Here is a 57,121-nt window from a genome sequence, read left to right as displayed (position 1 = left end):
GCGGCCTCTCGCAGGGTCAGCCAGTCGCCGACCAGTTCGTCGATTTCACGGTCGCTTTGTGTCACCCTCCCAATCTGCCACACACGGCCGGCCACGCGGACCGTCCCGGCCGTGCCGGGTGACCTGGCAGAGGTCCCGACGCGCCCCCTTCGAAGGGCCTGTCCTAGGATGGGGTACCGAACAGACACGTCCCGCGGGAGCCGGGTGGACCCGGCTGAGAGGGAGACTGCCCGTCTCCGACCGCACGAACCTGATCCGGATCATGCCGGCGAAGGGAGTGGAGGAGCGCACCGTGCGTACTTTCGAGGAAACCCCCGACACGAGGATTCGTCCTACCAATACCGTGGTCGTGGTGGGCGGTGGCGTCATCGGCCGCGTCACCGCGTGGCGGGCCGCCCAACAGGGCCTGGACGTCACGCTGGTCGAGCCCGATCCGGTGGACGAACCGTCCCACGCGCGTGCCGCCTCGACCGTCGCCGCGGGCATGCTGACCCCCGCCACCGAGGCGGTGTTCGGCGAGGAGGAGCTGATGGCCCTGGGCCTGCGCTCCGCGCGGATGTACGACGACTTCGTCGCCGAGGCGGAGGCCGCGAGCGGCCGATCGGTGGGTCATCGCCGCACCGGCACCCTGCTGGTCGCCTTCGATCGGGACGACCTGGCCGTCCTGCACGATCTGCACGCCCTCCAGGAACGGCTGGGGATCGCCACCGAACGGCTGGGCGGCCGTGAGTGCCGCAGGTTGGAGCCCATGCTGGCGCCTTCCGTGCGCGGCGGTGTCCTGGCCCCCGAGGACCACTCCCTCGACCCCCGGCTCCTCCTCCGGGCCCTGGCCGAGGCCGGGAGGCGCGCGGGGGTGCGCGAGGTCTCCGGGACCGTGGCGGAGGTCTCCTCCCCGGGCCCCGACGGGGCCCGCCTCGGGGTACGTCCGATCGACGGTCCCGTCCTTCCGGCGCACCAGGTCGTCCTGGCCGCGGGCTGCTGGGGCGACCGGATCACGCTGCCCGCGCCGGTGGTGCCGCCGCTGCGCCCGGTCAAGGGACAGTTGCTGCGCGCCCGCGTGCGCGCCGGAGAACCGCCCATCGTGGAGCGCACCGTGCGCGGCCTGGTCCGCGGATTCCCCGTCTACCTGGTGCCACGCGCCGACGGCGAGGTGATCGTGGGCGCCACCCAGGAGGAACTGGGCCACGACACCGCCCTGACCGCGGGGGGACTCTGGCAGGTACTGCGGGACGCCCGAGAGCTGGTCCCCGGGGTGGGCGAACTGGAGATCACCGAGACCTGCGTGGGCCTGCGCCCCGGATCCCCCGACAACGAACCCCTCCTGGGCCCCACGAGGGTCCCGGGACTGCACCTGGCCTCCGGCCACTTCCGCCACGGGGTGCTCCTGGCCCCCGTGACCGGAGAGGTCATGGCCGAGGCGCTCACCACCGGCACGCTGCCCGAGTACGCGCGCCGGTTCGCCGCCGACCGAGCCGTGCCCGGCGGTGACACGCGGGAGAAGCCGACGACGTGGGAGGAACAGTGGAACTGATCATCAACGGCGAGAGCCGCCAGAGCGAGGCCGCCACGGTCGAGACGGTCGTGCGCGACCTGACCTCGGCCGGGGAGGGGCGGATCCCCGGCGGGATCGCGGTCGCCGTCAACGACGAGGTCGTGCGCCGTACCGCCTGGGCCGAGACCGCCCTGTCCCCCGGAGACCGTGTGGACGTCCTGACCGCCGTGCAGGGAGGCTGAACCATGACCGACACCCTCGACGCCCCCACCACGATCGACGATCCCCTCGTCATCGACGGGGTCTCCTTCGGTTCCCGGCTCATCACCGGCACCGGCGGCGCCCCCTCCCTGGAGGTCCTGGAGGAGGCCCTGCTCGCCTCGGGGACCGAGCTCACCACCGTGGCCATGCGCAGGGTCACCCCCGGTACCCGCGGTTCGGTGTGGGACGTCCTGGAGCGCAACGCGATCCGGCCGCTGCCCAACACCGCCGGCTGCTTCACCGCCGTCGAGGCCGTGCGCACCGCCCGGTTGGGCCGTGAGGCCCTGGAGACCGACTGGGTCAAGCTGGAGGTGGTGGCCGACGAGCACACCCTGCTGCCCGACCCGGTGGAGCTGCTGGACGCCGCCGAGACCCTCGTGGACGAGGGGTTCACCGTCCTGCCCTACACCAACGACGACCCGATCCTGGCCCGTCGACTGGAGCAGGTGGGGTGCGCCGCCGTCATGCCGTTGGCCGCGCCGATCGGTTCGGGCCTGGGCATCCGCAACCCGCACAACCTCGAACTGATCGTCGAGCAGGCCCGGGTCCCGGTGATCGTCGACGCGGGCATCGGTACCGCCAGCGACGCGGCCCTGGCGATGGAACTGGGATGCGACGCGGTGTTGTTGGCCACTGCCGTGACCCGCGCGCAGGACCCCGTCCGTATGGCGACCGCGATGCGCGACGCCGTCCGGGCCGGGCGGGGCGCGCGTCTGGCCGGCCGTATCCCGGTCCGCCGTCACGCGCTGGCCTCCAGCCCCGACGTGGTCTGACACCCGTGCGTCGGGCCGGCGTGGATCGTCGGCCCGACGGACGGTTTGCGCTCGTCCCCTACCGTGGTGGGGTACGGCGGCCCTTTGGAGGGCGCCGCTCCCATCAGAACCGCCCAGGCGCGAACTCCCTCGACCGCACACGGAACGACCTTGTGCGACACGGACCGGGGACGCCGCGACCGTGAACCGCGGGGCAGAACCGACGCCGGATTCCGCTATCGTGTCGGTTCGATACCTGGTGTCGGGTACGCGCCACCGGCCGCGATCTCCCGCGCTCCCCGCAGCAAGGACACAACTCCGCCGTGGACATGACGAATTCCGACCCGCTTGTAGGCGCGACACTGGACCGTCGCTACTTCGTCGAGTCAAGGATCGCCGGTGGCGGCATGGCGACGGTGTACGTCGCCCACGACCTGAGACTGGACCGCAGACTGGCCTTGAAGGTCATGCATCCCTCTCTGGCCCAGGACCCCTCCTTCGTCCAGCGCTTCATCAACGAGGCGCACTCGGTCGCCAAGCTCTCCCACCCCAACGTGGTGCAGGTCTTCGATCAGGGCGAGGATCAGGGACACGTGTTCCTGGCCATGGAGTACGTCCCGGGCCGGACCCTGCGCGACCTCCTCAAGGAGCAGGGCAGGCTGGCCCCCCGGCAGGCCCTGAACTTCATGGCCCCGGTCCTGGCCGCGCTGGGCGCCGCCCATCAGGCGGGCATGGTGCACCGCGACGTCAAGCCCGAGAACGTCCTCATCACCGAGGACGGCCGGGTGAAGGTCGCCGACTTCGGTCTGGCCCGCGCCGTCGAGCAGTCCAACCAGGGACTGACCCGGACCGGCACCCTCATGGGCACCGCCGCCTACCTGGCCCCCGAGCAGATCGAGAAGGGCACCGCCGACGCCCGCAGTGACGTCTACGCGGCCGGCATCATGCTCTACGAGCTGCTCACCGGTGGACAGCCGCACACCGGCGAGACCCCCATCGCCATCGCCTACCAGCACGTCACCGAGGACGTCCCCCGTCCCTCCCACTTCCTGCCCGGGCTCCCGCCCGAGGTGGACACCCTGGTCACCAAGGCCACCGAGCGCGATCCCAGGTACCGTCCGAGCAACGCGGGCCAGTACCTGGCCAAGGTGCTGGAGGTCCTGCGCGACCTGCCGGAGAACCCCGCCCCGGCCCAGGGCCGGATGGCGCCGGTCGCCCCGACCGGTCCCTCCGCCGCCACCATGACCGCGCCCCAGTTGATCGCCGGCGGCGCAGGTCCGGGGACCGAGAACGCCACCATGGTCGTCGACATGGGCGCCATGGACGGCTATGGCGACGACGACCGCTACCCCGACGACGGGGAGCGTTCCCGTTTCGGCCGTAAGCCCCTGCTGATCGCCGGTGCCGCGGTCATGGCCCTGATCGTCGGCGTGGTCGGCTGGTGGTTCCTGCTCGGCCGCTTCGAGTCCGTTCCCGACGTGATCGGGTCCACCCCCGAGGCCGCGGGGACCGAGATCCGGTCCAGTGGTCTGATCTACAACCTCTCCGACCGGACCGTCTACAGCGACGACGCCGCCGCCGGCGAGGTGGGCGGTACCGACCCCGAGATCGGTACCCGGCTCTCCCCGGGCGACGAGGTGACGGTGTTCCTCTCCAAGGGGCCGCAGGAGGTGGACATGCCCGAGCTGGTCGGCGCCGACGTCGCCGACGCCGTCAAGGAGTTGGAGGACCTCGGGTTCGAGTCCGACAAGATCGCCCAGGAAGAGGTCGACGCCACCGACAAGGACCCCGGCGAGGTCATCTCCACCTCGCCCGAGGCCGGCTCCACCGCCGACCGTGAGGAGACGGTGACGCTCACCGTCAGCCGGGGCATCCCCGTGCCGAGCCTGGCCGGGGAGAAGCTGGAGGACGCCGAGGCCCAGCTGGAGGACCTGGGTCTGTCGGTCGAGGTCGTCGAGGAGGAGAGCGAGAACATCGACGAGGGCCGGGTGATCACCCAGAGCCCCGACACCGGCATCAACGTGGGCGCCGGCTCCACCGTCACCCTGACCGTCTCCACCGGGCCCCCCGGAGTGGACATCCCCAACGTGGTCGGCGAGCGGATCAACGACGCCCGCAAGACCTTGGAGGAGGCGGGCTTCGAGGTCGAGGTGGAGCGCATCCTGGGCGGCCGGATCGTGGCGCACCAGTCGCACAACGGCAAGGCGCCCAAGGGCACCGAGATCACGATCACCGCGACCCCGCGGGGGATCAACCTTCCCGGTGACGACGATGACGACGACGACTGATCCGGTCGGTCTTCGATGAGGGGCGGGGGGCGCGGGCTCCCCGCCCCTCTCGTCTCTCCGTCTCCGGGAGGAACGGCGTGAACCGGCCACGCCCCGTCCTGCCGTTCCGGGCTTCTCGGGCACTACGCTCGGCGACATGAGCGGTGACGACATCCGAGTACTGGTGGTGGACGACCACCCCATGTGGCGTGACGCGGTGGCCCGGGACCTGGACGAGGCGGGCATGACCGTGGTGGGCACCGCGGGCGACGGCGCCAAGGCCCTACGGATCGCCCCGGCGGCCCGTCCCACCCTGGCCGTGGTGGACCTGCACCTGCCCGACACCGACGGGGTGCGGCTCACCTCGGCGCTTCTGGCCCTGCCCGAGCCTCCGAGGGTCCTGGTGCTCTCGGCCAGCGGGGAGAGCGAGGACGTGCTGGCCGCGGTCAAGGCCGGCGCCACCGGCTATCTCGTGAAGTCGGCCGGCCGGGAGGAGCTCTTGGACGCGGTGCGGCGGGTCCACGCCGGAGAGGCGGTCTACACCCCCGGACTGGCCGGTCTGGTCCTCGGCGAGTACCGCCGGCTCTCGGCCGAGGACGAGAGCGCCCGCGCCGGAGACGAGAAGAGCCCCCGACTCACTCCCCGGGAGACCGAGGTCCTGCGTCTGGTGGCCAAGGGGCTGGCCTATAAGCAGATCGCCCGAAGACTGACCATCTCCCACCGGACCGTACAGAATCACGTGCAGAACACCCTGACCAAACTCCACCTGCACAACCGGGTGGAGCTGGTGCGCTACGCCATCGACCAGGGGTTGGACGAATGATCTCGGGGACGGAACGGATATCACCGGTACTTTCGGTCTCCCCTGCCCCGGGGAGGGGGCGGGATTTCGGAGGTCCTTTCCGGCCCGGGGGTTGGCTCGGTCTCGTCTGCCCCACTATGGTCTAGACCATCTGGCGTCCGACGCCGTCAAGACACACAACGTCGAGGAGAATGTCGCATGCGAGTCGGTGTGCTGACCGGTGGCGGAGACTGCCCCGGTCTGAACGCGGTCATCCGCGCCGTGGTCCGTAAGGGCATCAAGGACTACGGCTACGAGTTCATCGGCTTCCGGGACGGCTGGCGTGGGCCCCTGGAGGGCGACACCATGCCGCTGGACGTGTCGGCCGTACGCGGCATCCTCCCCCGCGGAGGGACCATCCTGGGCTCCTCCCGCACCAACCTGATGAAGATCGAGGGCGGTGTCGAGCGGGTCAAGGACAACATGGCCGGCCTGGGCGTGGACGCCCTGGTCGCCATCGGCGGCGAGGACACCCTCGGTGTGGCCCGGCAGCTGCACGACCGCGGCGTCAACGTGGTGGGCGTCCCCAAGACCATCGACAACGACCTCAACGCCACGGACTACACGTTCGGGTTCGACACGGCCGTCAACATCGCGGTGGAGGCGATCGACCGCCTGCACACCACGGCGGAGTCCCACCACCGCGCCCTGGTCGTCGAGGTCATGGGCCGGCACGCCGGCTGGATCGCCCTGCACTCGGGTATGGCCGCGGGCGCCAACGTCATCCTCATCCCCGAGCGCCCCTTCGACATCGACGAGGTCGTCGCGCACGTCGAGAGCCGTTTCCGGACGCAGTACGCCCCCATCATCGTGGTCGCCGAGGGAGCCCACCCCAAGGAGGGCCAGATGGAGCTCCAGACCGGCGAGAAGGACTCCTTCGGCCACGTCCGTCTGGGCGGCATCGGCCAGAACCTGGCCGACGAGATCGAGCGGCGCACCGGCAAGGAGTCCCGCTCGGTCGTGCTCGGCCACGTCCAGCGCGGCGGCACCCCCTCCGCCTTCGACCGGGTGCTCGCCACCCGCCTGGGCGTGCACGCCATCGAGGCCGTGCACGACAAGGCCTTCGGTCGGATGGTCGGCCTTCAGGGCACCGACATCGTCCGCGTCGACCTGGCCGAGGCCACCGACACCCTCAAGACGGTCCCCGCCGAGCGTTACCAGGAGGCCGAGGTCTTCTTCGGCTGATCCGCGCCACGCGACGGCCCCTCCCGACCCCGTCGGGAGGGGCCGTTCGACGTCCGAGGGGTGTCGGTCCTCTCGATCGGCGCCGAACGGGAATGTACCGAGCGCTCCGGAGATTGTTCGATACTGGAGGGAAGCGGTGGACACTCCCGGTCTCTCCATCGCGCCCCTCTCCCTCTCATCGGGTACCAAGGCACCATCTTTTCCGGAGGTAGCACCATGTCCGCGTCGCTGGAGTCCGCGCCGCTCCCCGTAACCGAGGTCGGTGCCGACGCCGGGCTCGGAGAGCTCTGCGTGCTGATGAAGCTCGGCGAGATCGTCCTCAAGGGCTCCAACCGCAAGCTCTTCGAACGGCGTCTGCACAACAACATCCGTGCCTCGGTCCGCGACCTGGGCGACATCCGGCTCTCCCAGCGCGGCGCCGGTGTGATCATCGTGCGCAAGCCCGGGGCCTCGGACCTGGAGATCGCCGAGATCGCCGACCGCATGGCCAACGTCATGGGCGTGGTGTGGGTGCACCTGGTCCGCCGGGTGCCCAAGGACATGGACGCCGTCGTGGACGTGTCCGTGCGCTCCATGGCCGACCGTGAGGGCACCTTCGCGGTGCGCGCCCGCCGCCGCGACAAGCGCTTCGAGATGACCTCCTCCGAGCTGGCCGGCCTCCTCGGATCCAAGATCATCGAGGCCCACGGCTACAAGGTGAACCTCAAGCGGCCCGACAACACCCTCTTCGTCGAGGTCGACAAGGACGAGGTGTTCGTCTTCACCGACGGCATCCCCGGCCAGGGCGGTCTGCCCGCCGGTATGAGCGGCCGCGGCCTGGTGCTGATGTCGGGCGGTATCGACTCCCCCGTCGCCGCGCACCGGATGATCCGGCGCGGCCTGAAGGTCGACTTCCTGCACTTCTCCGGGATGCCCTTCACCGGCCCCGAGTCCATCTACAAGGCCTACAGCCTGGTCCGTCAGCTCGACCGCTACCAGGTGGGCTCGCGTCTGTTCGTGGTGCCGTTCGGCAAGGCACAGCAGCAGCTGAAGAGCTCGGGCATCGAGCGATTGCAGATCGTCGCCCAGCGCCGGTTGATGCTCAAGACCGCCGAGGCCCTCGCCGACGACCTCGGCGCCGAGTGCCTGATCACCGGGGACGCCCTGGGCCAGGTCTCCAGCCAGACGATGACCAACATCACCGCCCTGGACGACGCCGTGGACCTGCCGATCCTGCGGCCCCTCATCGGCATGGACAAGACCGAGATCATGGACCAGGCCCGCTCCATCGGGACCCTGGCCATCTCCGAGCTGCCCGACGAGGACTGCTGCACCATGCTGACCCCGCGTCAGGTGGAGACCGCGGCCAAGATCGGCGACCTGCGCCAGATCGAGAAGCGTCTGGACGCCGAGGAGCTGGCCGAGCACCTGGTGACCACGGCCCAGGTGCACAAGCCCAGCTTCCTGGGCGAGGAGGCCCCCGCGAAGGTGACCCCGACGGCCGCCGCCACGACCGTCACCGCCTGAGCCGCCCTCCCCTCGTACACCGGTGCCCCGGCCCCTCCCACGTGGAGGGTTCCGGGGCACCGGTGCGTTCGACGGTCCTACAGGGCGACCGGCTCGGCCGTGGGGGCCGGGGTGAGGGTACGGCCGCTCAGGGTGGCCAGGGTCGAGGCCAGATCGCGCAGCTCGGCCAGGTCCTCCTCGAGCAGGGCCTGCGGGCCGTCGCACAGCGCCGTCTCAGGGCTGGGGTGGACGTCCACGATGACGCCGTCGGCGCCGATGGCGATGGCCGCGCGGGAGAGGGGCAGGACCAGGTCCCGCTTGCCGCCGGAGTGGGACGGGTCGACGATCACCGGCAGGTGGGTGAGGTTCTGCGCCACCGGAACGGCGCTGATGTCCAGGGTGTTGCGGGTGGCCTTCTCGAAGGTGCGGATCCCGCGCTCGCACAGGACGATGTCGAGGTTGCCGCGCTGGGCGATGTACTCGGCGGCCATCAACCACTCCTCGATGGTGGCGCTCATGCCGCGCTTGAGCAGGACCGGCTTGCCCGCGTCGCCCACCGCCTGGAGCAGGGCGAAGTTCTGCATGTTGCGGGTACCGATCTGGAGCATGTCGGCGTAGGAGGCGACCAGCTCGACGTCGGCGGCGTCCACCACCTCGGTCACGATGGGCAGGCCGGTCTCCTCACGCACGTCGGCGAGGATCCTCAGGCCCTGCTCGCCCAGGCCCTGGAAGGCGTAGGGCGAGGTCCGGGGCTTGTAGGCGCCGCCTCGGAGCAGGGAGGCACCGGCGTCCCGGGCCATGCGGGCGGCCTCGAGGGTCTGCTCGGGGGTCTCGACCGCGCAGGGGCCGGCGATCACGGTCATGTTGTCGCCGCCGATCGGAACGCCGCGCACGCTCACGACCGTGCGGCTGTCGTGGTTCTCGCGGCTGACCAGCTTGTAGGGGGCGGAGATCCGCAGCACGTCGGCCACACCGGGCCTGGCGGCCAGGCCGAGGTCCTGGAACCTCTCGACGTCGCCGACCAGACCGATGATGGTACGGCTCACGCCACGGGTCACGTAGGCCTCACCCCCGGAAGAGGTGACCATCTCGACGAGCGCGTCGATGTTGTCGGAGGTGGCGTCCGGCGCCATAACGATGACCATGTGGGTTGTCCCTGTTTCGTCGGTTGAAGGGCGGAGCCGCGTGGCGGTCGTGCCCGGCCGGAAGGTCCCGGAACACGAAAGAGCCCCGGGCCTGTACCGGCCCGGGGCTCCTGAGGATCGTCTGTGTCAGCGCAGCGCTTTACAGGCGACCGGGGAGAAGGGCCGGTAGCCATAAAAGCGCCAAAAGTTCCGCTGCATGGCTGTGACTATAGCGCATCGTCACCGTCCGCTCGCACGACCGGGGGGAGTGAGCCACCTCTCATCGCGGCCTGGCAGGATGACGGACACGGCGCCCTCCCGAAGGAGCGGGGGCGCGAGGTCCGCGGTTCGCCGACGAATCGACACGGTCACAGGGGGGCGGATTGTCCGAAGGAACGGAGGCCGAGGGCCCGGGCCCCGACGCGCGGACGCGACGTCCGGGGTTGCCTCCCGGGCAGAGGGCGCGCCGGGAGCACAGGCCGGTGCACTACGGGCGGGTGCCCTCCTTTCGCCCCGAGCGATGGGACTTCCGGGTGTTCGGGACCACCGAGTCCCTGGGCACCTACGGCTGGAGCTGGGAGGAGTTCTCCGCGCTGCCCTCGGTCGAGGAGGTCCGGGACTTCCACTGTGTGCTGCGGTTCACCGTCCCGGACGTGCGCTGGACCGGGGTGCGTGCGAGCGACCTGGTCCGTTGGGCCCCGCCGTCGCCGGAGACCACCCACGTGATGGCCTGGGGCGAATACGGCTACAGCGCCAACCTGCGCATCGACGACTTCCTCGCCGACGGGGTGCTCCTGGCCACCCATCGGGACGGGGAGCCGCTCTCCCCCGAGCACGGGTATCCGCTCCGGCTCGTGGTACCGCAGCTCTACGGTTGGAAGAGCGTGAAGTGGTTGCGTTCGGTGGAGTACATGGTGGGCGACCGGAGGGGGTTCTGGGAGGAGCGCGGCTATCACAACCGCGCGGACCCCTGGGGCGAGGAGCGCTTCTCCGAACAGGAGGGCCCGGAGGACGGCCCTCCCCTGTAGAGGGGCTCACGCCCCCTGGCGCGGCACCCGCATCTCGAACTCGGTGCCCTCGTCGGGGGCCGTGTGGATCTCGGTGCTGCCGCCCAGGTCGCGGACGCGCCCCAGGACGGACTGGGAGACCCCGAGGCGTCCCTCGGCCCGGGCCCGTTCCAGTCGTTCCGGAGGGATGCCCGGGCCGTCGTCGCGCACGCTCACGGTGACCGCGTCGGGTTCGTCCTCGACGAGCACCCACGCCCGGGTCCCCGGCGGGCAGTGGCGTTCGACGTTGTGCAGGGCCGCGACCACCGCCGCGGTCAACTCGCGCACGACGTGTTCGGCCAGGACGACCGGGGTGGCGGGGGCCGAGACGGTGACCTCGACCGACTCCAGGGCACGCAGATGGTCGCGCAGGTCGACGGAGCCCGGGACCGCCTCCGGGGCCGTCGTCGCCGCCACCGAGGGGTCCGGGGCGTCGGTGATCAGGGCCCGGAGGCGGACCTCCTGCTCACCGGCCATGCGGCCCAGTTCGGCCGCCGGTCCGCCGATCTCGTCACCGCGTCTGCGCACCAGGGAGAGCACCTGGAGCACCGAGTCGTGGATGGAGCGGGCGAGTCGCTCACGTTCGCGGATCCGCGCTTCGAGGGCGACGGCCCGGGCGAAACGCTCCTCCGCCTGTTCGGCGACGTGGGCCATGTAGCCCACGACCAGTCCGGTCAGGAGCAGCAGGACCACCCCGCGCGCGGTCGCCGCGGTGATGGCGGCGCCCATGATCGTCCGCAGGGCGATGTCGGCCGCGCCGTAGGCGAGGGCCACCGCGATCGCGCCCCTGCGCCCCAGGACGACGCTCACGGACAGGGCCGCTCCGGCGAACCAGTAGGCGCTCAGCGGCGGGGCCTGGGTCAGGTAGAAGGGCGTGGCCGCCAGGGCGGTGGCGAACAGGCAGCCGAAGGAGACCGCCAGATCGGCCCAGAGCAGGCGGCGGGTCCGACGTGCCGGATCCGCGTAGGCCCGGGTGGTCACCACCGTCCACACGGACATCACCACGAGCACGACCCAGGCCGCCCACGGCGTCTCCAGGTAGCGGTGGTGATGGACGACCAGCACGAAGGCGTGGACCAGGGCCACGGCGCGGTAGAGGGCCAGAGCGCGCCAGAGGGGGACGTCGAAACCCAGGGGTCAGACCACCGCCCCGTCGTCGGGACCGTTGTCCCCGGAGGGGCGCGAGTCGTTCATGCGCAGGATGAGCATCACGAAGCTGCCGAGGAAGACCAGGACGCCCAGGAGCATCATCCAGTTGGGCAGGGACAGTCCGAAGAAGGCCGCGCCGAACAGCACCGCGGGAACGCCCAGGAGCCCGAACCAGGCGGCGATACCGGCCCGGTCGCCCTGGAGCAGGGGCGGGGGCGGCGGGGGTTCGTAGTGCCCCTCCGTCTCCGCCTCGGCCCGGCGACGCTCGGCCTCACGGGTCTCGTCGTCGTCATCGTCATCGATGTCGCGCGGAAGGCCGGCGAGGATGTCGCTCGGCCGGACCCGGGACTCGTCGGGGGCGCCGAGGTTCTCGGCGTCGGGCCAGGCCACCCGTTCGCGCTGCTCCCCCTGACCTTCGGGTTCGTCGTAGAAACGGGCGACCAGGTCGTTCCAGACCTCGTCGTCCCCGGAGCCGCCCGGGGCGTCGTCGTTCCCCGGACCGGTACCGAGGTCCGTGGGTCCTCCGTCCAGGAGGTCGCCTCCGACCCCGGCCTCTCCCGTCTCCCGGGCGGAGGGTCCCTCTCGACCGCGTTCCTCGTCGCCCTCGACGCGGGTCTCCCCGCGCGGGGCCAGCAGGTCGGGCCCGTTCTCGTCCGGCCCCAGATCGGGAAGTTCTGAGCCCAGGACCCGCTCGGCGGCGGTGCGCTCCTCGGCGTCGACGTAGAGGTGATCGGTGGGCGGGTCATCGCCCCGACCACCGGTGGGTTCCAGGACGTCCTCCTCCAGTGGGACCGCGTAGGCGGCGATCCCGCTGCGCCTGAGCGCCTCCAGCATGAGGTCGGCGTGTGAGGGCGCGAGCAGGATCAGGGGGACGTAGGCATCGGCGAGCAGGCCGTTGCCCCGACGTTGTGTCATCGGTCGGCTCCTTCCTCGCTTCTACTGTGCTCTCGCACGAAGGCGAGGCTGCCTTCGAAGATCGTGGCGGCGTCGTGGTCGAGTGTCGCCACGTGGTAGCTGTCGTGAAGCAGGTGGATCGTCAGCCGGGCGTCGACCGCTCTCCTGGCGAGGATACGCAGACTGTTCGGTCCGACGACGTGGTCCTGAGTGCTTCTATACGCCAGAATCGGCCCCCGCAAACCGGACATGCCCTCCTGAACCGTGCGCCACAGCTTCGGGAGTGTCGCGGCCGAGGCGGTGGGGATCCGGTCGTACCCGCCCTCGGAGACCCTCTCCAACGACACGTCGCTGGAGATACCGGGGGTGGAGGGCAGCAGACGGGCCGCCACGGAACGGAACGGTTCGATGAACGCGAGCCTGCGGTCCTCCATCGCCAGGGAGGGGTTGACCAGAACGACACCGGAGACGAGGTCGGGGTGATCCTGGAGCAGTCGGAGGGTGAGGGCCCCTCCCATCGACAACCCCATGACGAACACCTCGTCGCAGCGTTCGGCGAGGTCCAGCAGCGTCCCCTCGACGGCCGCGTACCAGTCGTCGGTGCCCGTGGCCGCCATGTCCTGCCAGGTGGTGCCGTGACCGGGCAACCGGGGGAGCTCGACGGTGAGTCCGGCCTCGGCCAGGTACTCCGCCCAAGGACGCATGGAGTGGGGAGATCCGGTGAAACCGTGACAGAGCAGCACACCGGTCGAGGAACCGGAGTGGCTGAAGGGCTCGGCCCCCGGGATCAGGGGGATGGCACTGGTCGGTCTCACTGATCTGCTCCCGGGATCGTACGACGACGGTGGGGCTCGGGGCCCCAGCCGTGAGGCTAGCCGCTCGGAAGAGCGTTCGCCATCGAGGAGACGGTCGCGTCACGCGGGACCCGGGATGGTGAGGAACACGGCCCCTTCCGGTGATCCCCCTCCCTTCGACGCGGGTCACCCTCCGAAGGGAGCGAACCGGTGAGTATCCTCGACTGTGCCCCGCGGTACGGCTCCCTCCCCACGTGATGGACACCGAGGACGGTTCCGGACGCTTTGGCGGTAATACGCACGTGGTGGAAGGATGGCTTCGTCAACCTCCCCCCGCGGTTCCGCGGGGGTTTCCTGACGTTGTCGGCAGAGCGGGACAGTGAGACGTGGCAGGCCCTTGCCCCAAGCTCCCCGCGTGTGCAGGGGTGATCTGAAGAGATGTTCTATTGGGTGGTCAAGGCGATCCTGGGGCCGGTCCTGGCCGTGTTGTGGCAGCCTCGCGCCGAGGGCGTGGAGAACGTGCCCAGGCGCGGTCCGGCCATCATGGTCAGCAACCACCTGTCGTTCTCCGACCACTTCTTCGGGCCACTGCCCCTGCCCCGCAAGATCACCTTCCTCGCCAAGGCCGAGTACTTCACCGGCACCGGTGTGAAGGGGTTCGTCAGCCGGGCCTTCTTCACCGGCGTCGGACAGATCCCGATCGACCGTTCCGGCGGCAAGGCCAGTGAGGCGGCCCTGCGCACCGGTCTTCGCGTGCTCAAGCGCGGTGACCTGCTGGGCATCTACCCCGAGGGGACCCGCTCCCCCGACGGCCGGCTGTACCGGGGGCGCACGGGCGTGGCCCGTCTGGCCCTGGAGGCCAAGGCCCCGGTGGTCCCGATGGCCATGATCAACCTGGAGAAGATCATGCCCCCCGGCCGCACCGTCCCCAAGCTGGGCGTGCGACCCAAGGTGGTCTTCGGAGAACCACTCGACTTCTCCCGGTACTACGGCATGGAGAAGGACCAGCGGGTCCTGCGCGCCGTCACCGACGAGATCATGTACGCGCTGATGGAGCTGTCCGGCCAGGAGTACGTGGACCGCTACGCCCAGTCGGTCAAGGCGGAGCTGGAGGCCGAGGCCAAGGAGGCCCGGCGCGAGCAGAACGCCGACGACAAGGACCGCCGTCGCACGAAGCGGGCCGCCAAGAAGGCGGAGCGGGCCGAGCGCAAGGCGGCGAAGAAGGCCGAGCGGGCCGCGAGGAAGAAGGGCTCCGACGAGGACGCCTGAGCGCGGAGGACGCCGTACCCGAAGGGGGCGGTCACCGGAAGGATCCTTCCGGTGACCGCCCCCTTCGGGTGTTCGCGGCCTCGATCAGCGTCGGGCCAGGTCCGCGGCCCCGACGATGCCCGCCTCGCCGCCGAGCTCGGCCAGGCGGACCTGGGCCGGACGACGGTTCGGACGTCCCGAGAGGTTGCGTTCGAAGGCCTCGCGCGCCGGGCCGAGGATGATGTCCCCGGTGTCGGAGACCCCTCCGCCCAGGACGAAGCACTCGGGGTCGAGGATGGCCGCGAGGTCGGCCAGGCCGATCCCGACCCACTCCCCCACGCGTTCGAAGCAGCCCAGGGCGCCGGTGTCGCCCTCCAGGGCCGCGCGGGTCATGCACTCGCCGTCGACCCGGTCCGCGTCCCCACCGGCGAGCTCCAGCATGCGGGCCGCCCGTACGGGGTCGGTGCGGGCCAGGTCCCGTCCCTCGGCGACCAGGGCGGTGCCGCTCGCGTACTGCTCCCAGCAGCCCTGGTCCCCGCAGGCGCACCGGCGGCCGTTCTGCACCACCCGGTAATGGCCGACCTCGGCGGCCACCCCGTAGCGGCCGCGGTGGAGCCGACCGCCGAGGACCAGGCCGCCCCCGATGCCGGTGCCCAGGGTGACGCAGACGATGTGGTCGCTGCCGCGCCCCGCGCCGAAGCGGGCCTCGGCCCAGGCGGCGGCGTTGGCGTCGTTCTCGATGACCACGGGCAGTTCGATCCGTCGCCGGACGCGTTCCTTGAGCGGTTCGTCGCGCAGCCCCAGGTTGACGGCGACCTGGACGGTGGCCCGGTCCTCGTCGACGAAGCCGGCCACGCCCACGCCCACGGCCTCGATCGTGTCGTCGGGCCTGCGGCCGCGCAGTTCCTCCACGGCCTTGGCCACGACCTCGGCGAGTTGGCCGGGGTCGCCGGACGGGGTCGGGTACTTGACCTTGTCCAGGATCTGTCCGTCGGGGTCGACGACACCGGCGGCGACCTTGGTTCCACCGATGTCTACGCCGATGGTCAGCATGGGACAGCTCCTTCGCACTTACGCCCGAACTCTGACATAAGTCTCAAGGTTCATGGCAGAGGGTTTTCAAATGGTGTAAACCATTCGATTAAACCAGGCATGCGAGGCCCCGTACACTCCGCGTCAGTCCCGCTTCTCCACGGCGTCCCGGGCGCCGCCTTCCGAGGACTCCCGGCGCACGCGTTCGTCGCGCTCGCGGTCCTCTCGTTCCCGCTCCTCACGCTCCCCGCGGAGACGCTCGGCCTCCTCGCGCCCCTCCTCCAGGGTCCGCTCGACCACGCCCCAGGTCCGCCCGAGGGCGTCGGCCAGGGTCAGCCCCGCCCGCCCCAGGTGGCCGGCGACCTCGGGGGCACTCGTACGGACGATGTCGACGAACTCCTCCAACGGAGGGCGCCGCTGATCGGTCTCGATCCGGATCGCCTCCTCCCACACGTCCTTCTTGGGCGGTGGGGAGGCGACGGCGCCCACACCACGCTTGACCCCCTCGACCAACAATCTGCGTTGCAGGGTGTCGACCAGGCGTAGGGCGTCGTCGATGAGGTCGGGGCCGTCGGATCGGGAGCGATCCCGTGCCGCGCCGTTGTTCTCGGTCATCTCTGGAGAGCCTCCTGTCGTGCCGTGGCCTCACGTTAACCGCCCGACAGGGGCGCCGGCAGACCTCTCAGGGCAGGTTCAGGGGGGAACCAGGGATGACTCGGGGGCCCGACCACGTTGAAGGAAACGGGAGGATACACACCCATGACCCCATGGATCGCTCATGGAGTCATAAAGAGCGACCCGAGTCCGAGGTGCGCCGAGAAGGGGGCAGACGATAGTCTCGGCTCCGTATATCCGCGCCGGAGACCACTCGGACACCCACCCGACCTGCGGTCCCGGCGCCCCGGACGAGGGCGGGACCCACGCGTACGCGCCCGGGACGAGGAGCCGCCCACGGCACCCGGAACGGCGAGCGGACGGACGACCGACGGGGCCCGGACGGTTCCACTCGCACGTCAAGCCCGGATCACCGTTGGATACCGAACGAGGAGCCATCCTACTCACGAGTAGGATTCTGTTGTTACGGTCGTCACGGCCCCATCCACCAGCACCCGTACACGTCCAGGAGCACCACGTGCGCGAATACAGCTCTCCCGCGAAAGCCGAGATCTCAGACGAGGCGCGGCTGACCGACACGCTCTTTGCGCGCGCGGCCGGCGAGCCGAAGGCGATCGCCGCCCGCCGTCAGGAGCAGGCCGGTTCCGGCCAGTGGCGTGACGTGACCGTCGAGCGTCTGCACGCCGACATCGTCGGTTACGCCAAGGCACTGATCAACGCGGGCATCGAGCAGGGCGACCGCGTGGCCCTCATGTCGCGCACCCGCTACGAGTGGACCGTCATCGACTACGCCATCTGGTCGATCGGCGCCGTCACCGTCCCGATCTACGAGACCTCCTCCGCCGAGCAGATCCAGTGGATCCTGTCCGACTCCGGCGCCAAGGCCGCCTTCGTCGAGACCCCCGACCACGCCGAGCGCGTCGAGTCGATCCGCGAGCAGGCCCCCGAGCTGACCAAGGTGTGGCGCTTCGACGGCGACGACCTGGAGAAGCTGGTCGCCACCGGCACCGGGATCTCCGACGAGGACCTGGAGAAGCGTCGCACCGCCGTCAAGGCCGACGACCTCGCCACCCTCATCTACACCTCCGGCACCACCGGCCGCCCCAAGGGTTGCGAGCTCACCCACCGCAACTTCCTCTTTATCGCCCACGCGGCGCTGGAGGGCCCGGCCAAGCCCATCATCCTCGGGCACGAGGGCGCCCCCTCCACTCTGCTCTTCCTCCCCCTCGCGCACGTCTTCGCGCGCTTCGTCCAGGTCATGGTCATCGAGGGCAAGGCCGTCCTGGGCCACTTCCCCAGCACCGGTCCGGACCTGATCGACCAGTTCTCGGTCTTCAAGCCCACCTTCCTGCTCGCGGTCCCCCGCGTGTTCGAGAAGGTCTTCACCAAGGCCCAGCAGAAAGCCGAGGCCGAGGGCAAGGGCAAGATCTTCAACATCGCCGCCGACACCGCGATCGAGTACAGCAAGGCCCTGGGCAAGGGCAACGTGCCACTGACCCTCAAGCTCAAGCACGGCCTGTTCAAGAAGCTGGTCTACAGCAAGCTCATGGACCGTCTGGGCGGCGAGGCCCGCTACGCGGTCTCCGGCGGTTCGGCCCTGGGCGACCGCCTGGGCCACTTCTTCCGCGGCGCCGGCCTCACCATCATCGAGGGCTACGGTCTCACCGAGACCACCGCCCCGACCTCGGTCAACAGCCCCGGCTTCAACAAGATCGGCACCGTCGGCCAACCCATGCCGGGCACCACCATCAAGATCGGCGACGACGGCGAGATCCTGCTCAAGGGCGACCACATCATGGTCGGCTACTGGCAGAACGAGAAGGCCTCGAAAGAGGCCTTCGAGGACGGCTTCTACCGCACCGGCGACCTCGGCTCCCTCGACGACGACGGGTTCCTGAGCATCACCGGTCGCAAGAAGGAGATCATCGTGACCGCCGGCGGCAAGAACGTCGCCCCGGCCGTCCTCGAAGACCGGATCCGCGCCCACGCCCTGGTCAGCCAGTGCATGGTCGTCGGCGACAACCGCAAGTTCATCGCCGCCCTGATCACGATCGACCCCGAGTCGTTCGCGCTCTGGAAGGACCAGAACGGCAAGAGCGGCGAGATCGCCGACCTGACCGAGGACGCCGACCTCCAGGCCGCGATCCAGGGTGCCGTCGACGACGCCAACAAGGCCGTGTCCAAGGCCGAGGGCATCAAGAAGTTCAAGATCCTGCCGAGCGACTTCACCGAGGAGGGCGGCCAGATGACCGCCTCCCTGAAGGTCAAGCGCCACGTGGTCAGCAAGCAGTGGAGCAAGGAGATCGACGACATCTACGACGTCTGATCCTCGAAGTCCTCCTCGAGGGGCCGGTCGCCGACGCGACCGGCCCCTCGGCCTTTCCCACCGGCCGTCAGCAGGTCCCGGTGGGCTCCGGGCCGTAGCCCGAGATGACGCCGGAACGCCTCACTGAATCCGTACGGGTCGGCGTACCCGACCCGGCGCGACACGCTGTCGACGGTGGCGCCGGGCTCCAACAACAGTTCCGACGCCAGGGTCATCCGCCAGGCCGTCGGATAGGCGATGGGGCTCTCCCCCACCGGTTCGTTGAAACGGCGGGCGAAGGAGGCACGGGAGACCCCTCCCCGCGCGGCCAGGTGGAGGGGATGGCCTCCCTCCGGGGTGAGCACCCCGTCGCCGCCGAGGAGGATCACCAGACCGAAACGCTCCTCCTCCCCCTTCACCGGTACCGACCACGGCCCCCGCAGGAACCCCCGCCGCCGGCACGCTCCTGGGAGCGGCCGGAGCGGCGGTCCTGTCCTCGACCCCGGCCCTGATCCTGGGCTCTCAGGCGACCCCCGTCCTGGCCCGGCGCCTGAGGCCCACACTCGTCATCGTCGCCGGCGTCGCGATCGCGCTCCCCGGGTTCGCCGTGCCGGCCACCGCCGACGGCCGGGAGGCCTGGTGGCTGAGCGCGGGGTTGAGCCTGGTGGTCCTCGGTCTGGCCCCGATCACCGTGCCGGGCACGGATCTGGCCGTGGGGGCCGTCGCCCCGGAACGGGCGGGGGCCGCCTCCGCTCTGGGACAGACCGCCTACGAGCTGGGGCCGGCCTTCGGGATCGCCACGATCGGCACCGTGGCGGCCTCGATCTATCGGAACGAGGTGATCGCCCGGGCCCCGTCGGATCTGCCCGCACCCCTGGTGGAGTCCGCCGCCGACGGTATGGGAGGAGGCGTCGCCCTCGCGGAGGGGACGTCCGGGCCCGCCGGAGAGGCGTTCGTGTCCGCGGTCCGCGCCGCCTTCGACACGGCCTTCGCCGCCGCGGCCTGGACGAGCGCGGGTCTGGCGGTCCTGGTCGGGGTGTGGTCCCTGATGTCCTTGTGGCATCTTCGCCCTCTCGGGTGGGAGCCCGAGGGCGCGGGAACGTCTCCCGAGGCCGCAGAGAAGATCTGAGGGCCTCCTGGACGCCTTCCCCGAACACGTGAGGGGCCCGACCGCGCTCGGCGGTCGGGCCCCTCATCGGGACGCGGGGGACCTAGTGGTCCTTGTCGCTCCCGTGGTGCAGGTGGTGCCCGCTGTGGGGCTCCACGCCCTCGAAGGAGATGTTGTCCTTCGTGTACCAGTGGGCCAGGGACCTGCGGAGTTTGCCCATGCCCTTGCGGGCCTCGGGGTTCTCCACGCCCTTCTCGTCGGTCGTCCCCTCCGTCAGAGCGTCGGAGGTGATGACCGGCTTGCTCTCCAGCACGTGGGTGGTCTCGGCCGAGCTCTCCTTGTGGACCTCGATGAACTCACCGCTCGGGAGCTGCTGGATGGTGCCGCTCTCGTAACCGTGCTCCAGGATCTCCCGGTCACGGCGCTGGAGACCCAGGCAGATCCGCTTGGCGACGATGAAACCGATGATCGGACCGAGGATGGCCAGCGTACGGAAGATGTACGTGGTCACGTAGAGGTCGATCGAGAAGGTCTCCGACAGGATGTCGTTCGAACCGGCGAGCCAGAGCACACCGTAGAAGACGATGCCGGCGACGCCCAGACCGGTGCGGACCGGGGCGTTGCGCGGGCGGTCCGCGACGTTGTGGGCGCTCTTGTCACCGGTGATCCACTGCTCGATGAACGGCCACATGGCCAGTCCACCGAAGATCAGGCCGGGGATGACCAGACCGGGCACGAGGACCGCGGTCATGATCGGGTATCCGGCGCCGATCGGGATCGTGAAGTCGAGCCAGTTCGGGAAGATCCGCAGCGAACCCTCCATGAAGCCCATGTACCAGTCCGGCTGGAGACCGGAGGTGATGGACGTCGGCGTGAAGGGACCGAACAGGTGGATCGGGTTGATCTGGACAAGGGCGCTCAGACCCGCGATGACGGCGAAGGTGAAGAAGAAGAACCCACCCGCCTTGACCGCGAACCCGGGGAACATGGGTGTTCCCACGACCGTCTTGTCCGTTCGTCCCGTCCCTGGATACTGCGTGTGCTTCTGGTGCCACAGGATCATGAAGTGCGCCACGATGAGCGCCAGCAGGATCGCCGGGATCAGCAGCACGTGCAGCATGTACAGACGCGTGATGATGTCCTCGCCGGGGAACTCCCCGCCGAACAGGAACATCGAGATGTAGGAGCCCACCAGTGGCAGCGCCAACATCACGCCCTGGAGGATGCGAACACCCATACCGGAGGGCAGGTCGTCCGGCAGCGAGTAGCCGAAGAGGCCCTCGACCATGGCCAGACCGAAAATGGCGATACCGATGAGCCAGTTGATCTCACGCGGCTTGCGGAACGCCCCGGTGAAGAACACACGGAGCATGTGCACCACAAGGGAGGCCACGAAGATCAGCGCGGCCCAGTGGTGGATCTGACGCATGAGGAACCCGCCCCGGACATCGAAGTCGATGTACAGGGTCGAGGCGAACGCCTCACTCATCGGAACGCCCTGGAGGCGCTCGTAGGAGCCGTCGTAGATGATCTCCGTCATGCTCGGTTTGAACCAGAGCGTCAGGAAGACACCGCTCAAGAGCAGGATGATGAACGAGTACAGCGCGATCTCGCCCAGCATGAAGGACCAGTGGTTCGGGAAGACCTTGCGCAGGTTCTTCTCACCGGTCTTCGCCAGGTGGAAGCGGTCGTCGATGAAGTTTCCGACGCCGCGCAGCGCCTTGGGTGCTTGCGTGGTCTTACTCATCGACTAGTCCTTCGCGTATTCCCAGAACGTCGGCCCGGTCGGCTCGTTGAAGTCGCCCCGGGCGACGAGGTAGCCCTCGTCATCGACGCCGATGGGCAGCTGCGGCAGCGGCCGGTGGGCCGGGCCGAAGATGACCTTGGCGGCGTCGGACGCGTCGAACGTGGACTGGTGGCACGGGCACAGGATGCGGTGCGTGGTGCGCTCGTAGAGCGCCGCCGGGCAGCCCACGTGGGTGCAGATCTTCGAGTACGCCACGATGCCCTGGTGGGTCCAGTTCATGTGGGTCTCGTCGCTGCCCTTGCGGACCGGCTGGTCCATTCCGGGCTTCCAGTCCTCTTCCGGCATCTTGATGAGCAGGATGACGGACTTGGCCTGGTCGGTGAGGCTCATCCCGTGCGGGTAGCCCTCGTCGTCCAGAGCGGGAAGCGCGGAGATCATCCCGTACGGGTCGTTCTCCAGGTCCTCGGCACGAAGGTGACGGTGGGTGCCCTCGGCGTACATGCGCATGCCGTCGGTCCACCGGGTCTTCTTCATGAGGTCGCCGGGCACGGGCCCGGTGTCGCGCAGGAGCACCACCGGGGCCAGCCCCAGCGGGAGCATGGCCGCGATGAGCGTACGGCGCATCAGCGGACGCTTGGTGAAGCCGCTCTCGTCGGCGCTCTTCATGAAGAACTCGCTGAAGGAGCTCTTCTCCTCCTCGCTGGAGGGAAGCTCGTCGTAGGGAGAGGCCACCTCGTAGTGGGGCATCACGTTGCGCGCCCACACCGTCATACCGGCACCGATACCGAACATGGCGATGGCGAGGGTCCCGCCGAGCAGCAGGTTCGAGTACTGGCCGATCTGCGGGTCCGCGATCGCGGGCTCCCCCGCCGCGTTCGGCGGGAAGAGGAAGTACGAGACCAGGAAACCGATCCCCGCCAGGAAGGCGATGATGAACCAGGCCGAGGCGAGCTTCTCGCCGCGGCGCTGCTGCTCCTCCGGGTGGTGGTGGGTCTCCGAGGCCAGGTACGGCCCGTTGTGCTCACGCTCGGCGTGAGACGAGGTCTCGGTCACCACGTCCGTGGTGTCCTTCGGGGTGCCGACCACACGCTCGTCGGCCCCGGCCTCGTTGTTGTCATTGTTGTTGTTCTCAGTCATGGGCACGCTGCTTCGCGGTGATCCAGATCGCGCAGGCGATGATCAGGGTCAGACCCACGGTCCACCCGATGAAGCCCTCGGCGACCTGGCCGACTCGCTCCAGGTCGAAGATGCCGCCGGCGTTCGGTTCCGCCTGCAACGTCTTCACATAGGAGATGAGCTCCTGCTTCTCGTCAGGAGCGATGACGCCATCGCTGAACATCGGCATGGCGCCGGGTCCGCTGACCATGGCCTCGTAGATCTGACGCGGGGTCGAGTCGTGGATCTCCGGGGCCCACCGGCCGTCGGTGAGGGCGCCGCCGCCACCGGACCAGCTGTGGCAGTGCGCACAGTTGGTCAGGTAGAGCTTCATGCCCATGTCGACGTCGTCGGCGCCTTCGATGTAGGAGTCGTACTCCGCCTCGTAGTCCTCGATGGCGGCCTCGTAGGCCGCCTGGTCCTCGAAGTCATCGGCCTTGGGAGGCGTACCCGGAACGTCGTAGGGCACGTCGGCGCCACTACCGTCGGTCCTGATCGACTCGTCGTAGTAGGCGATCAGGTTGGCCAGGTCCTCCTCGGACATGACCATCGGCTTGCGCGGCATCTGGGAATCGGGGTCCATCGACGGCATACGGCCGGTGCTGACCTGGAAGTCGATGGCGGCCGATCCGACCTCACGGAGGTCGGGACCGTTCAGGGCCGAACCCGAACCGTCCAGGCCGTGGCACGAGGCGCACGTCTGGTCGAAGATGGCCTTGCCCGCGGCGGTGTCCACGTCCTCGGGGGACGGGGCCTCAGCCGAAAGCGTCTGCGCGCTTGCCTGGTCCGCGGTGGGGGCCAGAGAGGCGTACCCCACCCCGAACAGGGCTAGCGCGAGGATGACGACGACATACCCCGCCAGGGGATGCCGTCGCCGCGCGGTAATCCATTTCACGGTTTCCCCGTTTCGGGTTACTGGATGAAGTAGATGGTGAAGAACAAAGCGACCCAGACGACGTCGACGAAGTGCCAGTAGTAGGACACGACGATCGCACTGGTCGCCTGTTGGTGAGTGAAGCGCTTCGCGGCGTACGTGCGTCCCAGCATGATGAGGAACGCGATCAACCCACCGATGACGTGGAGTCCGTGGAAGCCAGTGGTCAGGTAGAACATCGACCCGTAGGCGCTCGACTGGAGAGTCAGGCCCTCGTGGAAGATGAGCTCGTAGTACTCATAGGCCTGTCCAAGGATGAAGAACAGGCCCATGAAGAACGTGATGAAGAACCACATGCGCAGCTTCTTGACGTCACCGCGCTCCGCGGCCCAGACGCCGAACTGCGCGGTGAAGCTGGAAGCCACCAGGACCACGGTGATCGTGGAGGCCCAGGGCACGTTGAGGTGGACGTCCGCCCACTCGCCGAGCTCGGGGTTCCCGTTCGTCACCGATCGGATGGTGAAGTACATCGCGAACAGCGCAGCGAAGAACATGAGTTCGTTGGCAAGCCAAACGATGGTGCCAACACTCACCAGGTCAGGACGCTTTGCCGCACCATGCGCTGGTGCGGTTGCTGTTTTTGGGTTCGCGGTTGCTGTCGCCACGGGAGCATTATTACGGCATCTCGCGAAGGTCCGTACTCGACCCCCCGTAAGGCGACGGATCAGTCCCGGTATCGACCGTCATCGGGGTCACGGGCGGAGGCGTATCCGTGACATGGGCGTTACTGTAACCGCCGCCGGCCCCACTCTCCGCACACGGCGCGCTCACATGCGTGAAAAACCGCGATCCTGCGCGGTTGCGGCGTTCCGTACCCCGCGAGACCGCCCCCGAACCCTCCCTTTCCAACGCCGAGATATCGAAACGATCACCGTTGGGCAACGGCACCCTCGAGGCCGTCGGACGAAGCCCCTCACGCCCCTGGCATGCTGTGGTGTCGAAGGTCTCAACCTCTCCACCGGTTCCTCGACTCTCCTGGGCCGGCGGGGGCACGAGGCAATAGAGTCGTAGTCATACAGCCAACGAACGCCACGGCCGCACCCCCCACGGCGGCGGCCGCGGACTGACGCGATGGGACGGTTGCGCGATGAGCGGTACGGACACGGACGCCAGGATGCGCGTGCTGGTCTACAGCGACAAGGCGGACACCCGTGAGCAGGTGCGGACGGCCATCGGCCGCCGCCCCGCCACCGATGTCCCCAAGGTCGAGTTCGTCGAGTGCGCGACCGCGCCCGGCGTTCTGCGCAAGCTGGAGTCCAAGGACCCGGCCGAGCGCATCGACGTGGCCATCTTCGACGGTGAGGCCGCGCCCACCGGTGGGATGGGCCTGTGCCGCCAGGTCAAGGACGAGATCTTCCGTTGCCCCCCGGTACTCCTCCTGGTGGGCCGGCGCGACGACGGTTGGCTGGCGACCTGGTCCCAGGCCGACCAGGTGGTGAGCCACCCCATCGACCCGGTCGCGCTCGCCGAGTCGCTGGCCGACCTCATGCGCCGCCGCGTGGCGGCACTCAGCGGGTGACCCGGTGGGGCGTGCGGAACACGGCCTGGTGAAGGCCGGAGGGGACGACGGCGCGAGGGACATGCGCCGTGGCCTCATGGTGGGCGGAGCCCTCAACCACGGCGCGAGTACCGGGCGATGGCGCGGCCGCGCCCGGATCCTCGCCCTTCCCCGCCCGGGTCGTTGAGGGGCGGGCACCTCACCCGTGCCCGCCCGACGACCCCGTTCCCACGCCCTTCCATCAGGAGTAGCCCACATGAACGTCCCCGCATCGTCCGCCGCGGAACGGAACGCCGTCGATACCGGCGCTCCCGTCGGAGATTCCTCCTCCGTCGAGGAGCGCACCTGGTCCAACCTGATCACCGCCCTGCTCGGCGGCGTCTCCCTGAGCGCCTCCGACACCGAGTGGGCGATGAACGAGATCATGTCCGGGTCGGCGACCGACGCGCAGGTGGCGGGGTTCGCCATCGCCCTGCGCGCCAAGGGCGAGAGCGTGTCCGAGGTGACCGGTCTGGCCCAGGGCATGCTCGACAACGCCGTGCGGATCGAGATCCCCGGCCCGACCCTGGACATCGTCGGCACCGGCGGCGACCGGGCCCACACGGTGAACGTGTCCACCATGGCCGCGATCGTGGCCTCGGCCGCGGGCGCCCGGGTGGTCAAGCACGGCAACCGCGCCGCCTCCTCCTCGTGCGGGACCGCCGACGTACTGGAGCGGCTCGGCGTGGTCCTGGACTTGGCGCCGGAACCCACCGCCCTGCTGGCGGAGAAGGCGGGGATCACCTTCTGCTTCGCCCCGCTGTTCCACCCCTCCCTGCGTTACGCGGCCAAGCCCCGTCGTGAGCTGGCGGTGCCGACCGTCTTCAACTTCCTGGGGCCCCTCACCAACCCGGCCCGGCCGACCACCTCGGCGATCGGGGTGTTCGACGAGCGCATGTGCGAGGTCATCGCCGGGGTCTTCGCCCGTCGCGGTTCCTCGGCGCTGGTGTTCCGCGGCGACGACGGTCTGGACGAGCTGACCACGACCACCACCTCCACGGTGTGGGTGGTCTCCGAGGGACGGGCCCGTCGCGAGCGGCTGGACCCGACCGACCTGGGGATCCCGCGCTCGGCCCCGGACGCCCTGCGTGGAGGCGACGTCGACTTCAACGCCCAAGCGGTACGCGACCTGCTCGCCGGCCGTACCGGGCCGGTCCGCGACGCGGTGTTGCTCAACGCCGGGGCCGCGCTGGCCGCGGTGGAGGGCATCGACGGCGATCTGACCGAGGCCGTGCGGGTCGGATACGCGCGCGCCGCCGCCGCGGTCGACGACGGTTCCGCCGAGCGGGCGCTGGAGACCTGGGTGCGCGGCAGCCGGGAGGCGGCCGAGGCCCGCTGAGATCGGGGGACGCCCCCTCGGAACGAGACGGGCGGGGCGCGGTGGATCGGATCCGCCGCGCCCCGCCCGTCTCGGTGTCCGGGCCTACCAGCCCAGGGCGAAGGCCGACTCCAGGTCGTGCTTGGAGTAGGTCTGGAAGGAGATGTGGGTGTCGGAGGAGATCACGCCGGGCACCTTGTTGACCCGGCCGGGGATCACGTCGGCCAGGTCCTCGTGACGGCGGACCCGCACCATGGCGATGAGGTCGACGCCTCCGGTCACCGAGTAGACCTCGCTGACGCCCTCGATCTCGGCGATGGCCTCGGCGACCTCCGGGATGCGGTGGACGTCGGCCTTGATCATGACGATCGCGGTGATCACTGTGCCTCCTGGGCGTTCGTGGTACGTGGGCGGGACGGGGAGGGCGTCGCTCTAGTAGGCGTCGGAGAGCCGTGTTCCGGAGTTCCTGCGCCAACGGAAGGCCACCGGTGCCGCGATCAGCCCCGCGATGAACCCGTAGACGTGCGCCGCGTAGGCCACGCCGGATCCCCCGCCCGGGGCGGTCGAGGATGTGACGTAGAGAAGATACTGAAGCGCGAAGTAGCTGCCGACCACCGCCCATCCGGGCAGCCTCATCGGGACGACGCCGAACACGAGCGTGGTCACACGGCTGCGGAACTGGACCACCAGATAGGCCCCGAGCACCCCGGAGATGGCGCCGGAGGCCCCGATCATGGGCACCCCGCCGTCCATGTCCACCAGCGCGTGCCCGTAGACGGCGACGACCCCGGTCAGCACGTACAGGAGCAGGTAGCGAAGCCTGCCGATACGGTCCTCGACCACCGGTCCGAACACGAACAGGTAGACCATGTTGCCGAGCAGGTGCATGGCGCCGCCGTGCAGGAACATCGAGCTGAGCACCGAGAACCAGACGGATTTGCCCTCGATCCCCCCGCATTCGGGGGTGAGCGGTTCGGCCAGGGCCGCGCGTCCGAGGATCTCGTCCGGGATGGCCCCCCAGCGCATGAAGTAGGCGTCGACGGCGCAGAACCGTTCGAGCATGTCGGCCGGGTACCAGACGGCGGTGGCCGCCTGTGGGGAGAGCAGGTAGACGAGGACGTTCGCGGCGATCAGGCCGTAGGTGACGACCGGTGCGCGGCGGACGGGATAGTCGTCATTGAGCGGAAGCGCGGCCATGGGCCCAGTGTGTCATCCGATCGTGGGCTTCGGCGCTCCGCAACGGGCATGTCCACTCACCTTCGATCTCGATCAGGTGGGTGCCGGGGGTGGTGAGCCAGTCCAGGATCAGCTCGCCCTCCTCCGCCGTGGCGTTGGGCACCGGTCCGGGACCGGGCGGAACGCGTTCGGCGGTGGCGGTGAGCGAGTTCAGGAAGGCCGCCGGGTCGGTCCCCGGGGTCAGGACGGCGCAGGAGGCCAGACGTCCGTGGCGGACCACGATCGTCTCCCACCCCCGATCCCCCGGCCGGGAGGCGACCAGGTGGGGCACCGAGGCGAGCGCCGTCAGACGTTGGGACCGCCGGGCGCCCCGAAGGAAGGCCACGAGACGGTCGCGCAGACTCGCCGCCTCCTCGTAGCGCAACTCGGCCGACAGTTCTCCGATCCTCGCGGTGAGCGCGTCCACCACCACAGCGGGGTCGGCGGTCATGGCGGTGCGCGCCTCTTCGGCGTGGACCCCGTACTCGTCCCGCCCCTGGGTCCCGTCACAGGGGGCGCCGCAACGCCCCAGTTGGGCGAGTACGCAGCGTGGCACCGTACGTTCGGGCGGGGCGAAGGTGTGGGTGCACTGTCGCAGGGGCAGGGCGTGCAGTAGTGCCTCGCGGGCCTCGTCCGCCTCGCGGGCGGAACGGTAGGGACCCAGGTAGGGGGCGCCGTCGTCCTTGACCGAACGGACCACCGCCAGACGCGGGTAGGCGTCGGTGGTGAGCTTCACCCAGCGGACGTTCTCCGGGTTGCGCGAACGCCGGTTGAAGGGGGGTTTCCGTTCGGCGATGATGCGCAGCTCACGGACAGAGGCCTCCAGGTCGGTGGCGCAGACGATCGGGGTGACCGCCTCGACCAGACCGGCCATCTCGCGGATCCGGCGGCGGGACTCGGCCGCGGTGAAGTAGGAGGCGACCCTGCGTCTGAGGTTGTTGCTCTTGCCCACGTACAGGCTGTGGCCCCGCGAGTCGGTGAACACGTACACGCCCGGACGGTCGGGCAGGTCCTCGGCGAGGTGCCTGCGGGCGCGCTGGGCCTTGGTCGGTGGTTTGGAGACCGCCCGCAGCTCCTCCAGGGAGGTGGCGCCCAAGGGGACGAGTTCGGAGATGAGCCCGCCGAGCACGTCCACGGTGGCGCGGGCGTCGTCCAGGGCTCGGTGATCGGGGGTGACGGAGGCGCCGTAGTAGGCGGCGAGGGTGCCCAGCCGGTGGTTGCGCACCTTGGGCACGGGCAGGAGGGCCCGGGCCAGCCGCAGGGTGTCGACCACCGGCGGCGCCGGCCACTCCAGCGCCTCGCGTTCGCAGGCGGCCTTCAGGAAACCGGTGTCGAAGGGGGCGTTGTGGGCGACCAGCACACTGTCGGGATCCTCGGTGAGGAAGGCCAACAGCTCGGGCAGGACCTTCTCGATCCGGGGCGCCGTCGCCACCATGGACTGGGTGATCCCGGTCAGGAGGGTGACCTCGGCCGGAATGAGGGTATCGGGATCGACCAGGGTGGTGTACTCGTCAAGGACCTCGCCGTCACGGACCCGCACCGCGCCGACCTCGGTGATCCGGGACCTCGACGCGCTGGTCCCGGTGGTCTCCAGGTCGACGACGACGAAGGTGACCTCGGACAACGGGGTGCCGAGGTCACCGATGCTGGTTTGGACGCCCAAGGGCGTCACGGACTGTCGAACCACCCGGTCAGAGTAGTCGGGGGGCACGACCGAACCTCTCCGGGAGAACGCCCGACCCTCCCGACGTGGAAAGATGTGGGCACCGGGGGCACCGGGACGCCAGAGGGCGCTCGGCCCCATGACGATGACGACGACAACGAGGAGGAACCCCGTGGGGATCGCGATGCCGGGTGACAGTGAGCGTTGGCGGTGCACGGGGTGCGGCAATCTCACGCGGTTCGACGTGACCCGCACCGTCCGCTCCCAGGACTACGTGCACCAGGAGCTGTCGGGCGCCGGGGCCGTCGAGGAGCGCAACGTGCTGTCGGAGACGATCGAACGGGTGCGGTGCCGCTGGTGCGGCGCCACCGACAGTGTGGAGATCGTCCCCCGCCCCGACGCCGACCGGTCGGACTCCGACCCTTCGGCGGAGAGCCCGACGGGTCTCGCATGAGTGGCGGCCCGGAGGCGGGCGGCCGGACCGACGGAGAACCGATCGACCGGAGCGGGGCCTCCGACTCCGACGACGACCCCGCCGAGCGGCTCTTCCGTCCCCTGCCCGAGACGGTCCGTGCCCGGGTGGTGGAGTACGGATCCGACGTGCTGGGCGGGATGCGCACGGCCGATCTTCCGCCCGTACTGCGCAGGGTGGCCAGGTTCGAGCCCCGGCGCAGGGCCAGGTTGGCCGGTCCGCAGATCGCCGCCCAGTTGGAGAACGACGCGGACTTTCGCGCGTTGGTCGCCTCACGGGTGGAACAGGTCTGGCCCGAGCTCGCCGAGGGGATGCGCGCGGGGGTCGTCCCTCCGGCCGCCGATCCCGTGGCAGTGGCCGCCTGCGCCTATCTGCTGCGTCCGCCCGGCTGGCCTCGGATGATCGAGGACGTCCACCAGGAGTTGGAACGGCGCAACAACGCCAAAGAGGTGGACGAGGCCGCCGAGGCCCTGGAGGAGGTGCGCCGGGAGCTGGAGGAGACCAGGCGCGGTCACCGCTCGGAGACGGACCGTCTACGTGCGCAGATCTCCGACCAGCGCACCGAGATCGCCGAACTGCGCCGGAAGGTGCACAACGAGCGGCAGCGCGCCCGAACGGCCACCAGCGAGGCCGAAGAGGCGATGAGCCGGGCCCGGGAGCACGGCAGCGAGACCGAGAACCGGGTCCATTCCCTGGAGAGCGAGAACCGGAGACTCCGGGCGAGGCTGGCCGACGCCGAGGCCCAGGTGGAGAACGCCCGTCGCGCGGTGCGCACGGGACGCAACGCCGACGAGGCCCGTCTCCGGATCCTCCTCGACGTCCTGGTGGACGCCTCGCACGGTCTGCGACGCGAACTGGCGCTGCCCACGGGGTTGGACAGCCCGGCCGACCTGGTCGCCGCCGCCGGCGACGAACGTCGTCGGGTGTCCTTGGACGGGTTGCCCGACGACGACCCCGGGCTGCTGGAGCACCTGTTGACCGTCCCCCGGGTGCACCTGGTGCTGGACGGCTACAACGTCACCAAGACCGGGTACGGCACGCTCCCGTTGGTCGATCAGCGCAACCGTCTGCTGGCATCGCTGGAGGGCCTGGCGAGCCGGACCAGGGCCGAGATCACCTGCGTGTTCGACGGCGCCGACGTCGACACCCCTCCGGTGGTCCCGAACCGTCGGGTCCGGCTGTTGTTCAGCGCCCCGGGCGAGACGGCGGACGAGTTGATCGTCCGACTGGTGCGGGCCGAGCCGCCCGGTCGTCCGATCGCCGTGGTGACCTCGGATCAGGAGATCGTTCGGGCGGTCCGCAGGGCCGGGGCCAGGGCCGTCCCCTCCCTGATCTTCCTGCGACAACTGTCCTGAGAGTGCCTGATGGTGACCACGCTCACCCGTGTCACGGGGGGTCTTCGGGCCCTGCCCTGGTTGAGCGGGGAAGGCCGGTCCGCTAGGTTCTTCCCGAACGTGAGTGCCTCATCGGGTAGAAGGCCACCCCTGTGTCCGTCCCCGGTGAGGACCCGCACACTCATGGCAGCCCCGTGACCCACGGGCGCCCCCAGCTTTCGTCTCCCAGACACCCCTGCGGATTTCCCAGACTCAAGGAGCGTGGACCGCCATGAAGAACCCCGGTGGTCGGCGTACGGCTCGCCGAATCGCTACGACCGGCCTCGGCGTGGTCGCCGCCGGCACCTTCATCGCCCCAGGTATCGCACACGCGGAGCCGACCCAGGACGAGGTCGAGGACCGCATCGAGGAGCTGAACCAGGAGGCCGCCCAAGCGGTAGAGGCCTACAACCAGGCCGAAGAGGACTACGAGGCCGCCAAGGCCGCCTTCGACGAGATCGACGACCAGGTCGGCGACGAGGAGGACCGCTACGAGGAGCTTCGCGAGAAGGTCCAGCAGTTCGCCAACGCCACCTACCAGGGCGGCGACCTCAGCTCGACCGCGAACGTCCTCACCTCCGACGGTCCCGAGACGCTCCTGGAGCAGAACGCCGACCTGACCTACCTGTCGGAGGCCCAGCAGGCCCAGCTCGACGACTTCGGCGACTCCGCCGAGCGTCTGTTCGCGCTCAAGGACGAGGCCGAGTCCGCCTTGGAGGAGGCCGAGAAGACGAAGGACGAGGCCGAGGAGGCCAAGGAGGAGGTCGAGAAGGCGATCGAGGAGCAGCAGGAGCTCCTCGCGCAGTTCCCCGACTCCGACGCCTCCGCCGAGGGCGCCGACGACAGCGGCGGCCAGAGCCACGCGGGCGGTGGCAGCGGCGGCGCGTCGACGGCCCTGGACTTCGCCTACTCCAAGGTGGGTCTGCCCTACGTGTGGGGCGGCACCGGCCCCAACGGCTACGACTGCTCCGGCCTGGTCCAGGCGTCCTGGCGCGCGGCCGGTGTCGACCTGCCCCGCACCACCTACGGGCAGGCCGACGTGGGCACCCGCATCTACGACATGAGCGCGGTCCAACCGGGCGACATCCTCTTCTTCTTCGGCGACCTGGGTCACAACGGTCTGTACGCGGGCAACGGGCAGATGGTCCACGCCCCGAGCAGCGGCCGCAACCTGGAGGTCGTCGGGTTGGCCGCCTACTGGGGCGGTCAGTTCCAGTTCGCGGTTCGTCCCTGAACCACTCGTGTCCACGAGGCCGTCGTCCTTCGGGGCGACGGCCTCGTGTTCGTTCCGGCCCCGGGCCCCGAGGTTCGTGGAAGCGTCCCGTGGGGCGGGTTTCGGACAGACCTCCCCTTCTTCCAGAACATCACGAAACAGTTGAGAGCCACCCAAGAGATGCACTAGTGTTCGTCGCCGAGCAAGGTCGTTCCTCTTCACCGAACCCCGTCGGTGACGGCCTCGCCCGGGTCGGGCACAGCAGACCCCCTTTCGGTCGTCCTCATCGACTCCGCCCCTGCCCGGTACGCCCGCCTGTTCCCGATCACCGGAGCGGCGGGAGAAAGGTGCTGACCTCGTGTCCGTGTTCTCTGGTGCCCCCGGTCGCCGTTCGGCGACCATCGCCTCGATCGGTGTCGTCGTCCTCCTCGCCTCCTCCGCGGTGGCGCGGGCGGAGCCGACCAGTGACGAGGTCCGTGAGGAGATCGAACGCCTCGAAGAGGAGTTCATCGGACTCAACGCGGCCTACAACGAGGCCAAGGAGGAGCACGAGGCGGCCGAGGAGAAGCTCACCGATCTGCTCGCCGACATCGAGGCCGCCGAGAAGACCGTCGACGACCTGAGCGGCGGGGTACGCGCCCTCGCCAACATCTCCTACATCGGTGTCGACCCGACCTCCCCCACCCAGCTCATCGGCGCATCCGGCCCCGAGGAGGCGCTGGAGCACCAGGCCGACCTGACCTATCTGTCCGAACAGCAGCAGATGGGGCTCGACCGGTACGTGGACGAGCTCGACCACCTGGAGTCACTGCGGTCGGAGGCGGAGAGCACCGAGGAGAGCGCCGCCCAGGCCCTGGAGGAGGCCGAGGAGGCCACCGAGGAGGCCGAGGCCGCCATCGCCGAGCAGGAGGAACTGCTCTCCGAGCTCACCGCGGAGGAACGCGCCGAGGCCACCCGCAACGTCGACAACGGTGGCGAGAGCACGACCACCGGCGGCGGTTCCGGGGGCAACGGCTCCAGTGGCGGCGGAGGCGGTGGCGGCAGCTACACCGGTCCCGCGTCCGGCAACGCCCGCACCGCTCTGGACTTCGCCTACGCCCAGATCGGCAAGCCCTACATCTGGGGCGGCACCGGTCCCGACGGCTACGACTGCTCCGGACTGACCCAGGCGGCCTGGGCCCAGGCCGGTGTGAGCCTGCCCCGCACCACCTACGACCAGATCAACGCCGGGCAGCGCGTGTCCTGGGACGACAAGCAGCCGGGCGACCTGCTGTTCTTCTACGGTTCCAGCCCCGACCACGTCGGCCTGTACGCGGGCGACGGCGTGATGGTCCACGCCTCCACCTCCGCGCGCCCCATCGGTACCGTCACCCTCAACGACCACTACCGCTCCAACTTCGTCGCCGCAGTCCGCCCGTAGGGACACCCCCGGCGGGGTGTGACAGGTACCCGCTCCCCCACCCCGCCCCGGAATCACCCGAAGCGAAGCGGAGGCGCGAAGCGAACACGTCCCGCCCCCTAGACTCCTGACGTGTCGCGAACGCTGATCATCACCAACGACTTTCCGCCTCGGGCCGGGGGGATCGAGTCCTTCGTCCACGAGTTGGCGCTGCGCCGGCCGGAGGGGTCGGTCGTGGTCTACTGCTCCTCTCCCGCCGCCGCGGATCGGGCCGGCGATCCCCATTTCGACGTGCGGCAGCCGTTCCCGATCGTGCGGGACGGCGCCGGGGTCCTTCTGCCGACGCCCCGGGTGGCGGAGCGGGCACGGGTCATCGCCGGGTTGGAGGGCTGCGACTCGGTCCTGTACGGGGCGGCGGCGCCCTTGGGGCTGCTCGCTCCGGCCCTGCGTTCCGTGGCGCGACGCCAGGTGGCGATCACCCACGGGCACGAGACCGGTTGGACGGTGGTCCCCGGGGCGGGGGCGGCACTGCGCGGGATCGGATCGTCGGTGGACACCGTCACCTACCTGGGCGAGTACACGCGGCGTCGGTTGGCGCGTTCCCTCTCCCCCGCGGCGACGGCCCGGATGCGGCAGTTGACCCCCGGGGTGGACACCGGGCGTTTCCGTCCCGGGGCGGGCGGCGAGGAGGTGCGCGAGCGTCTGGGGCTGGGCGGCCGTCCCGTGGTGGTGTGCGTCTCCCGGATGGTCCCGCGCAAGGGGCAGGACACCTTGATCCGGGCCTGGCCCCGGGTGTTGAAGGACGTTCCCGATGCCGCCCTGCTGCTCGTGGGCGATGGTCCGTACGCGTCCCGGCTCCGTTCGGCGGCGGAGGGCGTCGAGTCGGTGTACTTCACCGGCCCCGTGCGGGCCGAGGAACTGCCCGCACACTACGACGCGGGCGACGTCTTCGCCATGCCGTGCCGGACCCGGAGGGGCGGTCTGGACGTGGAGGGGCTCGGAATGGTCTATCTGGAGGCGTCGGCCACCGGGCTGCCGGTCGTGGCCGGCGCGTCGGGCGGTGCCCCGGACGCGGTCCTGGAGGGCGAGACCGGACACGTGGTGGACGGTTCCCTACCGGGGCCGACCGCTCGAGCGTTGATCCGTCTCCTGAAGGACCCCGACCGCGCCGCCCTGATGGGCGCACGCGGCCGGGAATGGGTGGGTCGTGAGTGGACCTGGGATCGGACCCTCGATCGCCTGGAGAGCCTCCTGAGCGACTCCTGAGCCCCTCGAGGCTCAGGTGAGGGTCCCCCTCACAGGTCCTCGCCGTGGACCGTGCCCGGAGTGGCCGAGCCGTCGGTCACGTGGGGCTCACCGGTCTCGCTGTGGGACAGCCACTCCTCCCAGGAGCGCTGGTAGTAGCCCCAGCCGTTGTCCCACTCCAGTTCGCGGTCGGTTCCGGTGGTCTCGAGGACGTCGCCCATCAGGACCTCGTCGTGGAACCAGCGGGCGTCGTTCGGCGCCATGTTGGTGCAGCCGTTGGAGGTGTTCGCCGACCCCAGGTTCCCCGAGTTCCACGGGGCGGAGTGGGTGAACTCGCCGCTGTTGGAGGTGCGCACCGCCCAGTCGACGTCCAGCCGGTAGTGGCCGGGCGACCCTTCGGGGATACCGACGCTGGCGGAGTCCATCACCATGGACGAGTACTTCTCCATCGTGAGGTGGACGCCGGAGGTCGTGGTGTTGAAGTGGCGATCGGCCGCCCCGTTGCTCACCGGGATGCTCCGGACCTTCTCCCCGTCCACGGCCACGTTCAGCTCGTGGTCGGGGACGTGCATGGTGGCGATCAGTTCGCGTCCGACCTCGAACTCCAGACGCCGGTCGGTCGTGCCGTAGACGCCGTCGCTCGCCTCCACCCCGGCCAGTCTCAGGTCCACGGTGACCTTCTGGTGGGGTTCCCAGTACTCCTCGGGGCGAAAGACCGCGGTCTCGTCGGTGAGCCAGTTCCAGGCGCCGCGGGTCGCCTCCTCGGAGACGACCTGGATGGAGTTCTCCACCTGGGTCTTGTTGGTCACGGGTCGACCGAAATCGACGATGACGGGCATTCCCACCCCGACGGTCTGTCCGTCCGCGGGGAAGGTGGAGGCGACCTCCAGGCGTTCCTTCCCGTCGGCCGGGAGGGTGGTGAACTCCGAGACGACCTCGGTCTCCCGGCCGGCCTCGTCGGAGGCGGTGGCGATGACGGTGACGGCGGCGCCCGGCCTCAGGTTCCAGTCCGAGGTCCAACGGTCACCGGTCTCGTTCAGGGTTCCGGTGTGTTCGAGTTCGGGGGCGCTCTCGGCGTCCTCCCCGGTCGTGTCCGCCGAGGCGATCTCCTCGGGTACGACCTGTTCGATCGAGACGTCGGTGATGGTCCCCGAGTCGGTCTCGACCCGGACCGGCGTGTTCGGCGCGATCCCGGTGGCCCCGGGTTCGGGTGTGATGGTCGGCTCCGGCCCCGGGGCGTTCCGCGCGTCCTGGTCCTCTCCGCCCGGGGCGCAGGCCGCCAGGAGGGAGAGCAGGGCCGCCCCCGCGATCGCTCGTCGTCTCATACACGGCTTCACAGGACCTCCAACGTCCGTTCCGCGGGGCGTGTATCCGGAGGCGGACGGGCCCGCCGGGGCCCGTTCACCGTGCCCCGGTAGCCAAGGACACCGTGACGAAGAACCCCGGTGTCCGGCGCGGGTCGAGGACCACGCGTCCGGCCACCGGGGCGGTGACGCTGACTATCTACCCAAAGTAGTCAATTCTACCCAGAGAGTGACAGAACCTTGGGCTGCGCTCTAGTGCTGGAACTCCTTGCGGTAGTACTCGAAGATCCAGCCGATCGCGGTGAGGATGATGGCGAAGAAGCCGATGAACACCATCCACCAGCCGATCGCCACACCGACCGCCGTGAAGGCGACGGCCAGGGCGACGAACATCGGCCACCAGCTGTGCGGGCTGAAGAAGCCGTACTCGCCGGCGTTCTCCGCGATCTCGCCGTCGAGGCGCTCCTCGGCCGGGAGGCCGTGGAAACGCTCACTGCGGCGAGCCGCCTGCCAGAGCCAGAAACCGATCATCCAGCCGAAGCCGATGGCCACGACCAGGGCCGTGGATCCGGCCCATTCGATCTCGCCGGTCTCCTGGAGGGACCAGTAGATGTACAGGGCACCGATGAGACCGAAAAAGGTCGAGATGCCCATGAACAGGTAGGCCTGCATCTTCATGTGTGGCCGCCCCTACTTCTTCTCGGCGCCCGCGGCGACGGCACCGGGTGCCGCGGCGTGCGGGTGGTTGAGGTCGAAGGCCGGACGCTCGGACCGGATCCGCGGCAGCGACGTGAAGTTGTGTCGCGGCGGCGGGCACGAGGTGGCCCATTCCAGCGAGCAGCCGTAGCCCCACGGGTCGTCCACGTTGACCATCGGCGCCTTCTTCGCGGTGATGTACATGTTCCAGAAGAAGATGAGCGTCGAGGCGGCGAGCACGAAGGACGAGATCGAGGAGATCTGGTTCAGCTCGGTGAAGCCGTCGGTGGGCAGGTAGTCGGCGTAGCGACGCGGGAAGCCCGCGGCGCCCAGCCAGTGCTGCACCAGGAAGGTGCCGTGGAAGCCCAGGAAGAGCAGCCAGAAGTGGAACTTGCCCAGCTTCTCGTTGAGCATCTTTCCGGTGAACTTGGGCCACCAGAAGTAGAAGCCCGCGAACATCGCGAACACCACGGTGCCGAACACGACGTAGTGGAAGTGCGCCACCACGAAGTAGGAGTCGGTGACGTGGAAGTCGATGGGCGGAGAGGCCAGGAGCACACCGGTCAGACCACCGAAGAGGAAGGTGACCAGGAAGCCGATCGTGAACAGCATCGGCGTCTCGAAGGTGAGCTGCCCCCGCCACATCGTGCCGATCCAGTTGAAGAACTTCACACCGGTCGGGACCGCGATGAGGAACGTCATGAAGGAGAAGAACGGCAGCAGCACGGCACCGGTCGGGAACATGTGGTGCGCCCACACGGTGATCGACAGACCCGCGATGGCGATGGTGGCGGCCACGAGGCTCTTGTAACCGAAGATCGGCTTGCGGCTGAACACCGGCAGGATCTCCGTCGCGATGCCGAAGAACGGCAGGGCGATGATGTACACCTCGGGGTGGCCGAAGAACCAGAACAGGTGCTGCCACAGGATGGCGCCACCGTGTTCGGCGTTGAAGACCTGTGTACCGACGATGCGGTCGGCGCCCAGGGCGATCAGCGCGGCGGTCAGGACCGGGAAGGCCAGCAGCACCAGAACGCTGGTGAGCAGGGTGTTCCAGGTGAAGATCGGCATGCGGAACATCGTCATACCGGGCGCGCGCATGCACAGACCGGTGGTGATGAAGTTGACCGCGCCGAGGATCGTGCCCAGACCGGACACGGCCAGGCCCAGGATCCACAGGTCGCCGCCCAGGCCCGGGGAACGGACCGCGTCGGACAGCGGGGTGTAGGCGAACCAGCCGAAGCTGGCGGCGCCGCCCGGGGTCAGGAAGCCGCTGACGGCGATGAGGCTGCCGAACAGGTACAGGTAGTAGCCGAACAGGTTGATCCTGGGGAAGGCCACATCGGGGGCGCCGATCTGCAACGGCATGAGGATGTTCGAGAACCCGATGAAGAGCGGGGTCGCGAACATCAGCAGCATGATGGTGCCGTGCATCGTGAACATCTGGTTGAACAGTTCGTTGGACATGATCTGCTTGCCCGGTGCGAACAGTTCCAGACGCATCAGCAGCGCCATCACGCCGCCGATGAGGAAGAACGCGAACGAGGTGATCAGGTACATGTACCCGATGACCTTGTGGTCGGTCGACGTCAACCAGTTGACGATGATCGAACCCTTACGCGACGGTGCCTGACCGTCGGTACGCGGTGCGTCGGTGGTCGTCGTGGTCATTACTCGTCATTCTCCTCGGCGTCATTCTCCTCGGCGTCCTGCGCCTCGGTGTCTTCCGCCTCGGTGTCCTCGGCGCCCTGAGCCTCGGACGCCTCGTCAGCGGCGGCCTGCCGCTGCTCGGCCTCGTCCGCCGCAGCCTGCTGCTGTTCGGCGGCCCAGGCCTCGTACTCGTCCTGAGGCAGGACCTCGACGTTGAAGAGCATGCGGGTGTGGTCCACGCCGCACAGCTCGGCACAACGTCCGATGTAGGTGTCCGCGGTGCCCTCGTTCAGGTTGACCTGGAAGGAGTTGTCGCGACCGGGGACGACGTCCATCTTGAAACCGAACGCCGGGATCCAGAACGAGTGGATGACGTCGGGAGAGTAGAGGTCGAAGTGGACGACGGAGTCCTCGGGAAGCACGAGGGTCGTCTGGGTCTCGGGGTCGGTGGTGCCGTCCGGGTTGGGGATACCAACCTCGGAGAAGAGCACCTCGCCACCGTTCTCCTTGGTGTCGTCCATGTAGTTGAACTGCCAGGCCCATTGGAAGGCCACGACCTCAACGTGGACGTCGGCGGGCTCTTCGGTGTCGAGCAGGTAGGCCTGGTCTCGCGCGGTGAAGAAGAAGAGCACCGAGATGATGACGATCGGCAGCACGGTGTAGAGCGCTTCGATGGGCATGTTGTACCGCACCTGCGGCGGCAACTGCTCAGAGCGCTTGCGGTGGAAGAGGATCGTCCAGATGAACAGTCCCCACACGAGAATGCCGACCGCGAAAGCAGCGACCCACGAGCCCTGCCAGAGCGAGAGAACACGCTCGGCCTGCTCGGTGATCGGCTCCGGCATGCCCAAACGAGCGAGATCGTTCGACGCGCAGCCGGTCGCGGCCAGCCCCAGCACGGCGAGCGCGGCGCCGCGTGGTGCCCATCGGCGCAGTGTTGAGCGCCGATTTTTTTGGCGGGTCGGACTCACGGATTGCCTTCCCAGCGGTGAAGCCCGTGGATCCTCCACGGGCGGCCTAAGTATCCAAAGCTTGTCAGGGGGAAACATTATCGCGAACCGTTCGACGTGCCGTTCATGGGCTTGCCTGGTCAGCGTGTTGCCAGACGAGCCCTCGCGGAACGCTCGACATCCCTCGCGGAGCCGGGCCAGGCCGCCCCCGAGGGACATCCTCCGGCTGGCTGCGAGGCGCGGCCCGGCGTTCCCCCGGGCCCTCGGGTCGAGACCCGTGCACCCCGCCTCCGGCGGTGATGCGCGCGTACTCGGCTCGAGACTAAGGCGAGCGTATCGCTGGATTTACGGCACCCTTAACCGGGTGCGCCTTTTCGCGCACCCCAGGTCAAGATCAGGACACGGGACGACAACCAACGGGGGTGGAAGTGTCCGAGCGACCGATCGGTCAGGGGCCTCGGGTCACCGTGGAGGCGGTGGGCCGAAAGTGCCCGATCCCGATCATCATGCTGGCCGCCCGACTGCACGAAGTGCCTATCGGGGCGGTCATCGCGGTCACCGCGGACGACCCGGCCGCGAGTGCGGACATACCGGCATGGTGCCGGATGAAGATGCACGAGTTCGTCGCCGAGCACCCCCTGGATCGGGGTAGTGCTTTTCACATCCGCAGGATGTACTGACCACTCGATGGTGTGCCCAGGACCGGAGGTCGGGGTTTCGGTTCCATTGCGATAACGATCCCCGCCATCCCTTTCTTCGGGAGTGGCGTGACACGTCCGCGGCCGGGCCGGAGGGGATCCGGCGGCGGCCACGGGCAAGGCGAAGGCCGCGCGGACCTGGGTCCGCGCGGCCTCGTCCACGAGGGGGCCGGGCTCCGAGAAAGAGTTCCGACCCACGACGTGGCAGGTGTTCTAGCGAGCGTAGAACTCGACGACGAGCTGCTCGTCGAAGGGCACCGGGATCTGCTCGCGCTTGGGGCGGTCGATGACCGCGACGCGCAGGTCCTTGTGGCTGACGGCGAGGTAACCGGCGATCTTGTCGTCGGCGTGGACGCCCTCGGCGGCCTCGACGAACGGCACCATGTTGCGGGACTTCTCCCGAACACCGATGATCTGGCCCGGCTTGACCTGGTACGACGGGATGTCGACCTTCTTGCCGTCCACGGTGATGTGGCCGTGGTTCACGAACTGACGGGCGGCGTAGATCGACGCGGCCAGACCGGCGCGCAGGACGACCGTGGCCAGACGCAGCTCCAGCTCGGCGAGCATCTCCTCACCGGTACGACCGGCGCGCTTCTTGGAGTTCTCGTAGACGCGGACGAGCTGCTTCTCGGTCAGGTCGTAGTACCAGCGCACCTTCTGCTTCTCCGCCTGACGGACGGCGAAGTCGCTGCTGTTGCGACGAACACGACGGCCGTGCTCACCGGGCGGGTACGGACGCTTCTCGAAGTAGCTGACCGCCTTACGGGTCAGCGGGGTGCCGGCGCGCCGGGACAACCGCACCTTCGGTCCGGTGTAGCGCATGCATAGTCCTTTCAGGGTGAATCAGGGAATCCCAGGTAAGGCTTGCCTAGATCTGGGAGGCGCTGGACGCGCCCGGGCCCCGCGCCCGTCGGACGGGCGTTCAGGGCGGGTTCCCCACCGTCGTGCGCGACCCTGCACGGACGGCTCGGGCGAATGAACCGGCACGCGTTTCAGCGCACCGGGGCGGTGCGGGTCTCCCCGCACGGGTCACGGCCATCCACTCTACGGGGTCCGGGGCACCACCCCGACCAGAGACGGGGTTCTCGGGTCGGGGCGGCCACGCCGGTCACAGGTGGGGACGCACCTCGTCGGCGGCCTCGGAGCCGTAGGAACGCTCGACGCGCTCCAGCAGGGAGGCCGCGGTGAGCGTGTACTCCTGCGGGCCGTCGGCCTCCAGGCAGTGCACGGCGGTGGCGTTGCCGACCTGCGCGGCGCGCTCCAGGGACAGCCCCCAGGAGTGGGCGGCCAGGAAGCCGGCGCGGAAGGCGTCGCCCATGCCGGTGGGGTCGACCAGTTCGTCCACGGCGGCGGCCGGAACCTGAATGGAGGGCTCGCCCTCACGGTCGATCCGCGCGCCCTTGGGGCCCAGCGTAGTGATACGGGTGCCGACCTTGGACAGGATCTCGGCGTCCGACCACTCGGTCTTCTGCTCTGCCAGAGCCTTCTCGTACTCGTTGGAGAACAGGAAGGAGGCGCCCTCGATGAGGCCGCGCACCTGCGGGCCCTCCATCCGGGCGAGCTGCTGGGAGGGGTCGGCGGCGAAGGGGATGCCGCGCGTCCGGCACTCCTCGCTGTGCCGGACCATGGCGGCCGGGTCGTCGGCGCCGATCAACACCAGGTCGAGTCCGCCGAGACGGTCCGCGATCGGCTGGATCTCGATGTTGCGGGCCTCGGCCATGGCGCCCGCGTAGAAGGAGGCGATCTGGTTCTGGTCGCGGTCGGTGGTGCAGACGAACCGGGCCGTGTGGCGGATCTCGGAGATACGGACGGCGGAGGTGTCGACGCCGTGGCGGTCGAGCCAGGCCCGGTAGTCCTCGAAGTCCTCCCCCGCGGCGCCGACAAGGACCGGGTTCAGACCGAACCCGCCCAGGCCGAAGCAGATGTTGGCCGCGACGCCGCCGCGGCGTACGTCGAGCTCGTCGATGAGGAAGGAGAGGGACAACTGCTGGATCTGCTCGGGGATGATCTGCTCGGCGAACCTGCCCTCGAAGGACATGAGGTGGTCGGTGGCGATGGATCCGGCAACCGCGATACGCACGGGACGTTGTCTCCTTGCTAGGGGAAGGGGTGTGACGCTCGGGACGAGCCGACCGAGCCGTCGAGGACGGGCGAGGACGTGCCCGTTCGGACCTGCCAAGGGTACCCAGAGCACCGTGCCCCCAATCCTCGGGCGTTCGGGACCTCTCCCCGTCCTTCCCCGGAAACGGGAGGGGTGGGCGGACGTGTCGACACGTCCGCCCACCCCGGGTCCACCGGCCGCCGCGCGGCCCGTGGGAACGCTCAGTTGAAGGAGTCGCCGCAGGCGCAAGAGCCGGTGGCCATCGGGTTGTCGATGGTGAAGCCCTGCTTCTCGATGGTGTCGACGAAGTCGATGGTGGCCCCGGTCAGGTAGGCGGCGCTCTTGCGGTCGGTGACGACCTGGACCCCGTTGAAGTCGGCGATGATGTCGCCGTCGAGGTCGCGCTCGTCGAAGTAGAGCTGGTAGCGCAGCCCCGAGCAACCCCCGGGCTGGACGCCCACACGCAGGCGCAGGTCGTCACGGCCCTCCTGGTCCAGGAGGGAGCGGACCTTGTCGGCCGCCTCGTCGGTCAGGATGACTCCCTGCGCGGTGTCCTCGGTCTGAACCGTCATGTTGTAAAGCTCCTCTGGAAAGGGGTTGCGGCCGCCTGGCGCCCTCGGTCGTCGGCGAGGCGGACCCCGAAGGGTCCTGTCCTCCTCAACGGGTGCCAACACCGGGGCCCGGTGGAGCATTCCACCTTCCGACCGCCGTGTTCGCCCCGCCGCCGCGGCGCACGGTGCGTCCGTGCCCTCGACGACGTACGGATGTGCCCGTGAACACCAGGGTAATTTGTCCCCGGCCCCGATGCCATCTCCACGAACGTCCGTCCCGGAGCATCCCGTTCTCGACCGGTCCACCCCCGCGACCTGGTGGTCGGCCTCGGCCCCGTCCCGGGTGAGGGCCGGGGCGGGGCCGTGTTCCGGGGTCGGCGCCCCGGTGGTCGCACGAGGGCGCCGAGGGGCGTCGGGCCCCGGAACGGGCCTGACACACGTGGATCCAGTGTGCGGCCTCACATCCTCGTTCCGCCAGGGTCTAAGGGCAGAAAATTCGCATAACGAACATCTTCTCTCGCATCGCGAAATAAAAGAGTCGGGTGGGGCGCATCAGAGTCCCGGGGCCCCGTAGACCGGGAACCAACGCGAACGGTCCCGCTCCATCGGCAGATCGTCCCCCAACGCCGCCTCCACCTGGAGTTCCAGCGCGTTGTCGCGCCGCTGACCTCCCGCCGGGGCGAAGGGATAGAAGGTGCCGCGCTTGTAGAGGTAGACCAGCCCGACCCGGCGCCCGGAGCCGTCGCCGAACCCCACCAGGGAGCACAACAGCGAGGGACCGTAGCCGTTGGCCTCCAGCGTGGAGTTGACCGCGTGCAGATCGGTGACCAGGCCCGTGATGTCGGTGTCCACGAGCTCCCCTCCGGACTCCCCGCCCTCCGTCGGAGCACCGCCCCGCACCACCAGCCAGGTGTAGCCGTAGTCGTCGGTGCGCTGTTCGACCGGGGGTCCGTCACCGGCGTCCAACAGGGCGGTGACGTCGCGTTCGACGTCGGCGAAGGCCGCCCCCTCGGCCGCGCGGAAGGCCACCGACCCCGTTCCGGTCGGGGTCAGCCCCGCCCCGGCGCGCAGCGTCAGGGCCGCCGAGGGCAGACCGAAGAGCGCGTCCAGGTCGGGTTGGACCGGCTTGGAGCGCCCCAGAAGTGAACGCCAGAAGCTCATGATGTCCTTTCCGGGTGAGAGTGCCGTCCGGAGGAGCCGGAGGCGTCGTGGACACCGTCCCGGAGGGAACGGGGCCGGATGGGCCCGAGCCCCGTCAGGCCCCTCGACCGAGCTGTCGGGAGATGTCGGAGAGCTGGGCCAGGCGCTGTTCGACCGGGGGGTGGGTGGCGATCAGCTGGTTCATGCTGAACCCCTTCTTCGCGAAGGCCGGGGCGAAGAAGAAGGCGTTGAAGGGCTCGACCTGACGCAGGTCCCGGGTCGGGATGCGGGCCATGTCCCCGGTGATCTTGGACAGCGCGCTGCCCAGCATCGAGGGGCGCCCGGTGAGGTAGGCGGCGGCACGGTCGGCGGACAACTCACGGTAGCGGGACAGGGCCCGGGTGAGCAGGAAGCTCAACGCCCAGGCCACGGCGCTCACCAGGACCACCAACAGGGCGACCACCGCGGGGGCCGGACCGTTGTTGTTGCCGCGGCCGCCGGCGGGACCGGCGAACATCGCGAAACGCAGTCCGGCCTGGGTGAGGAAGCCCGCGACGATGCCGAGGAAACCGGCGATGGTCATGACCGTGACGTCGCGGTGGGCGACGTGGGAGAGCTCGTGGGCGAGGACCGCCTCCAGCTCGGGCCCCTCCAGGCGGCGCATCAGACCGGTGGTCACGCAGATGACGGCGGACTTCTCGTTGTGTCCGGTGGCGAAGGCGTTGGGCACGTCGGTGTCGGCGATGCCCACCCGCGGTTTGGGCATGTCGGCCATGGCGCACAGCCGGTCGACCAGAGCGTGCAGTTCGGGCGCCTGCTGAGGGGTGACCTCCTTGGCCCCCATCGAGAACATGGCGATCTTGTCGGAGGAGAAGTAGGAGAAGAGCGCGAAGGCGGCGACGAGGACGATCACGAGCCAGATGTTGAGCCCCGCCAGGACCAGACCGACGATGAAGGCGACGTAGACCAGGACCAGAAGGAACATGGTCATGACCATCCGGGCGGTCAGCCCCCGGTCCGGACGGAATTTCGAACCTGCCACGGCGTTTCCTCCCCCGATGCGTGGTTCGGAGTGTAGTTCGCGCAGGTGAGAATCGGGTTAAAGCGGGTCACCGCGTGTTCCCACGCCTCCGTGTTCCGTGACACACGTCGCGGCCACCGTGAGGGATCACGGCGGCCGCGATGGAGAAAGCGCGCGCAGGCACCGGACGCGATACCCCGGACCGGGGTCCGCGTCTGATTCGGGGGCTCACCCGGACGGGAGGTGACGGCCCGAGGGGGACGTTCAGCCCGGGATGAGCCCGTCGTCCTGAAGCATCTTGCGCACCTCGTCCATGCCCGCCTCAGCGTGCGGCAGGATGAACTCGGAGGGCTCCAGGGAGTCCGGAGGCAGGGGCCTGCCGTCCTCGCGCACCCGCTCCAGAAGGTCGTGCAGGGCCTTGCGGAACCTGTCCTCGTCCCCGGACTCGATCGCCTCCTCGAGGGCGGCGTCGAAGGAGTTGAGCAGGTCCAGGTCGGCGTCGGTCAGGTCCACCTGACCCTCACCCATGATGCGGACGATCACTGGCCCTCCCGGTTACCCGAACCGTTGCCACCCTCGATCTGCTGCGGGGTGGAGGAACCGCCACCGCCCAGTTCGAGCTTCATGCGCTCCAGCTCGGCCTCGACGCCGGTGGTGCTGGCCATACGGTCCAGCTCGCTCTGGATGTCGTCCTTGGGGCCGGTGCCCGTGACGTCGTCGAGGGCTCCGGAGGCCAGCAGCTCGTCGACCGCGCCGGCGCGAGCCTGCATCTCGGCGGTCTTGTCCTCCGCGCGCTGCACGGCCATGCCGACGTCGCCCATCTCCTCGGAGATACCCGAGAAGGCCTCGCTGATCTGCGTCTGGGCCTGGGCGGCGGTGTAGGTCGCCTTGATGGTCTCCTTGCGCGTACGGAAGGCGTCGACCTTCGCCTGTAGGCGCTGGGCGGCCATCGTGAGCTTCTGCTCCTCGCCCTGGAGGTTGGCGTGCTGCTCGCGCAGGCCCTCGATCTGACCGGTCAGACCGGAGCGACGGGTGAGGGCCTCGCGGGCGAGGTCCTCACGCCCCTGGGTCAGGGCGGCCCGGCTCTGGTTCTCCAGCTTGGAGGACTGCTGTTCGAGCTGCTGGATCTGGAGCTCGACCCGCTTGCGGGAGGTCGCGACGTCGGCGACACCGCGACGCACCTTCTGCAGCAGTTCGAGCTGTTTCTGGTACGAGTAGTCGAGGGTCTCCCTGGGGTCCTCGACGGAGTCCAAGGCCTTGTTGGCCTTGGACTTGAAGATCATCGAAAGTCGCTGAAACACGCTCATTGGCGTGGCCGTCCCCTTCTCGGTGCGTACATCGGCTGTTCCCAGCGGGCGCTTTGCCCAACCCTACGCGGTCTGGCCCGCGGTCGCCATAAAGCTATGACCGGCTACCCTGAGGGTGTGTTCCGACGTCGCTCCGCTTCCGCAGCCACGGATTCGGCCTCCGCCGAATCCGCCAGCCCTGAGGCCTCTGAGGCCACCCAACCTAAGGGATATACCCCCAAGAAGGGTGTGCCCACCCCTAAGCGCAGGGAATCCGAAACCTCCCCGCGCCGACCGGTGAAGGCCCCCGAGACACGGAAGGAGGCCTACCGCGCCTACCGGGACCGTCTCGATCGCCAACGTTCCAAAGGCGTCGCGCGTTCCGTTCCCGGCGCACCGAAAGGTGAGGACGCCCGTCACTTCCGACCCCAGGACCTGAGCCCGGCCCGCGCCTACGCCCGCGACTTCATCGATTCGCGCCGCAGCGCCAGCGAGTTCTTCCTGCCGTTCTCGATCCTGATCATCCTGCTGCTCTTCGTGAACAACCCGACCTTCCAGGTGGGGGTCGCGTACGTGATCTGGCCTCTGATGATGGTCACGATCATCGCCGAGGGCGTCCTCGTGGGCCGCACCGTGAAGAAGCGCGCCACCGAGTACTTCCCCAACGACGAGCTGCTGCGGGGCATCGGCATGTACGCCGCGATGCGCCAGCTCCAGTTCCGTCGTCTGCGTCTGCCCAAGCCGCGCGTCAAGGTGGGCGAGGACCCCACCCCGAAGAGCGCGCGCTGAGCACCACCACCTCCCCATCCCCGTACGTCCGATGTGAGCGGGGCCGGTTCCCGTGCCGGCCCCTCACTCTCGACGTCCGTTGGGAGCGCTCCCTCCAGCCAGGGTCGCCACCGCCCGTTCCGGGCCCCGCCGACTAGAGTGCTCGACATGGAATTTCGGCATCTGGGCAGCACCGGCCTGATCATCAGCGAGATCGCCTACGGGAACTGGATCACCCACGGTTCCCAGGTGGAGGAGGACACCGCCGTCTCCTGCGTCCGCGCGGCGCTCGACGCGGGCATCACCACCTTCGACACCGCCGACGTCTACGCCCGGGGCAAGGCCGAGGAGGTCCTCGGTCGCGCTCTGAAGGGCGAGCGGCGCGACGGTCTGGAGATCTTCTCCAAGGTCTTCTGGCCCATGGGCGACGGGAAGAACGACAAGGGCCTGTCCCGCAAGCACATCATCCGCGGCTGCGAGGACTCCCTGCGCCGTCTGGGTACCGACTACCTGGACCTGTACCAGGCGCACCGGTTCGACCACACCACCCCGCTCGAAGAGACGATGCGGGCCTTCGAGGACCTGGTCCGGCAGGGCAAGGCCCTCTACATCGGCGTCTCGGAGTGGCGTGCCGAGGAGATCGAGCGGGCCCTGAGGATCGCGGACGAGATGGGCTTCGACCGGATCGTCTCCAGCCAGCCGCAGTACAACATGCTCTGGCGGGTCATCGAGTCGGAGGTCGTCCCGCTCTCCGAGCGCGAGGGCATCGGTCAGATCGTGTGGTCCCCGATCGCCGGCGGCGTCCTGACCGGCAAGTACAAGCCGGGCGCGGAGCTCCCCGCCGGTTCGCGGGCCAGTGATCCCAAGAGCGAGAAGTTCCTCGCCGACAAGGTCTCGGACCGGGTCCTGCTGGAGCGGGTCCAGCTGCTGGAGCCGCTGGCGGCCGAGGCCGGTCTCACCCTCTCCCAGCTCGCCGTGGCCTGGGTCCTCCAGAACGCCAACGTGTCCGCCGCGATCATCGGCGCCTCCCGGCCCGAGCAGGTGGAGAGCAACGTCCGCGCGGCCGGGGTCCGTCTCGACCCCGCGCTCATGAGCCGGATCGACGAGATCCTCGGCGACAGCGTCCAGCGCGACCCGGAGCTCACCAAGAGCCCGGAGAACGTCCGTCTCCTCTAGAGGGGCCGAACGTATCGGGGCCCGGCGGTCGTGACGACCGCCGGGCCCCGCCGTGTCCGGGGGGAGGGTCCTCGTCAGTCCTCGGCGCCCAGGGGCATCGTGTAGACCTCGCGGTCCTCCTCCAGGAGGGCGACCGTGCCCACGCCGGCCTCGGCCAGCTCGGACCAGTTCTCACCCAGCCAGCTCTCGGCGTCGCCACGCGAGGTGAACGACTCCTCGGGCAGGCTCGTCGTCTCCACCGGAGCACCACCGGCCTCGTGGTACCGCCATGTCCATGCCATGTTCGACCGCCCTTCGTCGCCGGTTCCACGGGGACACTCGTCGAGATCCCGTGGCCGAGCTTAACCAAGCCTTGGCCCGAGATGCTGTTTACTCTTTCGGGTGCGTATCCGATTTCTGGGGACAGCGGGACAAGCGGGCTGGCCGGCGCCGCAGTGCACCTGTTCCTCTTGCAACAAGGCCCACGCGGAACGCCGTCTGCCGCTGAGGGTGACCGTCGACGACCGGTTCCGGATCCGGGACTCCGGCACCGCGGGACCGGTGCCGCCCGGTTACACGGTCACGTCCACCTCGCACGGAGTGCTGGTGGAGGCGCCCGACGGCGGCCGTCTGCTGTACGCCCGTTCCGGACCGGGTCCGGCTCCGGAGGCTCCGCCGGCCGAGGCCCCTTCCGACGCGTCCTCCACCTATTCCTCCGCCCCGGAGCAGCAGGTGGACATGGTCATCGTGGACGCCGTACAGCGCCCGGAGGTCATCGGCGAGCTGCGCCGCTCGGGGGTGATCGGCGTGACCACGGCGGTGGTGGCGGTCGGCGGCGACCATCGGGTCCGTTCTCCCGAGGAGTTCGCCCGGCGCGCCCGCCTGTGGGGCGCTCTGGCTCCGGGCGACGGCACCGTGATGACCTGTCCGCCGTCGGTGTGGCCCGAGCCCCGACCGCGAGGACCGCATCGGACGCTGGTGACCGGGGGCGCCCGTTCGGGCAAGTCGACCGAGGCCGAGCTGCGACTGTTGGCCGAACCGACGGTGGTGTACGCGGCGACCGGCCCCGCCGCCGATCCGGAGGTCGATCCCGAGTGGGCCGCGCGGGTCGCCCGCCACATCGAGCGGCGTCCCTGGTGGTGGCGGACCGAGCGGACCACCGACCTGGCCGGGCTGTTGCGTCGGGAGCGGGGCGCCGTCCTGGTCGATTGTCTGGGCACCTGGCTCACCTGGGTGATGGGCGAATGCGGTCTGTGGGAGGAGGAGCCGCCCCGGGACGCGGAGGAGCGTGTGGAGGCCGCCGTCCACGAGCTGTTGGAGGCCTGGCGCGCCACGTCGGCCTACGTGGTGGCGGTGACCAACGAGGTGGGCTCGGGGGTCGTGCCTGCGACCAGGGCCGGACGCCTCTTCCAGGACCACCTGGGGCTGCTGAACCAGTGGGCCGGGGCCGAGTCCGAGGACGTGGTCCTGACCGTGGCCGGACGCGTGGTGGAGCTTCGATGAGCGTCTCCGACGCCGTGGCGGGCGCGCGGATGGCGGTGGGCACGTTCACCGTCTGGCCGGTCCGGGTGGAGCGGGTCGATCGCGCGGTGGCCGGCTGGGCGATGCGTTGGGCCCCTGTCCTGGGCGGGGCTCTGGGCGCGCTGATCGGCGCGGCCACCGCGGCCGGTCTGTGGCTGGGCTGGTCGGCGCCGTTGTCCGCCCTGCTCGCGACCGGTCTGGGCGCGTTGGCGACCCGGGGACTGCATCTGGACGGTCTGGCGGACCTGGCCGACGGTCTGGGGAGTGGGCGTTCGGCCGAGCGTTCACTGGAGGTGATGCGTCGTTCCGATATCGGCCCGTTCGGGGTGCTGACCCTGTTGGTCGCGGTGGGCGCCCAGGTCCTGGCCCTGGCGGGGTTGGCCGAACTCTCCCCTTGGGCGGCGGTGGTGGGGGCCCTGGTGGCGGGTGCGGCCGGTCGGACGGCGGCGACGCTGGCGTGTCTGCGCGGGGTCCCCTCGGCCCGTCCGGACGGGTTGGGCGCCTTCGTGGCCGGGACCGTGCGTCCTCCGGCGGCCCTGGTCTGTTCCCTGGGTCTGGTGGCGGTGTGCGCTCTGGGCCTGTTCCACTCCCCCGGGTTCGCGTTGGCCTGTGCGGCCGGGGTCGTGGTCGGCCTCGTCGCGGCCGGTCTCGTGCTGTGGCACGCGGTGCTGCGGCTGGGCGGTATCACCGGGGACGTCCTGGGCGCTCTGGTCGAGACCGCCGTCACGACGGCCCTCCTGGTGATGGTCGCGGTCGCCTCCCATCTGTGATCGACGTGGGACCGAGGGTGCCCCTGATCACCCGAGAGCGCCACCAGGGCTTTCCTACCGGCCGGTAACCCGTCCCGGAACCCAATGTAGCCATCATCACATTTTTTCACACGGAGTTTCACAGCGGTTCGCCATGGGCAACGCGCCCTCACGTGCCGGAACCCGCACGACACCCCCCACCAGCGACCACAGGCCCCTCATCACGCGGCCGGGCCCCACCCCACCAAGGGGCGGTCCACGTCGCCCGGGGTCGCCATGGGCCGCACCGGGCCCGTCGGCCCCACGGGGCGCCACGTCGCCGCCGGGGCACAGGGAGGACTAGCATCGGGGACGTGAGCACGACGTTGTCAGTAAACACGGAGTCCCCCAGTTCGCTCGACGCCGACGCCGTTGTCGTCGGTTACCACTCCGGAGGCGACGCCCCGGAGCCCGCATCGGGCGCTCATACCGTCGACGCCGCCTTCTCCGGTGGCCTCGGCACGACCCTGTCGCTCCTGGGAGCGAGCGGCGCCCTCGAGGAGGTGCACACCCTTGCCTCCCTCGGGGCCGTCCAGGCCCCGGTCGTCGTCGCGGTCGGTCTCGGCCCGGCGTCCGCCGACGGCTCCGTCGACACCGACGCGCTGTCCCGCGCGGCCGGCGCCGCGCTGCGTTCGCTGAGCTCGCGCCCCGAGGGCGCGGGCCGTGTCGTCCTGGCCCTGCCCGCCACCACCGCCGACCAGGTCGGCGCCGTGGCCCTGGGTGCCCGACTCGGTTCCTACTCCTTCGACCGCTACCGCACCGGTGAGAAGGCCGCCAAGGACACCGAGACCACGCTGACCCTGATCAGCGAGGCCGACGGCGCCGCCGAGGCCGCCGAGCGCGCCGGTGTCCTGGCCGACGCCGTCTCCCTCACCCGCGACCTCGTCAACACCGCCCCGGCCGACCTGGTCCCCGAGGACCTGGCCTCGGTCGCGCAGCAGGTCGCCGAACAGGCCGGCCTGGAGATCGAGGTCCTGGACGAGCGCGCCCTGGCCGAGGGCGGCTACGGCGGTCTGACCGGCGTCGGTCAGGGTTCGGTGAACCCGCCCCGTCTGGTCCGGCTGGCCTACAGCCACCCCGAGGCCACCAAGAAGGTCGCCTTCGTCGGTAAGGGCATCACCTTCGACTCCGGCGGTCTGTCCCTCAAGCCCGCGGGCTCGATGGACTGGATGAAGTCCGACATGAGCGGCGCCGCCTCGGTGCTCTCCGCTCTGCGCGCCATCGCCGCCCTGGGCCTGAAGGTGAACGTCGTCGGCTACCTGGCCGTCGCCGAGAACATGCCCAGCGGCACCGCCCAGCGCCCCTCCGACGTGCTGAGCATCTACGGCGGCAAGACCGTCGAGGTCCTCAACACCGACGCCGAGGGCCGTCTGGTCATGGCCGACGCCCTGGTCCGCGCTCAGGAGGACGAGCCGGACCTGGTCGTGGACATCGCCACCCTCACGGGCGCGCAGATCGTCGCCCTGGGCTCCCGCGTCTTCGCGGTCATGTCCAACGACGACACCGTCCGCGAGGAGATCGTCTCCTCGGCCACCGCCGAGGGCGAGGCCTCCTGGCCGATGCCGCTCCCGAGCGAGATGCGCTCCGGGCTCGACTCCGCGATCGCCGACATCGCGAACATCTCGAACGCGACCGGAGGCGGCATGCTGTCCGCCGGTCTCTTCCTCCAGGAGTTCATCGAGGAGGGCAACAAGTGGGCCCACCTCGACGTCGCCGGGCCCTCCTTCAACCAGGGCGGCCCGCACGGCTATACCCCCAAGGGCGCCACGGGTGCGGGTACCCGCACCCTCGTCCGCATCGCCGAGGACTACGCGGGCAAGTAGTCGTCCGGGGCGGCGCCGATCGAGCCTTCGGCGCCGCCCGCCTCGGCCCACCACGGATTCGGTGTCCGGGCGTCCCCGACCTCGACCGACCGTGGTACCCACCACCATCAGCCACCTGATTTAGGAGTTCGTTCCCGTGAGTGAGAGCGGCGGTACCTTCGACCTCGTCGTCCTTGGCGGCGGCAGTGGCGGCTACGCGGCGGCGCTGCGCGCGGCCGAGCTGGACATGAGCGTCGTCCTGATCGAGAAAGACAAGCTCGGCGGCACCTGCCTGCACCGCGGCTGCATCCCCACCAAGGCCCTCCTGCACTCGGCCGAGGTCGCCGACTCCGCCAAGGAGAGCGAGAACTTCGGCGTCAAGGCCTCCTTCGAGGGCATCGACATCGAGGCCGTCCACAAGTACAAGGACAAGGTCATCGGTGGCCTGCACAAGGGCCTGAGCGGGCTGATCAAGTCCCGCAAGATCACCGTCGTCGAGGGTGAGGGCAAGCTCACCGGCAAGGACGAGGTGACCGTCGACGGCAAGGTCTACAAGGGGAAGAACATCCTCCTGGCGACCGGCTCCAAGCCCAAGACCCTGGGCCTGGAGATCGACGGCGACAAGGTCATGACCAGCGACCAGGCCCTCGGCCTGAACCGCGTCCCCGAGTCCGTCATCGTCCTGGGCGGCGGTGTGATCGGTGTGGAGTTCGCCAGCGTGTGGCGCTCCTACGGCGCCGACGTCACCATCGTCGAGGCCCTCAAGCACCTGGTCCCCGTCGAGGAGGAGTCCAGCTCCAAGCTGCTGGAGCGGGCCTTCCGCAAGCGGAAGATCAAGGCCGAGCTGGGCACCCCCTTCGAGTCGGTCAAGACCACCGACTCCGGCGTGGTCGTCACCCTCCAGGGCGGCAAGACCCTGGAGGCCGAGGTCCTGCTGGTCGCCATCGGCCGCGGCCCGGTCTCCGAGGGCCTGGGCTACGAGGAGCAGGGCATCACCCTCGACCGCGGCTTCGTCAAGGTCGACGAGAACCTGCACACCGGTGTCGGGAACATCTACGCCGTCGGCGACCTGATCCCGACCCTCCAGCTGGCCCACGTCGGCTTCGCCGAGGGCATCTTCGTCGCCGAGCAGATCGCCGGGCAGAACCCGCCGGCGATCGACTACGACGGCGTCCCCCGGGTCACCTACTGTGAGCCCGAGGTCGCCTCCGTCGGTCTGACCACCCAGGTCGCCAAGGAGCGCGGTTACGACGTCGTCGAGATGAACTACAACCTCGCGGGTAACGGCAAGAGCCAGATCCTGCAGACCCAGGGCGCGGTCAAGGTCATCGCCGAGAAGGACGGCCCCGTTCTGGGCGTCCACATGGTCGGCAGCCGCGTCGGCGAGCTCATCGCCGAGGGACAGCTGATCTACAACTGGGAGGCCCTGCCCTCCGAGGTGGCCCAGCTGATCCACCCGCACCCGAGCCAGTCGGAGGCGTTGGGCGAGGCGCACCTCGCGCTGGCGGGCAAGCCCCTCCACGTCCACGACTGATCGCTTCACCAGGGGGCGGGCTCCAGGGCCCGCCCCCGCACACATCCGCGCTGCCCATCAAGGCTTGGGCAGGTATCCGCGCCCAGATCCAACGAGGAACCCATGCCGACTTCCGTTTCCATGCCCGCCCTGGGTGAGAGCGTCACCGAGGGGACCGTCACCCAGTGGCTGAAGAACGTGGGCGACACCGTCGAGGTAGACGAGCCGCTCCTTGAGGTCTCCACCGACAAGGTGGACACCGAGATCCCGTCCCCGGTGTCCGGTGTACTCACCAAGATCCTCGTCGACGAGGACGACACCGTGGAGATCGGCGCGGAGATCGCGATCATCGGTGGCGAGGGCGAGTCCGCCGACGCGCCGGCCGAGCCCGAGCCCGCCGCCGCTCCCGAGCCGGAGGCCGAGCCCGAGCCCGCCCCGGCCGCCGAGGAGCCCGCCCCCACGCCCGAGCCCGAGCCCGCTCCCGCGAGCCCCGCGGCCACGGGCACCGGTACTCCGGTGGACATGCCCGCCCTGGGTGAGAGCGTCACCGAGGGGACCGTCACCCAGTGGCTCAAGAGCGTGGGCGACACCGTCGAGGTGGACGAGCCGCTGCTCGAGGTCTCCACCGACAAGGTGGACACCGAGATCCCGTCCCCGGTCGCCGGTGTGCTCACCGAGATCCTGGTGGCCGAGGACGAGACGGTGGAGATCGGCGCCCGTATCGCCCTGATCGGCGGCTCCGCCTCCGCTCCCGCCGCTCCCGCCGAGTCCGCTCCCGCTCCGGCCGCCCCGAAGCCCACGAGCGCCCCCGCCCCGGCCACGCCTGCTCCCGCCGCACAGGAGCAGGACTCCGAGGGGGGCCCGTCCGTGGACGTCGAGACGCTGAGCGGGACCGGTCGCGCCTCCGGCACCGACGCCGTGACCGAGGCCTACGTGACCCCGCTGGTCCGCAAGCTCGCCGGCGAGCACCGTGTCGACCTGAGCCGTGTCACCGGTACCGGCGTGGGCGGTCGCATCCGCAAGCAGGACGTGCTCAAGGCCGCCGAGGCCCGGAGCTCGGCCGCCGCCGCTCCGCGCCGGACCGGCTCGGACACGTCGCTGCGCGGGCGCACCGAGAAGCTGACGCGTCTGCGTCTGTCCATCGCCGACCGCATGGTGGAGTCGCTGCACGTCTCCGCCACGACCACCCAGGTCATCGAGGTCGACGTCACCAAGATCGCGCGCCTGCGCACCCAGGCCGCGGCCGACTTCACCAAGCGTGAGGGCGTGGACCTGGACTTCTTCCCGTTCTTCGCGCTGGCCGCGGTGGAGGCCCTCAAGGCCCACCCCGAGGTCAACGCGGTGATCGACAGCCAGGCCCAGACGGTGACCTACCACGACATCGAGAACCTGGCGATCTCGGTGGACACCGAGCGCGGTCTGCTCGCCCCGGTCGTCAAGGACGCCGGTTCGCTGAACCTGGGCGGTCTGGCCCGGACCATCACCGACCTGACCGAGCGGGCCCACACCGCCGTTCTGAGCCCGGACGAGCTGGTCGGCGGTACCTTCACCATCACCGACACCGGCCACACCGGCGCCCTGTTCGGCACCCCGATCATCAACCAGCCCCAGGTCGCGATCCTGGGCGCGGGCGCGGTCGTCAAGCGCCCGGTCGTGGTCGAGGACTCCGCCATGGGCGGCGAGGTCATCGCGGTCCGGTCGATGGTCTACCTGTCGATGGCCCACGACCACCGTCTGATCGACAGCGCCGACGCCGGCCGCTTCCTCCAGACGGTCAAGGCCCGTCTGGAGGAGGGCGCCTTCGAGAGCGAGCTCGGTCTGGCCTGATCAGGGCCTCGATCCGCTCCGTGTGAGCCGGGCCCGGCCCGGGTACCGTCCGTGGTACCCGGGCCGGGCCCTTTCGTGTACGTACGGGATCCACCGTCCGGAGTGGCCGGGGTCTCCTCGCACCCGGTTGACCTCAACCGAACTCCAGGTTCTAACGTGGCAGGGTACGTCCACAGCGAGCGTCCCACCGGCAAAGGACCCCCATGTATCGAGAGAACCTTCGAATCGCGGTCGTCCTGGGAGGCGACCATCGAGGGCGTACGGGACCCCGCGTCTCCTCCTGGTTCCTCGACCTGCTGACGGCCCGTCCCGGGGTGGAGATCGACGTCCTGGACGTGGCCGAGCACCGGGGCGACGGGCACGGCACCCCTTCGGAGCTCTTCTCCGCCTCGGTGGCGGCCGCCGACGGCTTCGTCGTGGTCACCCCGGAGTACAACCACGGCTATCCGGGACCGTTGAAGAGCGCCATCGACTCCGCCCGTCGGGAGTGGTTCGCCAAGCCGGTCGCCTTCGTCTCCTACGGGGGCATGTCGGGCGGCCTGCGCGCGGTGGAGCAGTTGCGGACGGTCTTCGCCGAACTGCACGTGACCTCGGTACGCACCTCGGTGAGCCTGCACAACGCCCGGGAGATGTTCGCCGACGGCGCCGTCTCGGGGGAACGCGGCGCGGGTGCCGCGGCGGCCGTGGCGGAGATGCTGGACCAACTGACGTGGTGGGCGCTCTCCCTGCGCGAGGCACGCGATCGCCGCCCCTTCCCCGGTTAGCGGAAAAGGGCCGGAAAAGGTGGACGGGGCGGCGCCGTAACGGCACCGCCCCGCCTTTCTACCCCACCAATCACCATCCCCTGATGATCCCCATCATCAAAGGTCTGTGGTCGGGCGCACCACCGCCTGAACGGCGGATGGTCGCCCACAGTGCCTCCGCGATGACGCGGAGTTCCATGTCCCACTCCTCAACCTAGAAGACCCGGCCCCTCCCCGCAGAGGTTTCACCGAAAAAGCCGGAGAAAAATTCGAACGACCTCGACGGCAACGGGTAGACCCTCGTCATGCGAGTGGCGATCACGGGTGCGACAGGGCTGATCGGCCGGGCACTGACCACGTCCCTCCTCTCGGACGGGCACACGGTCGTGCGGCTGGTACGCCGACCTCCCCTCGACGGAGGGGCCCCGGGCCTGGAGGAGGCCGAGTGGCGGGCCGAGCAGGGGCGTGTGGACTCCGTGGCCCTACGGGGAACGGACGCGGTGGTGCATCTGGCGGGCGCCCCCGTGGTCGCGAGGCCCTGGGCCCGTCGCAGACATGAGCTCGTCCATCGCAGCAGGGCGCACTTCACCCGGGAGCTGTGCCGGGCCCTGGCGGGCATGGACCACCCGCCTCCCCGCCTCCTGAGCGCCTCGGGGGTGCACTACTACGGGCGGACCGGGAGCACCGTGGCCGTGGAGGGCCACCCGCCGGGCCGGGGCTTCCTGTCCCGGGTGT

The 57,121-nt window shown here is 69.7% G+C and carries 55 protein-coding genes and 1 riboswitch (2 of these 56 only partly in view); of the genes, 28 read left to right on the top strand and 27 right to left on the bottom strand.

The features are described from left to right. Positions 1-65 carry the 5' portion of an Rv2175c family DNA-binding protein gene (locus tag TR33_RS15145; protein WP_014909486.1) on the bottom strand. It extends 295 nt beyond the left edge of the window, so 65 of the gene's 360 nt are visible here — the first part of the coding sequence; it begins with the start codon at positions 63-65; its stop codon lies off the left edge, out of view. 118 nt (positions 66-183) lie between these two features. Beyond that, positions 184-294: riboswitch (TPP riboswitch) on the top strand. Between TR33_RS15145 and thiO the strand changes: the two genes are divergently transcribed. From thiO to thiI, 7 genes are all read left to right on the top strand, one after another. After that, entirely contained in the window at positions 263-1,531 is a 1,269-nt protein-coding gene (gene thiO / locus TR33_RS15140) for a glycine oxidase ThiO (RefSeq protein WP_042283755.1), read from the top strand. It overlaps the preceding riboswitch by 32 nt. After that, the gene (gene thiS, locus TR33_RS15135) at positions 1,522-1,734 is read left to right on the top strand and encodes a sulfur carrier protein ThiS (protein ID WP_041561629.1); all 213 of its coding nucleotides are present in this window, start codon (positions 1,522-1,524) and stop codon (positions 1,732-1,734) included. Before thiO ends, thiS begins: the two co-directional genes overlap by 10 nt. Positions 1,735-1,737: 3 nt before the next feature. After that, positions 1,738-2,526, top strand: a complete 789-nt coding sequence (locus TR33_RS15130) for a thiazole synthase (RefSeq protein WP_014912804.1) — start codon at positions 1,738-1,740, stop codon at positions 2,524-2,526. 302 nt (positions 2,527-2,828) lie between these two features. Then, positions 2,829-4,793, top strand: coding sequence for a Stk1 family PASTA domain-containing Ser/Thr kinase (pknB, locus tag TR33_RS15125; RefSeq protein WP_014911144.1), 1,965 nt, complete (start codon positions 2,829-2,831; stop codon positions 4,791-4,793). 136 nt (positions 4,794-4,929) lie between these two features. After that, the gene (locus tag TR33_RS15120; protein WP_017535123.1) at positions 4,930-5,595 is read left to right on the top strand and encodes a response regulator; all 666 of its coding nucleotides are present in this window, start codon (positions 4,930-4,932) and stop codon (positions 5,593-5,595) included. A 177-nt stretch (positions 5,596-5,772) separates the two neighbouring features. After that, the gene (locus tag TR33_RS15115) at positions 5,773-6,798 is read left to right on the top strand and encodes a 6-phosphofructokinase (protein ID WP_014910132.1); all 1,026 of its coding nucleotides are present in this window, start codon (positions 5,773-5,775) and stop codon (positions 6,796-6,798) included. A 216-nt stretch (positions 6,799-7,014) separates the two neighbouring features. Continuing rightward, positions 7,015-8,304, top strand: coding sequence for a tRNA uracil 4-sulfurtransferase ThiI (gene thiI, locus TR33_RS15110; protein WP_014908828.1), 1,290 nt, complete (start codon positions 7,015-7,017; stop codon positions 8,302-8,304). Positions 8,305-8,381: 77 nt separating this feature from the next. Here the strand turns inward: thiI and aroF are convergent, their stop codons facing one another. Then, on the bottom strand, positions 8,382-9,428 hold the full coding sequence (gene aroF, locus TR33_RS15105; RefSeq protein WP_014912155.1) for a 3-deoxy-7-phosphoheptulonate synthase: 1,047 nt from the start codon (positions 9,426-9,428) through the stop codon (positions 8,382-8,384). Positions 9,429-9,790: 362 nt separating this feature from the next. Between aroF and TR33_RS15100 the strand changes: the two genes are divergently transcribed. Further along, a complete protein-coding gene (locus TR33_RS15100; protein WP_026125102.1) occupies positions 9,791-10,435 on the top strand; it encodes a molybdopterin-dependent oxidoreductase in 645 nt (214 codons plus the stop codon). Between the two features lie 6 nt (positions 10,436-10,441). Here TR33_RS15100 and macS read toward each other — a convergent pair whose 3' ends face one another. Genes macS through TR33_RS15085 form a run of 3 tightly spaced genes read right to left on the bottom strand, consistent with a single transcriptional unit; the run spans position 10,442 to position 13,311 of the window. Continuing rightward, positions 10,442-11,539, bottom strand: coding sequence for a MacS family sensor histidine kinase (gene macS / locus TR33_RS15095; protein ID WP_017535122.1), 1,098 nt, complete (start codon positions 11,537-11,539; stop codon positions 10,442-10,444). A gap of 51 nt (positions 11,540-11,590) precedes the next feature. Then, positions 11,591-12,517 carry a hypothetical protein gene (locus TR33_RS15090; protein ID WP_017535121.1) on the bottom strand — a complete coding sequence of 309 codons (927 nt, stop codon included), beginning with the start codon at positions 12,515-12,517 and terminating at the stop codon, positions 11,591-11,593. Beyond that, entirely contained in the window at positions 12,514-13,311 is a 798-nt protein-coding gene (locus TR33_RS15085; protein ID WP_017535120.1) for an alpha/beta hydrolase, read from the bottom strand. Before TR33_RS15085 ends, TR33_RS15090 begins: the two co-directional genes overlap by 4 nt. Positions 13,312-13,728: 417 nt before the next feature. Here TR33_RS15085 and TR33_RS15080 point away from each other — a divergent pair, with 417 nt between their 5' ends. Continuing rightward, positions 13,729-14,559 (top strand): lysophospholipid acyltransferase family protein, encoded by an 831-nt coding sequence (locus TR33_RS15080; RefSeq protein WP_017535119.1) that lies wholly within the window; start codon positions 13,729-13,731, stop codon positions 14,557-14,559. Between the two features lie 84 nt (positions 14,560-14,643). Here the strand turns inward: TR33_RS15080 and TR33_RS15075 are convergent, their stop codons facing one another. Both TR33_RS15075 and TR33_RS15070 read right to left on the bottom strand, forming a co-directional pair. After that, complete coding sequence (locus TR33_RS15075; protein ID WP_014910413.1) at positions 14,644-15,591, bottom strand: ROK family glucokinase; 948 nt, start codon at positions 15,589-15,591, stop codon at positions 14,644-14,646. A gap of 123 nt (positions 15,592-15,714) precedes the next feature. Then, positions 15,715-16,185 (bottom strand): hypothetical protein, encoded by a 471-nt coding sequence (locus TR33_RS15070; RefSeq protein WP_014909061.1) that lies wholly within the window; start codon positions 16,183-16,185, stop codon positions 15,715-15,717. 517 nt (positions 16,186-16,702) lie between these two features. Between TR33_RS15070 and TR33_RS15065 the strand changes: the two genes are divergently transcribed. Next, positions 16,703-18,511, top strand: coding sequence for an AMP-dependent synthetase/ligase (locus tag TR33_RS15065; protein WP_014910279.1), 1,809 nt, complete (start codon positions 16,703-16,705; stop codon positions 18,509-18,511). Here the strand turns inward: TR33_RS15065 and TR33_RS15060 are convergent. Further along, the gene (locus TR33_RS15060) at positions 18,499-18,909 is read right to left on the bottom strand and encodes a helix-turn-helix transcriptional regulator (RefSeq protein ID WP_042283753.1); all 411 of its coding nucleotides are present in this window, start codon (positions 18,907-18,909) and stop codon (positions 18,499-18,501) included. The two genes, TR33_RS15065 and TR33_RS15060, sit on opposite strands and share 13 nt — an antisense overlap. A gap of 188 nt (positions 18,910-19,097) precedes the next feature. Here TR33_RS15060 and TR33_RS15055 point away from each other — a divergent pair, with 188 nt between their 5' ends. Beyond that, the gene (locus TR33_RS15055; protein ID WP_052358171.1) at positions 19,098-19,619 is read left to right on the top strand and encodes an MFS transporter; all 522 of its coding nucleotides are present in this window, start codon (positions 19,098-19,100) and stop codon (positions 19,617-19,619) included. Positions 19,620-19,701: 82 nt separating this feature from the next. Here TR33_RS15055 and qcrB read toward each other — a convergent pair whose 3' ends face one another. From qcrB to ctaE, 4 genes are read right to left on the bottom strand one after another with little or no spacing between them, the layout of a single operon-like run. Next, a complete protein-coding gene (gene qcrB, locus TR33_RS15050) occupies positions 19,702-21,345 on the bottom strand; it encodes a cytochrome bc1 complex cytochrome b subunit (RefSeq protein WP_014913558.1) in 1,644 nt (547 codons plus the stop codon). Positions 21,346-21,348: 3 nt separating this feature from the next. After that, positions 21,349-22,482, bottom strand: coding sequence for a cytochrome bc1 complex Rieske iron-sulfur subunit (gene qcrA / locus TR33_RS15045; RefSeq protein ID WP_014910126.1), 1,134 nt, complete (start codon positions 22,480-22,482; stop codon positions 21,349-21,351). Next, positions 22,475-23,395: a cytochrome bc1 complex diheme cytochrome c subunit gene (gene qcrC, locus TR33_RS15040; RefSeq protein ID WP_014911746.1), complete on the bottom strand. Its 921-nt coding sequence runs from the start codon at positions 23,393-23,395 to the stop codon at positions 22,475-22,477. Before qcrC ends, qcrA begins: the two co-directional genes overlap by 8 nt. A 17-nt stretch (positions 23,396-23,412) precedes the next feature. Then, positions 23,413-24,039, bottom strand: a complete 627-nt coding sequence (gene ctaE, locus TR33_RS15035) for an aa3-type cytochrome oxidase subunit III (RefSeq protein WP_169336177.1) — start codon at positions 24,037-24,039, stop codon at positions 23,413-23,415. Between the two features lie 482 nt (positions 24,040-24,521). Between ctaE and TR33_RS15030 the strand changes: the two genes are divergently transcribed. Beyond that, on the top strand, positions 24,522-24,953 hold the full coding sequence (locus TR33_RS15030; protein ID WP_017535115.1) for a hypothetical protein: 432 nt from the start codon (positions 24,522-24,524) through the stop codon (positions 24,951-24,953). 235 nt (positions 24,954-25,188) lie between these two features. Further along, complete coding sequence (gene trpD, locus TR33_RS15025) at positions 25,189-26,310, top strand: anthranilate phosphoribosyltransferase (RefSeq protein WP_017535114.1); 1,122 nt, start codon at positions 25,189-25,191, stop codon at positions 26,308-26,310. An 84-nt stretch (positions 26,311-26,394) separates the two neighbouring features. On the opposite strand, the gene TR33_RS15020 is transcribed toward trpD, so the two are convergent. From TR33_RS15020 to TR33_RS15010, 3 genes are read right to left on the bottom strand one after another with little or no spacing between them, the layout of a single operon-like run. Next, positions 26,395-26,670: an Lrp/AsnC family transcriptional regulator gene (locus TR33_RS15020; protein WP_014910589.1), complete on the bottom strand. Its 276-nt coding sequence runs from the start codon at positions 26,668-26,670 to the stop codon at positions 26,395-26,397. Positions 26,671-26,721: 51 nt separating this feature from the next. Beyond that, on the bottom strand, positions 26,722-27,486 hold the full coding sequence (locus tag TR33_RS15015; RefSeq protein ID WP_014908810.1) for a rhomboid family intramembrane serine protease: 765 nt from the start codon (positions 27,484-27,486) through the stop codon (positions 26,722-26,724). Then, a complete protein-coding gene (locus TR33_RS15010; RefSeq protein ID WP_234305852.1) occupies positions 27,464-29,191 on the bottom strand; it encodes a DEDD exonuclease domain-containing protein in 1,728 nt (575 codons plus the stop codon). Before TR33_RS15010 ends, TR33_RS15015 begins: the two co-directional genes overlap by 23 nt. Positions 29,192-29,339: 148 nt before the next feature. Between TR33_RS15010 and TR33_RS15005 the strand changes: the two genes are divergently transcribed. From TR33_RS15005 to TR33_RS14985, 5 genes are all read left to right on the top strand, one after another. Beyond that, the gene (locus tag TR33_RS15005) at positions 29,340-29,621 is read left to right on the top strand and encodes a hypothetical protein (RefSeq protein ID WP_014910911.1); all 282 of its coding nucleotides are present in this window, start codon (positions 29,340-29,342) and stop codon (positions 29,619-29,621) included. Continuing rightward, positions 29,618-30,994 (top strand): NYN domain-containing protein, encoded by a 1,377-nt coding sequence (locus tag TR33_RS15000; RefSeq protein ID WP_014912540.1) that lies wholly within the window; start codon positions 29,618-29,620, stop codon positions 30,992-30,994. The genes TR33_RS15005 and TR33_RS15000 overlap by 4 nt, the downstream gene beginning before the upstream one ends. A gap of 250 nt (positions 30,995-31,244) precedes the next feature. After that, positions 31,245-32,246 (top strand): C40 family peptidase, encoded by a 1,002-nt coding sequence (locus TR33_RS14995; protein ID WP_014908707.1) that lies wholly within the window; start codon positions 31,245-31,247, stop codon positions 32,244-32,246. 337 nt (positions 32,247-32,583) lie between these two features. Then, positions 32,584-33,645, top strand: coding sequence for a C40 family peptidase (locus tag TR33_RS14990; RefSeq protein ID WP_014912059.1), 1,062 nt, complete (start codon positions 32,584-32,586; stop codon positions 33,643-33,645). Between the two features lie 111 nt (positions 33,646-33,756). Continuing rightward, on the top strand, positions 33,757-34,890 hold the full coding sequence (locus TR33_RS14985) for a glycosyltransferase family 4 protein (RefSeq protein WP_042283751.1): 1,134 nt from the start codon (positions 33,757-33,759) through the stop codon (positions 34,888-34,890). Positions 34,891-34,919: 29 nt separating this feature from the next. Here TR33_RS14985 and TR33_RS14980 read toward each other — a convergent pair whose 3' ends face one another. The 4 genes from TR33_RS14980 to ctaC form a co-directional block, all read right to left on the bottom strand. After that, positions 34,920-36,194, bottom strand: a complete 1,275-nt coding sequence (locus tag TR33_RS14980) for a L,D-transpeptidase (RefSeq protein WP_202421419.1) — start codon at positions 36,192-36,194, stop codon at positions 34,920-34,922. A 231-nt stretch (positions 36,195-36,425) separates the two neighbouring features. Next, the gene (locus tag TR33_RS14975) at positions 36,426-36,851 is read right to left on the bottom strand and encodes a cytochrome c oxidase subunit 4 (protein ID WP_014908701.1); all 426 of its coding nucleotides are present in this window, start codon (positions 36,849-36,851) and stop codon (positions 36,426-36,428) included. Between the two features lie 12 nt (positions 36,852-36,863). Then, entirely contained in the window at positions 36,864-38,540 is a 1,677-nt protein-coding gene (ctaD, locus tag TR33_RS14970) for an aa3-type cytochrome oxidase subunit I (RefSeq protein WP_017535110.1), read from the bottom strand. Beyond that, a complete protein-coding gene (ctaC, locus tag TR33_RS14965; RefSeq protein ID WP_435794668.1) occupies positions 38,540-39,490 on the bottom strand; it encodes an aa3-type cytochrome oxidase subunit II in 951 nt (316 codons plus the stop codon). The genes ctaD and ctaC overlap by 1 nt, the downstream gene beginning before the upstream one ends. 401 nt (positions 39,491-39,891) lie before the next feature. On the opposite strand from ctaC, the gene TR33_RS14960 reads away from it, so the two are divergent. After that, positions 39,892-40,149 carry a sulfurtransferase TusA family protein gene (locus TR33_RS14960; RefSeq protein WP_014911562.1) on the top strand — a complete coding sequence of 86 codons (258 nt, stop codon included), beginning with the start codon at positions 39,892-39,894 and terminating at the stop codon, positions 40,147-40,149. Between the two features lie 231 nt (positions 40,150-40,380). Here the strand turns inward: TR33_RS14960 and rpsD are convergent, their stop codons facing one another. The 7 genes from rpsD to TR33_RS14925 all read right to left on the bottom strand — a co-directional run bounded on the left by rpsD (position 40,381) and on the right by TR33_RS14925 (position 46,290). Next, on the bottom strand, positions 40,381-40,992 hold the full coding sequence (gene rpsD, locus TR33_RS14955; protein ID WP_014911417.1) for a 30S ribosomal protein S4: 612 nt from the start codon (positions 40,990-40,992) through the stop codon (positions 40,381-40,383). Between the two features lie 286 nt (positions 40,993-41,278). Further along, entirely contained in the window at positions 41,279-42,250 is a 972-nt protein-coding gene (locus TR33_RS14950; protein WP_017535108.1) for a carbohydrate kinase family protein, read from the bottom strand. A 242-nt stretch (positions 42,251-42,492) separates the two neighbouring features. Continuing rightward, positions 42,493-42,843 carry a HesB/IscA family protein gene (locus tag TR33_RS14945; RefSeq protein ID WP_014911982.1) on the bottom strand — a complete coding sequence of 117 codons (351 nt, stop codon included), beginning with the start codon at positions 42,841-42,843 and terminating at the stop codon, positions 42,493-42,495. 531 nt (positions 42,844-43,374) lie between these two features. Further along, positions 43,375-43,983, bottom strand: a complete 609-nt coding sequence (gene pspAB / locus TR33_RS14940) for a PspA-associated protein PspAB (protein ID WP_017535107.1) — start codon at positions 43,981-43,983, stop codon at positions 43,375-43,377. Between the two features lie 94 nt (positions 43,984-44,077). Next, a complete protein-coding gene (gene htpX / locus TR33_RS14935; RefSeq protein WP_014912929.1) occupies positions 44,078-45,004 on the bottom strand; it encodes a zinc metalloprotease HtpX in 927 nt (308 codons plus the stop codon). Between the two features lie 243 nt (positions 45,005-45,247). After that, positions 45,248-45,526, bottom strand: a complete 279-nt coding sequence (gene pspAA / locus TR33_RS14930; RefSeq protein WP_014912099.1) for a PspA-associated protein PspAA — start codon at positions 45,524-45,526, stop codon at positions 45,248-45,250. Further along, positions 45,523-46,290 carry a PspA/IM30 family protein gene (locus TR33_RS14925; RefSeq protein ID WP_014908714.1) on the bottom strand — a complete coding sequence of 256 codons (768 nt, stop codon included), beginning with the start codon at positions 46,288-46,290 and terminating at the stop codon, positions 45,523-45,525. The genes pspAA and TR33_RS14925 overlap by 4 nt, the downstream gene beginning before the upstream one ends. A gap of 96 nt (positions 46,291-46,386) precedes the next feature. Between TR33_RS14925 and TR33_RS14920 the strand changes: the two genes are divergently transcribed. Together TR33_RS14920 and TR33_RS14915 are read left to right on the top strand one after the other, a co-directional pair. Continuing rightward, positions 46,387-47,058, top strand: a complete 672-nt coding sequence (locus tag TR33_RS14920) for a DUF3043 domain-containing protein (protein WP_014913529.1) — start codon at positions 46,387-46,389, stop codon at positions 47,056-47,058. A gap of 147 nt (positions 47,059-47,205) precedes the next feature. Beyond that, a complete protein-coding gene (locus TR33_RS14915) occupies positions 47,206-48,213 on the top strand; it encodes an aldo/keto reductase family protein (protein WP_014911618.1) in 1,008 nt (335 codons plus the stop codon). A gap of 74 nt (positions 48,214-48,287) precedes the next feature. Here the strand turns inward: TR33_RS14915 and TR33_RS14910 are convergent, their stop codons facing one another. After that, positions 48,288-48,494 (bottom strand): hypothetical protein, encoded by a 207-nt coding sequence (locus TR33_RS14910; RefSeq protein WP_042283748.1) that lies wholly within the window; start codon positions 48,492-48,494, stop codon positions 48,288-48,290. 208 nt (positions 48,495-48,702) lie between these two features. Here TR33_RS14910 and TR33_RS14905 point away from each other — a divergent pair, with 208 nt between their 5' ends. From TR33_RS14905 to TR33_RS14875, 7 genes are all read left to right on the top strand, one after another. Beyond that, on the top strand, positions 48,703-49,695 hold the full coding sequence (locus TR33_RS14905) for a bifunctional adenosylcobinamide kinase/adenosylcobinamide-phosphate guanylyltransferase (protein ID WP_014912380.1): 993 nt from the start codon (positions 48,703-48,705) through the stop codon (positions 49,693-49,695). Continuing rightward, the gene (locus TR33_RS14900; RefSeq protein ID WP_042283747.1) at positions 49,692-50,483 is read left to right on the top strand and encodes an adenosylcobinamide-GDP ribazoletransferase; all 792 of its coding nucleotides are present in this window, start codon (positions 49,692-49,694) and stop codon (positions 50,481-50,483) included. The genes TR33_RS14905 and TR33_RS14900 overlap by 4 nt, the downstream gene beginning before the upstream one ends. Positions 50,484-50,815: 332 nt before the next feature. Then, entirely contained in the window at positions 50,816-52,324 is a 1,509-nt protein-coding gene (locus TR33_RS14895; protein ID WP_017535104.1) for a leucyl aminopeptidase, read from the top strand. Positions 52,325-52,460: 136 nt separating this feature from the next. Continuing rightward, on the top strand, positions 52,461-53,837 hold the full coding sequence (gene lpdA, locus TR33_RS14890; protein ID WP_014912445.1) for a dihydrolipoyl dehydrogenase: 1,377 nt from the start codon (positions 52,461-52,463) through the stop codon (positions 53,835-53,837). Positions 53,838-53,939: 102 nt separating this feature from the next. Further along, positions 53,940-55,643: a 2-oxoglutarate dehydrogenase, E2 component, dihydrolipoamide succinyltransferase gene (gene sucB, locus TR33_RS14885; protein WP_081616085.1), complete on the top strand. Its 1,704-nt coding sequence runs from the start codon at positions 53,940-53,942 to the stop codon at positions 55,641-55,643. 203 nt (positions 55,644-55,846) lie between these two features. Further along, the gene (locus tag TR33_RS14880; RefSeq protein ID WP_014912435.1) at positions 55,847-56,407 is read left to right on the top strand and encodes an NADPH-dependent FMN reductase; all 561 of its coding nucleotides are present in this window, start codon (positions 55,847-55,849) and stop codon (positions 56,405-56,407) included. 284 nt (positions 56,408-56,691) lie between these two features. After that, positions 56,692-57,121: the 5' end (the start) of a TIGR01777 family oxidoreductase gene (locus tag TR33_RS14875; RefSeq protein ID WP_017535102.1), read on the top strand. 503 nt of this gene lie beyond the right edge of the window; 430 of the gene's 933 nt are visible here — the first part of the coding sequence; its start codon is at positions 56,692-56,694; its stop codon lies off the right edge, out of view.

This window comes from Nocardiopsis alba, from assembly GCF_000710955.1.
GTDB lineage: Bacteria > Actinomycetota > Actinomycetes > Streptosporangiales > Streptosporangiaceae > Nocardiopsis > Nocardiopsis alba.
This window is presented reverse-complemented; position numbering and strand designations above follow the sequence as displayed.

Excerpts from the sequence above, each read along its gene's own strand:
- TR33_RS15120 (WP_017535123.1), top strand. The coding sequence starts at position 4,930 with ATGAGCGGTGACGACATCCGAGTACTGGTGGTGGACGACCACCCCATG.
- TR33_RS15080 (WP_017535119.1), top strand. The coding sequence starts at position 13,729 with ATGTTCTATTGGGTGGTCAAGGCGATCCTGGGGCCGGTCCTGGCCGTG.
- TR33_RS14880 (WP_014912435.1), top strand. The coding sequence starts at position 55,847 with ATGTATCGAGAGAACCTTCGAATCGCGGTCGTCCTGGGAGGCGACCAT.
- TR33_RS15070 (WP_014909061.1), bottom strand. The coding sequence starts at position 16,185 with ATGACCGAGAACAACGGCGCGGCACGGGATCGCTCCCGATCCGACGGC.
- TR33_RS14925 (WP_014908714.1), bottom strand. The coding sequence starts at position 46,290 with ATGAGCGTGTTTCAGCGACTTTCGATGATCTTCAAGTCCAAGGCCAAC.
- TR33_RS15075 (WP_014910413.1), bottom strand. The coding sequence starts at position 15,591 with ATGCTGACCATCGGCGTAGACATCGGTGGAACCAAGGTCGCCGCCGGT.
- pspAB (WP_017535107.1), bottom strand. The coding sequence starts at position 43,983 with ATGAGCTTCTGGCGTTCACTTCTGGGGCGCTCCAAGCCGGTCCAACCC.
- trpD (WP_017535114.1), top strand. The coding sequence starts at position 25,189 with ATGAACGTCCCCGCATCGTCCGCCGCGGAACGGAACGCCGTCGATACC.
- qcrB (WP_014913558.1), bottom strand. The coding sequence starts at position 21,345 with ATGAGTAAGACCACGCAAGCACCCAAGGCGCTGCGCGGCGTCGGAAAC.
- aroF (WP_014912155.1), bottom strand. The coding sequence starts at position 9,428 with ATGGTCATCGTTATGGCGCCGGACGCCACCTCCGACAACATCGACGCG.
- ctaD (WP_017535110.1), bottom strand. The coding sequence starts at position 38,540 with ATGACCACGACGACCACCGACGCACCGCGTACCGACGGTCAGGCACCG.
- thiO (WP_042283755.1), top strand. The coding sequence starts at position 263 with ATGCCGGCGAAGGGAGTGGAGGAGCGCACCGTGCGTACTTTCGAGGAA.
- TR33_RS15090 (WP_017535121.1), bottom strand. The coding sequence starts at position 12,517 with ATGACACAACGTCGGGGCAACGGCCTGCTCGCCGATGCCTACGTCCCC.
- TR33_RS14995 (WP_014908707.1), top strand. The coding sequence starts at position 31,245 with ATGAAGAACCCCGGTGGTCGGCGTACGGCTCGCCGAATCGCTACGACC.
- TR33_RS15015 (WP_014908810.1), bottom strand. The coding sequence starts at position 27,486 with ATGGCCGCGCTTCCGCTCAATGACGACTATCCCGTCCGCCGCGCACCG.
- TR33_RS15000 (WP_014912540.1), top strand. The coding sequence starts at position 29,618 with ATGAGTGGCGGCCCGGAGGCGGGCGGCCGGACCGACGGAGAACCGATC.
- TR33_RS15130 (WP_014912804.1), top strand. The coding sequence starts at position 1,738 with ATGACCGACACCCTCGACGCCCCCACCACGATCGACGATCCCCTCGTC.
- TR33_RS15030 (WP_017535115.1), top strand. The coding sequence starts at position 24,522 with ATGAGCGGTACGGACACGGACGCCAGGATGCGCGTGCTGGTCTACAGC.
- TR33_RS14980 (WP_202421419.1), bottom strand. The coding sequence starts at position 36,194 with ATGAGACGACGAGCGATCGCGGGGGCGGCCCTGCTCTCCCTCCTGGCG.
- thiI (WP_014908828.1), top strand. The coding sequence starts at position 7,015 with ATGTCCGCGTCGCTGGAGTCCGCGCCGCTCCCCGTAACCGAGGTCGGT.
- TR33_RS14900 (WP_042283747.1), top strand. The coding sequence starts at position 49,692 with ATGAGCGTCTCCGACGCCGTGGCGGGCGCGCGGATGGCGGTGGGCACG.
- qcrA (WP_014910126.1), bottom strand. The coding sequence starts at position 22,482 with ATGACTGAGAACAACAACAATGACAACAACGAGGCCGGGGCCGACGAG.
- TR33_RS14910 (WP_042283748.1), bottom strand. The coding sequence starts at position 48,494 with ATGGCATGGACATGGCGGTACCACGAGGCCGGTGGTGCTCCGGTGGAG.
- sucB (WP_081616085.1), top strand. The coding sequence starts at position 53,940 with ATGCCGACTTCCGTTTCCATGCCCGCCCTGGGTGAGAGCGTCACCGAG.
- TR33_RS14915 (WP_014911618.1), top strand. The coding sequence starts at position 47,206 with ATGGAATTTCGGCATCTGGGCAGCACCGGCCTGATCATCAGCGAGATC.
- TR33_RS14920 (WP_014913529.1), top strand. The coding sequence starts at position 46,387 with ATGACCGGCTACCCTGAGGGTGTGTTCCGACGTCGCTCCGCTTCCGCA.
- rpsD (WP_014911417.1), bottom strand. The coding sequence starts at position 40,992 with ATGCGCTACACCGGACCGAAGGTGCGGTTGTCCCGGCGCGCCGGCACC.
- TR33_RS14975 (WP_014908701.1), bottom strand. The coding sequence starts at position 36,851 with ATGAAGATGCAGGCCTACCTGTTCATGGGCATCTCGACCTTTTTCGGT.
- TR33_RS14945 (WP_014911982.1), bottom strand. The coding sequence starts at position 42,843 with ATGACGGTTCAGACCGAGGACACCGCGCAGGGAGTCATCCTGACCGAC.
- TR33_RS15115 (WP_014910132.1), top strand. The coding sequence starts at position 5,773 with ATGCGAGTCGGTGTGCTGACCGGTGGCGGAGACTGCCCCGGTCTGAAC.